A 56773-nucleotide genomic window follows, 5' to 3' on the forward strand; every position below is an offset into this window, starting at 1 on the left:
CCGAGGAACGGGACCGCGTCTACGCCGCGCAGTACGCGCCGGACGGGCACACACTGGCCGGTGCGGGCGCGGACGGCACGGTACGGTTGTGGGAGACCGATCCTGACCGGGCGGCCGAACGGATTTGCGCGGTGGCGGCGCCCCGGATCAGCGAAGCCGAGTGGACGGCGAGCCTGCCGGGCCTCGATTACGCCCCGCCCTGCCCCTGACGTTGTTCGGCGTTGTCGTTCGGCGACGGCGCGCGGACACCGAACAACGCGGATCGGCTAGACATGCCCTCGGACGGAAACCGTCCTCGCGACGTTCATTTCACCGGGGGTCTGAAGGGCCCCTTCAAGGGCACGGGAACCCGCCTCCCGCCCCTCGAAGGGGCCCTTCAGCGTGTTCACCGCCCGGGCCGAGACGTCGTGAAAGGGTCGTTCATCTCGCCAGACGACATGAACGACCCTTTCACGACATCCCCGCGACGCCGGGCAGACCACGCGGCCAGCCCACGGCCGGCCACCCGCTCGCCGACGCGACTTTGCCGGGACAGGCCGGCCGGGCACTTTCGCCGTGCCTCCGGGGCCGGACGTCTTGAATGACTCATTCAGGTCTTCGGAGGTCCTGAATGACTCATTCAAGACACCACACGGCCGCCCGGCGTCACCAAGACACCACAGGGGACGCCCGGCGCACCCGTCGCGGTCGGCGCCGGTGGGTCAGGCCGACGGCAGCCAGTCCGGGTTCGAGGCCAGCACCGTGAGCTGCTGCGTCGCCCGGGTCAGCGCCACGTACAGCACCCGCCGCCCGGTCGTCGACTCCGTCACCAGGTCGATCGGCTCCACCAGCACCACGGCGTCGTACTCGAGCCCCTTCGAGTCCAGGCTGCCGACGACCTTCAGCCGCTCGTCCGCCTGCCCCGCCAGCCAGCCCGCGACCTCCGGCACCCGGTCCATGGCCGTGATGACGCCGACCGTGCCCTCGACCGCGCCCATCAGCTCCTTGACCGCCGCCTGCGTCGCCGCCGCCAGACCCGTGGCCTCGACCGGGCGGACCTCCGGCACCACGCCGGTCCGCCGCACCGCGACCGGCAGCTCGCCGGCCTCCGCGTGCCCGGCCACCACCTTGGCCGCCAGGTCGAAGATCTCCGCCGAGTTCCGGTAGTTCGTGCGCAGCGTGAACCGCCGCCGGGTGGTCTTGACGCCGAACGCCTGGTCGCGCGCGGCCGCCGCCTCGGCCGGGTCCGGCCAGGAGCTCTGCACCGGGTCGCCGACCACGGTCCAGCTCGCGTACTTGCCGCGGCGCCCGACCATCCGCCACTGCATCGGCGAGAGGTCCTGCGACTCGTCGACGACCACGTGCGAGTACTCGTCGTAGTGCTCGGGCCGCGTCGGGGCGCCGCCGGAGCGCTGCGGCTCCACCTCGATCACCTGGCGGCGCTTGCGCTTGGGCGGCGGCCCGATCAGCACGCGCAGCTCGTCCAGCAGCGCCACGTCCGCGATCGACCAGCCGCGCGAGCGGTCCGCGAAGTCCGCGGCCAGCATCGAGATCTCGGCGCGGTTCAGGACGCCCTTCGACGCCGACGCCAGCCGCTTCTCCTCGCCCAGCCACTTCAGGATCTGCGCCGGGTACAGCACCGGCCACCACACCACCAGGAACCGGTGGAAGTCGATCCGCTCGCCGAGGTCGGTGATCAGCTCCGCGCGCTCGAACGGCTTGCCGTCGGCCTTCGCGTACTCCTCGGCCTTCGCCGCCAGCGCGTCCAGCAGCAGCTCGGCCGCCCGGACCCGCGACCGGTTCGGCGGCGCGCCCTGCGTGTGGGCCTTGCGGCGGACCTTCTCCAGCTCGCGCGCGGTCAGCTTGAGGACCTCGCCGCGGTAGACGATCCGCATCTCCTCGGGCGCCTCCGGCGGGGTGTCCCGCAGCGCCCGCAGCAGCACCTTCCGCATCCGCAGCGACCCCTTGACCGCCGCCAGCGGCGCCGCGTCCTGCCGCGTCGCCTCCAGGCCGTCGAGGACCTCGCCGAGCGCGCGCAGCTCGACGTTCGTCTCGCCCATCGAGGGGAGGACCCGCGAGATGTAGCTGGTGAACACGCCGGACGGCCCGATGACGAGCACGCCCGCGCCGCCGAGCTGGCGGCGGTGGCGGTAGAGCAGGTAGGCCGCGCGGTGCAGGGCGACGGCGGTCTTGCCCGTGCCCGGCCCGCCGGTGATCTCGGTGACCCCGCGCCACGGCGCCCGGATGACCTCGTCCTGCTCCTTCTGGATGGTCGCGACGATGTCGCGCATCTTCTCGCCGCGCGAGCGCCCCAGCGCCGCCATCAGCGCGCCTTCGCCGACGATCTGCATGCCCTCGGGCACGGCGTCGGCGATCAGGACGTCGTCGTCGACGTCGAGGACGTTCTGGCCGGAGCAGCGGATCACGCGCCGCCGCACGACGTCCATCGGGTCCTCGGCGGTGGCCTGGTAGAACGCGGCCGCGGCCGGCGCGCGCCAGTCCGTGACGAGGTTGTCGAACTCGGCGTCGCGGATGCCGAGCCGTCCGACGTAGGTGCGCTCGCCCTCGCGGTCGTCCAGCCTGCCGAAGACCAGCCCCTCGTACTCGGCGTCGAGCGTCTGGAGCGTCTGGTTGGCGTGGTAGACCATCATGTCCCGCTCGAACAGCATGGACGCCTGCTCGAAGATCGCCTCGCGCTGCGCGCCCTGGCCGATCTCGTAGCCCTTCGTGCGCATCGCCTCGGCTTGGGTGCGCAGTTCGTCCAGACGGGTGTACACGCGATCGACGTGGGCTTGTTCGATGGCGATCTCGGCCCGTCTGACCCGAGGTTCCGACACGCATGGCTCCTTGACAGCTCTGGATCGCCTCCGAGGGCGAAGAACGACTCTACGCGTTGGGTTCGGCGGGCACACCGACGTCCCGGCCATGAGTGCGCCGTGTCATGCCCGCACAATCAGGGGGTGACCAGGATCGTGGCCGGGACGGCGGGCGGGCGGCGGCTCAAGGTGCCGCCCAAGGGCACCCGGCCGACGTCGGAACGCGTGCGGGAAGCCCTGTTCAACGCCCTGGAGACGGCGGGTGAGCTGCACGGCGCCCGCGTCCTCGACCTCTACGCCGGCTCCGGCGCGCTCGGCCTCGAAGCGCTCTCCCGCGGCGCCTCGGACGCGCTGTTCGTGGAGTCCGACCGGCGCGCGGTGGAGGTGCTGCGCGGCAACGTCGCGGCACTGGGACTGGGCGGCACCGTCCGGGCCGGGCAGGTCGAGGCGGTCGTGGCCGCGCCCGCGCCGTCGGCGTTCGACCTGGTGCTGGCCGATCCGCCCTACGCCGTGGACGCGGCGGCGCTCGGCAAGGTGCTGGCGTCGCTGGCGGCCGGCGGCTGGCTGGGGGAGGGCGCGCTGGCCGTGGTCGAGCGCGCGGCCCGAGACGGCGAGCCGGACTGGCCGGCGGGCTTCGAGCCGTCGCGCACCAAGAAGTACGGCGACACGGCGGTCTTCTGGGCCGAATACACGCCTGTGGCGTGAGCCACGCGGCGGAAACCGGGCCCGGCACGGTAGCGTCCGCGCCATGCGGCGTGCGGTCTGTCCCGGTTCCTACGATCCGGCCACCAACGGGCACCTCGACATCATCGAGCGGGCGGCCCAGCTGTTCGACGAGGTCGTCGTCGCGGTGGGGGTGAACAAGAGCAAGAAGGGCCTCTTCGAGACCGAGGAGCGCCTGGAGATGCTGCGGGAGATCACCGCGAAGCTCGGCAACGTGCGGGTCGATTCCTGGGAAGGCCTGCTGGTCGACTACTGCCGCGACAACGGCATCGTGGCGATCGCCAAGGGCCTGCGCTCGGTCAGCGACTTCGACTACGAGCTGCAGATGGCGCAGATGAACCGCGAGCTCACCGGCGTCGAGACGCTGCTGATGGCGAACAACCCGGCGTACGGGTTCGTGTCCAGCTCGCTGGTCAAGGAGGTCGCCGCGCTCGGCGGCGACATCGAGCACCTGGTGCCGCCGATCGTCTACGAGCGCCTCGCGGGGAAGTTCCCGAAGCTCGGGCGCTGACCCTCCACACCGGACTTCCGCAACCCGGGGCGTCCGGTTCCCGTCGATCGGCCCCCTACGTTCGTCGGGACTTGCCGCCCGAGGTGGCGGAGTTCACGTTCCCGACTTCTGACGATCACGCGATCGAGTTACGGTCCGAAAATGACCAACTACCGATCTCGCCTGGTCGCGGTCCTGTTCGCGCTCCTGGCCACGCTGTCCATGGGGGTCACCGCCGCCGAAGCGGTGACTGGTTCACCGGCCGTCGCGGAGCAGAACTCCTGCGGTGACCTCTCCGGCTTCACGCACACGGCGCTGTCGTCGCTGCCCGCCGAGGCCACGACGACGTACGACCTGATCCAGAAGGGTGGCCCGTTCCCGTACCCGCAGAACGACGGCGTCGTCTTCGACAACCGGGAAGGCATCCTCCCGTCCTGCGCGTCGGGCTACTACCACGAGTACACGGTGCCGACCCCGGGTTCGAGCAACCGCGGCACGCGCCGCATCGTGACCGGCTCGGGCGGCGAGTACTTCTACACCGGCGACCACTACGCGACCTTCCAGGTGATCGACGTCGGCGGCGGCACCCCCACCCACGAGTGCGGCGACCTGTCCGGCCTGGCGAAGATCGGCTACTCGCAGCTTTCCTCGGCGGCCCGCGCGGTCGTGGACAACGTGCGGAACGGCACCTCGGCGGGGACGACGTACGAGAACCGCGAAGGCATCCTCCCGGCCTGCGAGTCCGGCTACTACAAGCTGTACGCGGTGGGCACGGACGACCGGGTGATCTCGGGCGGGGCGGGCGAGCTGGCCTACACCCCCGACCACTACGCGACGTTCAAGCGCGTCGACCTGAATTCCTGATCTTCACCGCGGCGCCGGGCGGGTCCGCGGGGGAGGACACGCCCGGCGCCGTGCGCCTTCACCGGTTCGGCGCGGGCAGCGGGCAGACTGGACGCAGCGACAGGGGATTGGAGTTGCCGTGTACCGGGTTTTCGAGGCGCTCGACGAGCTCGTCACCATCGTCGAGGAGGCGCGCGGCGTCCCGATGACGTCCAGCTGCGTGGTGCCCCGCGGCGACGTGCTCGAACTCCTCGACGACGTCCGCGACGCGCTGCCCGCGGAGGTCGACGACGCCCAGGACGTCCTCGACAAGCGCGACGACCTGATCCACGCCGCCCGCAAGGAGGCCGGGGAAGCGGTCGCGAGCGCGAACGCCGAGGCCGAGCGCACCATCGCGGAAGCGACCGACGAGGCCGAGCGCATCCTGGCCGACGCGCGCGCCCGCGCCGAGCAGATGCTCGCCGACGCCCACGACCAGGCCGACCGCACGGTCGCGGCGGGCCAGGCCGAGTACCAGAACCTCACCGACCGCTCCCGCGCCGAGTCCGAGCGCATGATCCAGGCCGGCCGCGACGCCTACGACCGCGCCATCGAGGACGGCCGCGCCGAGCAGTCCCGCCTGGTCGCCCAGACCGAGGTCGTCCAGGCGGCGCACGCCGAGTCGGCCCGCATCGTCGACGAGGCCCACGCGGAGGCCGACCGACAGCGCCAGGACTGCGACGCGTACGTGGACGGCAAGCTGGCGGAGTTCTCGGAGCTGCTGGCGACGACGCTGCGAACGGTGGATTCCGGCCGCAACCACCTCCGCTCCCCGGCGAACCTCCCGGGCGGCGGCGGCCGTCCCACGCTGTACGACTACCAGGTGTGACGCGCCTCTCCCCGCCTGCCGCACCTCGGCCCCGCTGTCAGGGGCCCGGCAAAGTCACGCCGGAAATGCTGCCGCCGAGCAAGCCGCCGCCCCCGCGAGGTCCCAGCTCAAAAGGGGTGGCGGACCGTGCGTACCCTGGACTGGATGTCCGAGAACAAGACCCCCCAGCTCGACGACCGCAGCCCGTGGGTGATCGACACCCGTGAGCTCGGCCGTCACGCCGGCCTCAGCCGCGCCCTCAAGCGCAGCGTGCCGGTGGAGACGCCGCTCGGCGTCCCCGACGTCATCACCATCGAGGCGGGCTCCGAGCTCCAGCTCGACCTGCTGCTCGAGTCCGTCGTCGAAGGCGTCCTGGTCAGCGGCACCGCCACCGCGACCGCCAAGGGCACCTGCGCCCGCTGCCTCGACCCGCTGACCGAGGAGGTCGAGGTCGAGGTCCAGGAGCTGTTCGCCTACCCGGGGTCGGCCACCGAGGAGACCACCGACGAGGACGAGATCCCCCGGCTGGTCGACGACAAGATCGACCTCGAGCCCACCGTCCGCGACGCGATCGTGCTGGCCCTGCCGCTGGCGCCGCTGTGCACCGAAGACTGCGCCGGGCTGTGCACGGACTGCGGTGTCAAGTGGGCCGATCTCGAGCCCGGACACGGGCATGAGAAGATAGACCCTCGGTGGGCCGCACTGGTCGAGCGCTTCGACGAGAACGCGGGCGAAAAGCCTGGGCCCAGCTGAGCAAGCCTGACGAGCGCCCCAGCTCGTTCCGGAGGAAAGTTCGCTCGCACCGCGAGCAGACCGTCATAAGGAGATCTACTCGTGGCCGTCCCGAAGCGGAAGATGTCGCGATCCAACACGCGCTCCCGCCGCAGCCAGTGGAAGGCGGCTCCGGTGCAGCTGGTGCCCTGCTCCAACCGCGCCTGCAAGCAGCCGAAGCTCCAGCACATCGCGTGCCCGTCGTGCGGCCAGCACAACGGCCGCCAGGTCGTCGAGCCCGCCTGATCGGGTAGCCGACATGGGGGGCAAGACGCCCGGGGGACCACCGGCCGATCCGGCGCCGTTGCTCGAAGCGCTCGGGGTCACACTCGACCCCGAGCTGCTCGGGCTGTCGCTGACCCACCGCTCGTACGCGTACGAGAACGGGGGCCTGCCGCCCAACGAGCGGCTGGAGTTCCTCGGTGACGCCGTGCTCGGCCTGGTCGTCACCGATCACCTGTACAACACGCATCCCGACCTGCCCGAAGGTCAGCTCGCGAAGCTCCGCGCCAGCGTCGTCAACATGCATGCGCTGGCGCGCGTCGCGCGCGGCCTCGGCGAGGGCGGGCTCGGCGCGCACCTGCTGCTCGGCAAGGGCGAAGAGCTCACCGGCGGCCGGGACAAGGCGAGCATCCTCGCCGACGGCCTGGAGGCGGTGATCGGTGCGACGTACCTCGAGCACGGCATCGAGATCGCCCGCAAGCTCGTGCACCACCTCTTCGACGGCCTGCTCGCCGAAGCTCCGCTGCGCGGGGCCGGGCTCGACTGGAAGACGAGCCTGCAGGAGCTGACCGCGTCGGCCGGTCTCGGCGTGCCCGAGTACAAGGTCGAGGACACCGGGCCGGACCACCGCAAGGAGTTCACGGCCACGGTGCTGGTCGCTTCGCGTCCGCTGGGCGACGGCTCGGGGTCGACGAAGAAGGAAGCGGAGCAGAAGGCCGCCGAGACGGCCTGGCGCTCGCTGTCCGCCGAACTCGAAGCGCAGAAGAAGGACGAACCGGAGTCCTGATCACCGGGAACCTCCGTTGACGATTCCGCCCGCCGCTCAGTAGCGTGATGATCATCCGCCGCGCTTGGAACCACTGAGAGGTAGGGCGGATGCGTCTTTTCTTCGTTCCCTTGATCGCCGCGGCGCTCGTCGTCGTCCCCGGACCGCAGGCCTCGGCCGCGTCCGTCCGGGTCACTTCGCTCTCGGCGCTGCAGTCCGCGCTGGACAAGGCGAACCCCGGCGACACGATCACCCTCGCCGACGGCTCGTACGCCGCGAGTTCGACGCTCTCGATCAAGCGGTCCGGCACGGCTTCCGCGCCGGTGACCGTAGCCGCCGAGCACACCGGCCAGGCCACCATCACCGGCTCGAAGACGTTCGCCTTCGCGAGCGGCGTGTCCAACGTGGTGCTGCGCGGCTTCAAGTTCCGCAACGGGGCCGCGCTGAGCGTGCCGGCCGGCGCGTCGAACAACCGCCTGACCCGCAACGACTTCCAGCTCACGACCGGCGGCAACTGGGTGACGGTCAGCGGCGACGACACCGTGGTCGACCGCAACGTCTTCCAGAACCGCACCACCCAAGGCGTCTTCCTGCAGATCCTCGGGCCGTCCGGTGCCATGGCGAAGCACGTCCACGTGCACCACAACTACTTCTACAACCACCAGTTCACCGGCTCGAACGGCGGCGAGTCGATCCGGCTCGGGCTCAGCGACCGCCAGTCGTACTCGGCGAACGCGCTGATCGAGAACAACCTCTTCGAGAAGGCGGACGGCGACAGCGAGGCCATCTCGGTCAAGTCGTCCGACAACGTGGTGCGGTACAACACGATCCGCGACAGCAAGGGCTACATCGTGCTGCGCCACGGCAACCGCAGCACCGTCGAGGGCAACCTGCTGTTCGGCTCGGGCATCCGGTTCCACGGCAACGACCACAAGGTCGTCGGCAACTACGTCGCGAACTCCGGCGACCGCGCGATCGTGTTCGGCTCCGGCGACGAGGCCGACTCCGGGCCCACGAGCAAGCTGCACGACCGCCCGGACCGCGTCACGGTCGCGTACAACACGGTGCTGGGCTCGAACAGCGTGATCGACGGCGACGGCGGCGACTTCAAGCCGAAGGACTGCGTGGTCGCGGACAACATCGTGAAGGGGACGTCCGGCACGCTGGTGACGCTGCCGAGCGGGTCGACGGTGAAGTACGAGGGCAACATCATTTTCGGCGGCACCGCGGGCATCCCGTCCCGGTCGGTCGACCCGAAGCTGGTCAAGGACGCGGCCGGGCTGTACCGGCTGGCCGCCGGGAGCCCGGCGATCGACGCGGGCGTCGGCTCGTACCCGTACGCCGCGAAGGACTTCGACCTGCAGGTCCGGAGCGGGGCGTTCGACGTCGGCGCGGACGAGTACTTCGCGACCGGGACGACCCGGGTTCCGCTGACGAAGGCCGACGTCGGACCCACCGCTCCTTAAATTGTCGTACCCGGCGGGCACAATGGCGGCATGCCCGAACTCCCCGAGGTCGAAGTCGTCCGCCTGGGCCTGCAGGCGCACGTGGCGGGCCGGACCATCCGCGAGGCGGAGGTCCTGCACCCGCGCGCCATCCGACGGCACGCGCTGGGCGCGGAGGACTTCACGCGGCGGCTGAGCGGCACCCGCGTCGAGGCGGCGCGGCGCCGCGGCAAGTACCTGTGGCTCGAGCTGTCGGACAAGGAGGCGCTGCTGGCGCACCTCGGGATGAGCGGGCAGATGCTCGTCCAGCCCGAGGGCACGCCGGACGAGAAGCACCTGCGCGTCCGCCTGCGCTTCGACGACGAGGGCCCGGAGCTGCGCTTCGTCGACCAGCGCACGTTCGGCGGCCTGGCCCTCGACGACCTCAACGACGTGCTGCTCCCGGACACCATCGCGCACATCGCCCGCGACCCGATGGACCCGGCGTTCGACCTCGACGCGGCGGTGCGCGCGCTGAAGTCGCGGCGCACGGAGGTCAAGCGGGCCCTGCTCGACCAGACGCTGGTGTCGGGCATCGGCAACATCTACGCGGACGAAGCCCTGTGGCGCGCCCGGCTGCACTGGTCCCGTCCGACGGAGAAGCTGACGGCGGCGAAGGGCCGCGAGCTGCTGTCCGCGGCCTCGGACGTGATGAACGCGGCGCTGGGCGCGGGCGGCACGTCGTTCGACGCGCTGTACGTGAACGTGAACGGGCAGTCCGGCTACTTCGACCGGTCCCTGGACGCCTACGGCCAGGAAGGCCTGCCGTGCCACCGCTGCGGCACGGCGATCCGGCGGGAGCCGTTCATGAACCGGTCGTCGTTCTCCTGCCCACGGTGCCAGCCACGGCCCCGGGTCAAACTTGCGTAGATCAATGGGGTTTGCCCGTCAGCTAGGATGAATGAGCCTGGCAGCTGAGGGAGTGCATCGTGGTCAAGGAGCCCGGAAAGTCGACGCTGGCCGACAAGATCGACCGGCTGTTCCACGTGGTCCGCAGGCCCGATCGGGAGCCGTACAGCAACGAAGAAGTCGCGAAGGCCTGCCGCGAGGCCACGGGCGAGAGCTTCTCGACGACGTACCTGTGGCAACTGCGCACCGGCCGCCGCGACAACCCGACCAAGCGCCACCTCGAAGCACTCGCCGGCTTCTTCGGCGTCCCCCCGGCGTACTTCTTCGACGACGAGCAGAGCAAGAAGATCGCCGAAGAGCTGGCCCTGTTGGGCGCGCTGCGCGACGCGGGCGTCCGCGACCTGGCCCTGCGCGCGGTCACCCTCTCGGCCGACGGCCTCGACACGATCAGCGACATGATCGACGCGATCGCCCGAAGGGAGGCCGGCCGCGGCGCCGCGAAGAGGGAGGGCTGAGGTGCCGCTTCGCGGCGACGGCGGCCGGTGCGCTGACTCGAGTCCGGCCCGGCGTTCGCTCACGGGTTTGGGCCGGCGTGACCACCTTCCGCTCGCGGGATCCGGCCGGTGGGATACCGTCGCGCCGGGGGTGCTGGGCCGTCCGGGGGTGCGATGCGTTCCGGCGGAACCCGGCCCGGAATGTCCGCGTCCGAAGGTGCTCCGGTCGCGTATCCCGGCGGGGGCCGTCGCGTTGAACCGGCCGGGGCCGTTCGTGCGGGGCGTGGTGGAGGAGGCCTGAAAGTGCGGCAACCATCCTTGCGGCGGCGGCCGGGCCGGGCGTTGTGGCGGCGGGCGCGGCACGTCGCCGATGGCGTCAGCCTGCCGGAACCGTTCGACGCCGAGGCGTTCGTCGCCGGGTTGGCCGCCGAGCGCGGGCGGCCCATCGAGCTCATGCCGGTCAGCGCTCCCGAAGGCGCGCCCTGCGGGCTGCTGATGAGCACCGAGCGCGCGGACTACATCCTCTACCCGACCAACACGACCGCGCTGCACCGGCGGCACATCCTGCTGCACGAGGTCGGGCACCTGCTGTGCGGCCACGTCGGGTCCGACGCCGGCGCCGACGGCGTGGCCATCGACGCCGCCGCCGGGCGTCAGCTGATGCCGCACCTTTCGCCCGAGCTGGTGCGGCGGGTGCTCGGCCGGACCACCTACACCGAGGTCGAGGAACAGGAAGCCGAGCTGGTCGCGAGCCTGCTCGCGCAGCGCGTCGTGCGGCCCGGCGGACGTCGCGAGCCGGCCGCGGACGTGCCCGAAGGCGTGCGGCGCTTCGATTCGCTGTTCGGCCGGGCCGGCCGCCGCGCGCCGTGATCGAGACCTTGGCCTACCTGCTGTGCGTGGTGGGCTTCGCCGGCTTCGGGTACAAGCTCGTCGAGGCGCGCCGCAGCCAGCCGGTGCGGACGATGTGGTTCCTCGCCGGGTTCGGCATCTGCATCGCCACCGGCATCATGGTGCTGACGCCGGCGATGACGGCCCTCGTCGGCACGGGCCCGGTCGGCGAATGGGTCCTCAGCCTGGCCGGCGACGAGCTGAAGCTGGGCGCGATCGGGTTCGCCGTCGCCTTCACGCAGTCGGTGTGGCGCGGCGAAGGTGCCCGCCTGGCGCCGCACGCGCTCTTCACCGGCGTGACGATGGTGCTGCTCGCGGTCTGCTTCACGCTGTCGGAGCCGCGGCGCGTCGGCGACGACACCGTGTTCGCGCCCGCGTCGCTGCCGTTCGCGCTCGCCGACAAGGCGTTGTTCCTGCTGTACAGCCTGATCAGCCTCGGGCTGCTGTTCGCGGTGTTCGTCCGCAGCGCGCGGCACGCGGAGCCGGGACCGCTGCGCGCCGGGCTTTGGCTGCTGGTCGTCGGCGTGGGCGCGGCGTTCGCGTGGACGTTCTGGGACGTCGACGACGTCCGCCGCCTCGCCCAGACGGCCCGCATCGGCGCCCGCGAGGACCTGCCGTCCTCGGTCCTCGCCGCGGCGACGATCGGTTTCGTGACGGCGGGCGCGACGCTCAGCGCGTGGTCGCCCGCGGTCTCGTCGGTGATCGGCCGGGTCCGGGCCTACCGGGCGTACCGGCGCATCGAGCCGCTGTGGACGGCCCTGCGGGCGGCGGTCCCCGGCATCGTCCTGGACCCGGGCCGCGAACTGGCGGGCGGCCCGGAGTTCGCGCTGTACCGCCGGGTCATCGAAATCCGCGACGGCCACCTCGCACTGCGCGCCCACTTCGACCCCGACCTCCCGGCCCGAGCCGAGAAGGCGGCCCGCGACGTGGGAGTGAGCGAAGCGGACCTCCCGGCCACGGTCGAGGCGGTCACCCTCGCGGCGGCGATCGAAGCGGGCCGGGCCGGCCGCCGCTTCGACGCGGCGAAGGCCACCCCGGACACGCTGTCCGACGCGGAAGCGGACGTCGCGGCCGAGGCGGCCTGGCTGGTCCAGGTGAGCCGAGCCTGGCAGCGCGACGCGGTGGTGGCCCGAGTCCGCGCGGCCACCCTCGCCTGACCCCGCCCAGCAAGCGCCCCAATGTGGCCTTCGGTGCGTGAGACGCACCCAAGGCGGCCTTCGGTGCGTCAGACGCAACCAAGGCCACATTGGGGCGCTCGGGTCAGCGGGGGTAGCGGGCCCCGCTCACCGTCACCCTCAGCGTGTACACCGAGCTCGACGCCGTGATGAACAGCTCGTTGCCGCGCGCTCCGCCGAACGTCAGGTTCGAGCAGATCTCCGGGATCCGCAGCTTGCCGATCCTCGTGCCGTCCGGGTCGAAGCAGTGCAGCCCGTCGTGCGCGGCCGCCCACACGCGGCCGCCGTTGTCGACGCGGACGCCGTCGAAGCCGCCGGCGTCGCTCGTTGCGAAGATCTCGCCGCCCGTCAAGGTTCCGCCCGGGCCGACCGCGAACACCCTGAGGTGGCTGGGATCCTGCCGCGTGTCCGCGATGTACAGCAGCGACTCGTCCGCCGAAAACGCCAGCCCGTTCGGGCGCGAGAAGTCGTCGGCGACGATCCGGACCTCGCCCGACGGGTCGACGCGGTACACGTGGCAGCCGCCGATCTCGCTCTCCGCCTGGTACCCCTCGTAGTCGCTGTCGATGCCGTAACTCGGGTCGGTGAACCAGATCGAGCCGTCCGAGTGCTCGACGACGTCGTTCGGGCTGTTCAGCCGCTTGCCCTCGAACTCCGAGGCCAGCACCGTGATCGAGCCGTCGTGCTCCGTACGCGTCACGCGGCGGAGGCCCTGTTCGCAGCTGACCAGCCGGCCGCGGCGGTCGACGGTGTGGCCGTTCGCGTAGTTCGACGGCTGCCGGAAGACGCCGACCCGGCCGGTCGTCTCGTCCCAGCGCAGGGTGCGGTCGTTCGGGATGTCGCTGAACAGCAGGTAGCGGCCGGCCGGGAAGTACGCCGGGCCCTCGGTCCAGCGGCAGCCGGTGTGCAGGCGCTGCGTCCACTCGTCGCCGTTGACGCGCTTGAACCGCTCGTCCAGCACCTCGAACTCGGTCTTGATCAGATCCATCTGTCACCCCTAATGAGATTCTGCGCCAAGCATGTAGGGCCGAACTTGATATGGTCAAGACATGGACGACGTGGATCGCGTACTGCTCGCCGAACTGCAGCGCGACGCGACGCAGGCGTATGCGGCGCTCGGCAAGGCCGTCGGGCTGTCCGCTGGGGCCGCCCACGAGCGCGTGCGCAAGCTCCGCGAGCAGGACGTCATCCGGCGGACCACCGTGGACGTCGACCCGGCCGCCGTCGGACGTGGCGTCGCGGCGTTCGTCCTCGTCGACGCGAACGCCTGGATGGGCGACCGGCCGGTGCGCGAAGCCCTCGAGGCGCTGCCCGAGGTGGTCGAGGCGCACGTCATCGCCGGGCCGGCGTCGCTGCTGGTCAAGGTGCGCACGGCGACGACCGAGGAGCTCCAGGCGTCGCTGCGCCGGCTCTTCGCGATCGACGGCGTCACCGGCACGCAGACCATCGTCGTCCTCGAATCCTTCTTCGAGCGCCCCGTCGACACGGGCGCCTGAGGCGCCCGACACGCCCGTTCGGCCCTCCGCCGTGCGCACTACTGCGCAATGCGTGGTACCTTCCCAAGCGTAAGACTGGAGGGTGCGGTGGAGATCAGTCAGCTGCTCAAAGGGGTGCTGGATCTGGCCGTCCTCGCGGTGCTGCGCGAGGAAGACGGCTACGGGTACGACGTCCTGCGAAGACTCAGGGCCGCGGGCCTGGACGAGGTGGGGGACGCGTCGGTGTACGGGACGCTGCGCAGGCTGTACAAGGCCGGCCTGCTCACTTCGTACGTGGTGCCCAGTGAAGAGGGACCGCACCGCAAGTACTACAGCCTGAACGAGCCGGGCCGGGCGCGGCTCGCGGAGTCGGGAAAGACCTGGCAGAGCTTCGCACTGACGATGAACGTGCTTTTGGGAGAGGCAGCATGAGCGAGAAGCCGACCGCCGTGCGGGTGTATCTGGCGCGGGTCCGCACCGCGCTCGCCGACCTGCCCGCGAGCGAGATCGAAGAGATCCTCGAGGACGTCCGCCCGCACCTGGCGGAACTGGAGGCCGAACTCGGGGAGAGCGCCCGCGTCGAGGCGCTCATCGAACGGCTCGGGACACCCGAGAGCTACGCCGCCGAACTGCGCGCGTCCGGCGGCTACCCGCCGGCGGGGGAGGGCGCGACGCAGGTGATCACGACGGTGACCGCGCCGAGCCTGGCGAAGCCGCGGATCGCGTTGTGGGGCCTGGTGCTCTGCGCGATCGGGCTCGCGCTGCTGGCGTTCGGTGCCGCGATCAGCGTCGACCCCGACGTGCTGCTGGGGATGCTGCTGTTCCTGCCGGTGTTCCTGATCAGCCTCGCGCTGCTGCTGCGCGGCGGGGTCGAGCCGGTGCTGGCGCTGCCGGAGGTCGGCTGGCTGCGGAACACGCTGGCGAAGGGGCGCGAGCAGGACGACACCGGGAGGGTGCTGCGCTGGCTGGGCTCGATGAAGCCCGCGTGGTGGGTGCTGTGCGCCGTGGTGCTGCTCGCCTTCGGCGTCCTGCTGATGATGCGGCAGCGCAGTGCCGTGCTGCTGCTGCCGTTCCTGCTGGTGGCCGGCGCCGGGATCGTCTGGGCCGGCCCGCGGGTGCGCGGCGACCGGCGGCTGCTGTGGCTGGCCGTGCCGGTTTCGGCGTTCGTCATCGGCGGCGCGCTCGGCGGGTTCGGCGCCGCGGTCGACCTCATCTCGAACCGGTACTCCCCGTCGCAGTCGGCGTCGTACTACCCCTCGTCGTCCGACCGGTACGGCAACGAGCAGCTCACCTACGGCGGCCAGGAGGTCGAGAACGTCTACGCGTTCGACGCCGAGGGCAAGCCGCTGACGGAGGTCTACCTCTACGACGAGCAGGGCCGCCCGCTGGCGCTGACCCGCTACGGCTGCGAGCGCTCGAGCGGCACCAAGGAGAAGATCGGCGAGGACAACCGGTTCCCGCGGCCGAAGATCGAGCAGGGCGTCACCGACAGCGAGGGCAACTACAACGGCTACAACGGGTACCGCTCCGCCTGCCGCGAGGAAGCGGGGGTCCCGTTCAGCGCGGCCATCCCGAAGGTGACGGTCCCGCCGTCCACCACTTCTTCGTCCGCGCCGGCCACGCCGACGCCGACGAAGTAACCGGGGGAACGGACGCCGGGAGCGCGGGTCGGGGCCCGCTCCCGGCGTTCACCCGATCCGAACGTGCCGGAAACGCCCGGGGTACGCGGGCGTGCTGAGCTGGGCAGGTGCTCTCGGACGCCTTCGCCCCGCGGACCCGGGTGGTCCACGGCTACGAGCGCGCCTACCGGATGGCCGGGCGCGGGCCCGCGGTGCTGTTCCTGCACGGGATCGGCGACGACTCGTCGACGTGGCTGGAGCTGCTGACGGCGCTGGCGGACGACTACACGGTCATCGCGCCCGACCTGCTCGGCCACGGGTTCTCGGCGAAACCGCGCGCGGACTACTCGGTCGCCGCCTACGCGTGCGGCATGCGTGACCTGCTGACGACCCTCGACGTCGACCGCGTGACGGTGGTCGGGCACTCGCTCGGCGGCGGCGTCGCGATGCAGTTCGCCTACCAGTTCCCGGAACGCTGCGAACGCCTGGTGCTGGTCGGTTCGGGCGGCGTCGGCGCGAGCGTCCACCCGCTGCTGCGGCTGGCGGCGGCGCCGGGCGCGGGGCTGGTGCTGCCCCTGCTGGGCGCCCGGCCGGCGCTGCCGGTGCTGCGCGGGCTCGCCGAGCTGCTGCGGATCTCCGACGACCTCGACTACGTGGTCGCGCGCTACCTCCGCCTGGCCGAGCCCGGAACGCGCTCGGCGTTCCTGCGGACGCTGCGTTCGGTCGTCGACTGGCGCGGGCAGGTGGTCAACATGCTGGACCGCTGCTACCTGACCGAGGGGATCCCGACGCTGCTGGTGTGGGGAACCGAGGACCGGGTGGTGCCGAGCGGCCACGCGCTGCGGGCGCACGGGCGATGCCGGGCAGCCGGCTGGTGCTGTTCGAGGGGGCCGGGCACTTCCCGCACCGATCGGACCCCGTGCGGTTCGCGGCGACGCTGCGGGAGTTCCTCACCGGGACGCCGCCGGCCGAGTACGACCGGGCGCGGTGGGGAGACCTGCTGCGGGCGGGACGGCCGGCCGGGACCCCGGATCCCGCGGTGGAGCCGGACGCGGCGGTGTCTTCGGGGACCTGAGCAGCCCCCGTTTTCCACGCTACCGGCGGGCACCGACAGTTCCGGACGGCACGAAGGCCGCCTCCGGGACACCGGGGGCGGCCTTCGGTCTTTCGCAGGGGGTCAGTGGCCGAAAGCGCTCCGCGCCGCGAGGTCCGCCAGCAGCGCCCGGCCCTTCTCGGCGTTGCGGGGCTGGGACAGCACGTCGTAGCGGCGCGCCACCAGCTGGCTCTGCGAGACGAACCCGCGCTTGTTGCGGTTCACGGCGTAGCCCAGCGCGCCGAAGAGCAGGTTGAACGCGAGGCCCGCCACCAGCCCGAGGACGATCGGGACCAGGCCCGCGCCCGGGTTGAGCAGGCTGAGGACCAGGCCGAGGAACAGACCGAACATCGCACCGGACGTCGCCGCGCTGCCGAGGACCCGGCCCCACGACATCTTGCCCGCGATGCGCTCGACGAGCATCGGCTCGACGCCCACGATCGTGACGTCGGTGACCGGGAAGTCCGCGCCCGCGAGGTGGTCGACCGCGCGCTGCGCCTGCTCGTAGGACTCGTACGAACCGATCGGCCAGCCGGTGGGCAGGGTCGGCAGCTGGGGCCGCGCCTGCTGCTGTCCGATCGTGCTCTGCTGCGTGAATGCTGTGGTCATCGATCTCACCTCTCCTGCCCCGTACAACGTGCGAGTATCCCGGTTTCCTCCCGCGGGCACGAATTCACAGACTCTTCTCAGCCGGGCATCCCGGACATTCAAGACGTCAGCGAAGCGTCCGGCGAGCGAGCCTCGGCCGACGCGGGTGAGTGGGCCGGTGCCCGCGGATGGCGGTGCGGCGATGTCGTGAACGACTCGTTCAGTGCGTCGGACGCCATGAAAGGGTCGTTCATGACATCGCGGGCCCGGGGGCCGGACGTATCGGTGCCCGCGGGCGGGGTCGCGGGTGGTGGTGCGGCCGGACGCCAGGGTTCCGGCAAAGTCGCGGCGGTTTGCCCGGCGGCGGCTTCGCCGACGTCCTGAATGACTCATTCAGGTCTTCGGAGGTCCTGAATGACTCATTCAAGACACCGCAGGGCCGCTCGGCGCCACTCGTTACGGCCAGCCCCCGGCCACTTTGCCGGAGCCCTGGCGTCGGACGCCATGAAAGGGTCGTTCATGGCACCTCCCGCCACCCACCCAGTCAATGGCTCAAGAAAATACCTTTGCTCCGGTTGACCCGCTCGACCTCACCGGGTAGGAAGAACCGGCAAAGGATTCATACCAAACCTTTGGGGCGACCGATGGCACGCAGGCGAGGCATGCTCACGCTCGACGAACTCCGCGCGCGCGTGGACGCGGGCACGATCGACACCGTGCTCGTCGCCCTCACGGACATGCAGGGGCGGCTGCAGGGCAAGCGCTGCTCGGCGGAGTACTTCCTCGACGAGGTCGTCGGGCACGCCACCGAGGCCTGCAACTACCTCCTCGCCGTCGACGTCGACATGAACACCGTCGACGGCTACGCGCTCTCCTCCTGGGAGAGCGGCTACGGCGACTTCGTGCTGCGCCCCGACCTCGACACCCTGCGCGAGGTCCCGTGGCACGAGGGCACCGCGCTGGTGCTCGCCGACGTCGAGCGCGTGCAGGGCGGGCCGGTCGCCGTGTCGCCGCGGCAGATCCTGCGGCGGCAGCTCGAGCGGCTCGCCGAGCGGGGGCTCGCCGCCTTCGTCGGGACCGAGCTCGAGTTCATCGTCTTCGACGACACCTACGAAGCCGCCTGGGACAAGCGGTACCACGGGCTCAAGCCCGCCAACCAGTACAACGTCGACTACTCGATGCTCGGCACCGCGCGCCTCGAGCCGCTGCTGCGCCGCATCCGCAACGAGATGGCGGGCGCCGGGCTCTACCCCGAGTCCGCCAAGGGCGAGTGCAACCCCGGCCAGCAGGAGATCGCCTTCCGCTACACCGACGCGCTCGCCACCTGCGACAACCACAGCGTCTACAAGAACGGCGCCAAGGAGATCGCCGCGCAGGAGGGCAAGAGCCTCACCTTCATGGCGAAGTACAACGAGCGCGAGGGCAACTCCTGCCACATCCACATCAGCCTGCGCTCGACCGAAGGGCGGGCGGTGCTCGCCGGCGACGGCGAACACGGCTTCTCGAGGCTGATGGAGCAGTTCCTCGCCGGCCAGCTCGCCGCGCTGCACGAGCTGACGTACTTCTTCGCGCCGAACATCAACTCCTACAAGCGGTTCGTGCCCGGCAGCTTCGCGCCGACCGCGATCGCCTGGGGCACCGACAACCGCACCTGCGCGCTGCGCGTCGTCGGGCACGGCGAATCGCTGCGGGTCGAGAACCGGGTGCCGGGCGGGGACGTCAACCCCTACCTGGCCGTCGCCGCGCTCATCGCCGCCGGCCTGCACGGCATCGAGAACGAGCTGGAGCTGGAAGAACCCTTCACCGGCAACGCCTACAACTCCGACCGCGGCACGGTGCCGACCACGCTGCCCGAGGCCGCCGCGGCACTCGCGCAAAGCGAACTCGCCCGCAACGCGTTCGGCGACGACGTCGTCGAGCACTACCTGAACGCGGCGAAGATCGAGGTCGACGCCTACAACGCCGCCGTCACCGACTGGGAGCTCGTCCGTGGCTTCGAACGACTCTAGGCCCGTCATCGGCCTCACCAGCTATCTCGAACCGGCGAAATTCCTGGTCTGGGAGACCGAAGCCGTGCTGCTGCACCGCTTCTACGTCGACTGCGTCGTCGCGGCCGGTGGCATCCCGGTCCTGCTGCCGCCGGTGTCCGACGCGTACGACCAACTCGTGTCCACAGTGGACGGGCTAGTGCTGACCGGCGGCGCCGACGTCGAGCCCGCGCGTTACGGCCAGGAGCAGCACCCGGCGACCTACACCCGGCCGGACCGGGACGCCTTCGAGTTCGGCCTCTTCGAAGCCGCGCGCAAGGCAGGCAAACCGGTGCTCGGCGTGTGCCGCGGCCTGCAGGTGATGAGCGTCGCCCTCGGCGGCACGCTCACCCAGCACCTGCCGGAAGCAAAGGAAACCACCGAACACCAGCCCGCACCCGCGACGTTCGGCCGCGGCACGGTCGCCCTGGCCGAAGGCAGCCGCGCGGCCGCGATCCTGGGCGCGGAGACCAAGACGCTCTGCTACCACCACCAGGCGATCGACCGGCTCGGCGCCGGCCTGGAACCGGTCGGCTGGGCCGCCGACGGCACGATCGAGGCCGCCGAGATCCCGGGTGAGTTCACCCTGGGCGTCCAGTGGCACCCGGAGCAGGACACCGACGACGTCCGGCTGTTCCGGGCCCTCGTCGAAGCGAGCAAGGAGAGGCGATGACGACGTTCGACGTCCGCAACCCCGCCACCGAGCAGGTGGTCCGGACCGTCCCGCTGACCAGCGCCGAAGAGACCGACGCGGCGATCGCCCGCGCGCAGGCGGCGTTCCCGGCGTGGCGCGACGTCACCCCCGGCGACCGCGCGCGGCTCCTGCGCCGCTTCGCCGACGCCGTCGAGGCCGACATCGAGAACCTCGCGCGCCTCGAAGTCGAGAACTCCGGGCACACCATCGGCAACGCCCGCTGGGAGGCGGGCAACGTCCGCGACGTCCTCAACTACTACTCCGCGGCGCCGGAACGCCTGATCGGCAAGCAGATCCCGGTGCCGGGCGGCGTCAACGTCACGTTCCAGGAACCCCTCGGCGTGGTCGGCGTGATCGTGCCGTGGAACTTCCCGATGCCCATCGCGGGCTGGGGCTTCGCGCCCGCGCTGGCAGCAGGCAACACCGTCGTCCTCAAGCCCGCCGAGCTGACGCCGCTGACCGCGCTCCGGCTGGCCGAGCTGGCGCGCGAGGCAGGCATCCCCGAGGACGTCTTCCAGGTGCTGCCGGGCAAGGGATCCGTTGTCGGGCAACGGTTCGTGGACCACCCGGCCGTGCGCAAGGTCGTGTTCACCGGGTCGACCGAGGTCGGCAAGCAGATCATGGCCGGCTGCGCGGCGCAGGTGAAGCGCGTGACGCTGGAGCTGGGCGGCAAGAACGCGAACATCGTCTTCGCCGACTCCGACCTGGAGAAGGCCGCGGCGACCGCGCCCTACGGCGTCTTCGACAACGCGGGCCAGGACTGCTGCGCCCGGTCGCTGATCCTGGTGCAGGCGAGCGCGTACGACCGCTTCATGGAGCTGCTCGAACCCGCGGTGCACGGCGTCGTCGTCGGCGACCCCGGCGACGAGAAGACCGAGATGGGGCCGCTGATCTCCGCTGCCCACCGCGAGAAGGTCGCGAGTTACGTGCCGGACGACGCGCCCGTGGCGTTCCGCGGCAGCGCGCCCACCGGTCCCGGCTACTGGTTCGCGCCGACCGTCCTCACCCCGCCCGACCTGCGGCACCCCGCCGTGGCGGAGGAGGTGTTCGGCCCGGTCGTCGCCGTCGTGCCGTTCGCCGAAGAGGCCGACGCGATCCGGATGGCGAACGCGACCGAGTACGGCCTGTCCGGGTCGATCTGGACCCGCGACGCCGGCCGCGCGTTCCGGGTGGCGCGCGGCGTCGAAGCCGGCAACCTCTCGGTCAACTCGCACTCTTCGGTGCGCTACTGGACGCCGTTCGGCGGGTTCAAGCAGTCCGGCCTCGGCCGCGAACTGGGCCCCGACGCCGCGGCGGCGTTCACCGAAACCAAGAACGTCTTTCTCAGCACGGAGGAGTAATGGTCCAGCGTTTCGAAGGCCGCGTCGCGGTCATCACCGGCGGCGCGAGCGGCATCGGGCTCGCCTCGGCCCGCCGCCTGGCGAGCGAAGGGGCGAAGGTCGTCATCGCGGACCTGACCCCGGCCGAGGGCAAGGCGGTCGCCGACGAGATCGGCGGCGCGTTCATCCAGACCGACGTCACCGACGCCGAGCAGGTGGAGAACCTGTTCCACAGCACGGTCGAGCAGTTCGGCTCGGTCGACGTCGCGTTCAACAACGCGGGGATTTCGCCGCCCGAGGACGACTCCATCCTGACCACCGGCATCGACGCGTGGGAGAAGGTCCAGCGCGTCAACCTGACGTCGGTGTACCACTGCTGCAAGGCCGTCCTGCCGCACATGCAGCGCCAGGGGCGCGGGTCGATCATCAACACGGCGTCGTTCGTGGCGGTGATGGGCGCGGCGACGTCGCAGATCTCCTACACCGCGTCCAAGGGCGGCGTGCTCGCGATGAGCCGCGAGCTGGGCGTGCAGTTCGCGCGGGAGAACATCCGCGTCAACGCGCTCTGCCCGGGGCCGGTGAACACGCCGCTGCTCAAGGAGCTGTTCGCGAAGGACCCGGAACGCGCGGCGCGGCGGCTGGTCCACGTGCCGGTCGGCCGGTTCGCCGAGCCCGAGGAGATCGCGGCGGCGGTGGCGTTCCTGGCCAGTGACGACGCCAGCTTCATCACGGCCTCGCAGTTCCTGGTCGACGGCGGCATCTCCGGCGCGTACGTCACCCCGCTCTAACGGCGCGTCGGTTTCTTGACGCCGTAGACCTCCCGCAGGTAGTTCCAGGCGGCGTTGAGCTTCTTGCGCTCCTCGGAGACGAGCTTTTCGCGGCGGCGCAGCACGCGGACGGCGATCTCGGAGGCGAGGAAGGCGCCGGCGGCGAAGGTCACGACGCCGACGATGAGCGTCAGGGCGATGATGGTGGTGGTCATGGTGACCAGCGTCGGAGCACTGTGGGCGATTCGTCCCTGCGCAAAGCTAGCGGGTTTCGTTAGCTTTGTGACGTGACGCACTGGCGCGCCGACGAGTGGGCGGAAGCGGTCCGGACCGGCATCCGCTCTCGCGGCCTTTCCCTGGACGAGGCCGCCCGCCGCATCGGCGTCCCGACGTCGACGTTGCGGAGCTGGATCGAGCACCGGCACGCGCCGAAGGTGACGGTGTTCGACCACTGGGCGCAGCTCGCCGAGGTCACCGGGCTCAGCGAGGCCGAGCTGCTGCGGGTCGCCGGGGTGCTGCCCGGCTCGCTCGCGTCGCCGGTCCACGTCGCGCAGGCGGCGAAGGCGCTGCGGGAGGGCATCGACCAGGCGGGGCAGTTCCTCCGGCAGGCGACGGCGCTCGTCTACTCCTCGCCCGGCACGCAGGTGGCCAACGCCATCGCGGCGTCGCCGGTCGACTGGGAGATGCGGATCCGCTCGGCCACCCGCGGCGACGAGGTCCGCGTCACCTACCACCACTACGTCGGGGTCGTGCCGCCGCGGGACTTCCCGTTTTCCGAGGCCGAGGCACGGAGGATCCTCGAGCACGACGTCCTCGCCGAGCTGTGGCGGCCGCTCGGGCTCTACTGGCGGGTCGCCGAGGTGCACGACTGGCACGAGCCGCCGCGGCTGGTCATCCAGGTGCCCGAGCAGGAGGCGACGCGCCCGCCCGTGCCGTCGCCGGTGGTCGCCGCGCCGCCGGTCGTCGTGCTGTCGCCGATCTGGGGGTACGGCGAGCTGCTGGCGTCGCTGATCGCCGACGGCCTCGGGTTCGGCAACGTCGACTTCCGCTACTCCGGCCTCCCGGACGCGATGGCCGACCGCGTCCGGATCACCGCCCGCGAGCTGGCCGAACCCGCGCCGCGGCTGGTGCACTCGGTGCCGCCGATCATGCTGCTGCACGGCCTCGCGGTGCCGGACCTGACCGGGCGCCTCCCGGTCGTGGTCCGCTACGGGCCGCGGATGCGGGCGCGGGCGGCCCGGATCTACCGGTCGGCGCTGCTCGAAGCGGGGTTCACCGACCCGCTCGACGGCGCCCGCGCGATCGAGGCGGCGATCTCGGTGCCGCCGGGCTGCGCGCACTACGAGGTGACGCTCGCCGACGAGGACGTCTTCGACGGCGACCGGCCGTCGCTGGACCGGCTCAACGACGCCGTGGCGTGGCACGCCGAGCAGATCGTGGAGCAGGTCCTGCTGGGCGCGGGTCTGCCGCCGGTGCCGCTCGGCGGCCCGCTCAAGCGCCTGGTCCTGCCGTCCGGCCGGGTCCGGCGCCCGCCGCCGCTGGCCGGCCGGGTCGCGTATCGGGTCCCCGAGCGTCTTGAATGACTCATTCAGGACCTCCGAAGACCTGAATGAGTCATTCAAGACGTCGGCGAAGCCGCCGCCGGGCAAACCCCGCTCCTTTGCCGGGACCCTGACCGCCGGGGTGGCGGTCGAGCGGGGGTCGAGGATCACTGTGGCGTTGGCCGGGTGAAGTAGACGGACCGCGAACGCGGCAGGTACCGTAACCGCCACAACTGCAGATCGGGCCGTCGAGCCGAGGCGGGAGAGCCCTCACGAACGTGGTGGGGCACCGAAGGAGCAAACTCCCCGGAATCTCTCAGGTAACCGCTACCGCTTCGCGCGAGGCCACTCTGGAAAGCAGGCGCACCCGCGCCTCACCCAAGGTGAAAGCCGTGTCTCCCACGGTGAAACTCTCAGGTGCCATGACAGAGGGGGAGTTCCCAGCGCACCGTTGTGTGCCCGGCCCGAGGAGCTCCCGATCACTTCCACGCAGTTCGACGCCCGCCACATCGGCCCGTCCGAGGCCGAGCGCGCGAAGATGCTGGCCGAATGCGGCTACAGCAGCCTGGACGCCCTCGTCGGCGCCGCCGTCCCGACCGCGATCCGGGCGACGAAGGAACTCACCCTCCCGCCCGCCGCGTCCGAAGAGGACGCCACCGCGGAGCTGCGCGCCCTCGCCGCGCGCAACCGGCCGATGACGCAGATGATCGGCCTCGGCTACTCCGACACCGTCACCCCCGGCGTGATCCGCCGCAACGTCCTCGAGAACCCGGCCTGGTACACGGCGTACACGCCCTACCAGCCGGAAATCTCCCAGGGCCGGCTCGAAGCGCTCCTCAACTTCCAGACCATGGTCGCCGACCTGACCGGCCTGGCCACCGCGAACGCCTCCCTGCTGGACGAGTCGACCGCCGTCGCCGAGGCCGTCACGCTGATGCGCCGCGCCTCGAAGTCCAAGTCGAACAAGGTCGTCCTGGACGCCGAGTGCCTGCCGCAGACCATCGCCGTCGTGCGCACGCGCGTCGAGGCCCTGGGCATCGAGGTCGAGGTCCGCGACCTGCTGACCGGCCTGCCCGACGACTTCTTCGGCGTCGTCGTCCAGTACCCCGGCGCGTCCGGCGTGCTGCGCGGCCGCGGCTTCTACCACGCGATTTCCGAGTCGGCGAAGGCCGCGGGCGCGCTGTTTACCGTCGCCGCCGACCTCCTCGCCCTCACGCTGATCACGTCGCCCGGCGAGTTCGGCGCCGACGTCGCCGCGGGCTCGACCCAGCGCTTCGGTGTCCCGCTCGGCTACGGCGGCCCGCACGCCGGGTACATGTCCGTCCGCGCCGGGCTCGAGCGCTCGCTGCCCGGGCGCCTGGTCGGCGTCTCGGTCGACGCCGACGGCAACCCGGCCTACCGGCTCGCGCTGCAGACGCGTGAGCAGCACATCCGCCGCGAGAAGGCGACGTCCAACATCTGCACCGCGCAGGTCCTCCCGGCCGTGCTCGCCGCGATGTACGCGGTCTACCACGGCCCGGACGGCCTGAAGAAGATCGCCCACCGCGTCCACGGTCTCGCCGCGGGCTTCGCCGACGCCCTCCGCAAGACCGGCGTCGAGGTCGTGCACGAGTCCTTCTTCGACACCGTCGTCGCGCACGTCCCGGGCCAGGCCGCGGAGGTCCACGCGGCCGCCCGCGAAGCCGGGATCAACCTCGGCCACGTCGACGCCGACCACGTCCGCGTCGCCTTCGACGAGGTCAGCACCCCCGCGATCACCGCGAAGGTCCTGCGCGCTTTCGGCGTCGAGGAAGACGTCCAGGACGGCGTCGCGCTGCCGAACGGCCTGGCCCGCGAGAGCGGCTTCATGGGCCACGAGGTTTTCGGCACGCACCGTTCCGAGACGGCGATGCTGCGTTACCTGCGCAAGCTGTCCGACCTGGACTACGCGCTCGACCGCGGCATGATCCCGCTCGGCTCCTGCACGATGAAGCTCAACGCCACCACCGAGATGGAGCCGATCAGCTGGCGCGAGTTCGCGGGCATCCACCCGTTCGCCCCGGCCGAAGACGCGGCCGGGTACCACGAGCTGGTCGGGCAGCTGGCCGGGTGGCTGGCCGAGGTCACCGGCTACGACAAGGTATCGCTGCAGCCGAACGCGGGCAGCCAGGGCGAACTCGCCGGCCTGCTCGCGATCCGCGCGTACCACCGCGCGAACGGTGACGAGGCCCGGGACGTCTGCCTGATCCCGTCGAGTGCCCACGGCACCAACGCCGCGTCCGCGGTGCTCGCCGGGATGCGCGTGGTCGTCGTGAAGTGCACCGACGAGGGCAACGTCGATCTCGAGGACCTGCGGTCCAAGGTGGACACCCACCGCGACACCCTCGCCGCGATCATGGTCACCTACCCGTCCACGCACGGCGTGTACGAGCACGACATCGACGAGCTGGCCAAGATCGTCCACGACGGCGGCGGCCAGGTGTACGTCGACGGCGCGAACCTCAACGCCCTGCTCGGCCTGGCCAAGCCGGGCGAGTTCGGCGGCGACGTCTCGCACCTCAACCTGCACAAGACGTTCTGCATCCCGCACGGCGGTGGCGGCCCCGGCGTCGGCCCGGTCGCGGTGCGCGCGCACCTCGCGCCGTACCTGCCGAACCACCCGCTGCTCGACGCCGCCGGCCCCGAGACCGGCGTCGGCCCGATCAGCGGCGCGCCCTACGGCTCGGCGTCGATCCTGCCGATCTCCTGGGCGTACGTCCGCATGATGGGCGCGCCCGGCCTGACCGCGGCCACCAAGGTCGCCGTGCTGGCCGCGAACTACGTCGCTTCGCGGCTGGCCCCGCACTACCCGGTGCTCTATACGGGCCAGGACGGCCTGGTCGCGCACGAGTGCATCCTCGACCTGCGCCAGATCACCAAGGAGACCGGCGTGACGGTCGACGACGTCGCCAAGCGGCTCATCGACTACGGCTTCCACGCGCCGACGATGTCTTTCCCGGTCGCGGGGACGCTGATGGTCGAGCCGACCGAGTCCGAGGACCTCGGCGAGATCGACCGGTTCTGCGACGCGATGATCGCCATCCGCGCCGAGATCGACGAGGTCGCCAACGGCAAGTGGACTGCCGAGGAGTCGCCGCTGCGGGGTGCCCCGCACACCGCCGAGACGCTGGTCGGCGAGTGGGACAAGCGCTACGACCGCGAGCTGGCCGTGTACCCGGCGGGTGTTTCGCGCAAGAACAAGTACTGGCCCCCGGTGCGTCGCATCGACGGCGCCCGCGGCGACCGCAACCTCGTGTGCTCCTGCCCGCCCCTCAACGCTTACGAAGGCTGATCTTCAGTGTCGAAGGAAACTTCCCTGCACGGAGTCCACAAGGGACTCGGTGCGCTGTTCACCGACTTCGCCGGCTGGTCCATGCCGGTCCGCTACGCCAGCGAACTGGCCGAGCACAAGGCCGTCCGCGAGGCGGCCGGGCTGTTCGACCTCTCGCACATGGCCGAAATCCACGTCACCGGCAAGCAGGCGGCCGACGTCCTGGACTACGCGCTGGTCGGCAACCTGACCGGGGTCAAGCCGGGCCGGGCGCGGTACACGATGATCTGCGACGCCGAGGGCGGCGTGCTGGACGACCTGGTCGTCTACCGGCTGGCCGACGAGCACTACCTGGTCGTCGCGAACGCGGGCAACGCGCAGGTCGTCGCCGACGCCCTGGCCGAGCGGGTCGCGGGCTTCGACGCGGTCGTGGACGACAAGTCCGAGACCACCGCACTGATCGCCGTTCAGGGCCCGAAGGCCGTCGAAATCCTGGCCGCGGTCACCGACGCCGACCTGGACGCGCTCAAGTACTACGCCAGCGTCCCGGCGTCGGTGAAGGGCCACGACGTCCTGCTCGCCCGCACCGGCTACACCGGGGAGGACGGCTTCGAGCTGTTCGTCGACGCCGACGAGGCACCGGCGCTGTGGCGCCTGCTGATGGACGCCGGCGAGCCGCACGGCCTGGTCCCGGCGGGGCTGGCCTGCCGCGACACCCTGCGGCTGGAAGCCGGGATGCCGTTGTACGGCAACGAACTCACCGTCGAGCAGAGCCCGTTCGAAGCCGGGCTCGGCCGCGTCGTCAAGTTCGAGAAGCCGGGCGACTTCGTCGGCCGCGCGGCACTGGAGGAGCGGTCCAAGCAGGACGTCCCGCGCGTGCGCGTCGGCCTTCGCGGGTCGGGTCGCCGTGCCCCGCGCCACGGCTACAAGCTGCTGGCCGACGGCGTCGAGATCGGCGAGGTCACCAGCGGCGCCCTGTCGCCGACGCTGGGTTACCCGATCGCCATGGCGTACGTCGATCGGGCGTACACCGAGCCCGGCACCGAGCTGTCCGTCGACATCCGGGGCAGGATCGAGCCCGTCGAGGTCGTCGCCCTTCCCTTCTACTCCCGCGCGTAAAGGACTCCCAGCTGTGAGCATCCCCGAGAACCTGCAGTACACGAAGGAACACGAGTGGCTGTCCGTCGAAGACGGCATCGCCACCGTGGGCATCACCGCCTTCGCCGCCGAGTCGCTCGGTGACATCGTGTTCGTCCAGCTGCCCGACGCGGGCTCCACCATCACCGCCGGCGAGGTGTTCGGCGAGGTCGAGTCGACCAAGTCGGTCAGCGAGCTGTACGCGCCGGTCTCCGGCGAGGTCGTCGAGGTGAACGGCACCACATCGGACACCCCCGAGGTCATCAACTCCGACCCCTACACCGAAGGATGGCTCCTGAAGGTGCGTCTGACCGGGGACGTGCCGGAGCTGCTCGACGCCGCCGCGTACGCCGCGCACACCCAGGAGAACTGATGCCGACTTTCGACGCCCACCTCGCCGACGTCGACCCCGAGGTCGCCGCCGCCGTCGCGGACGAGCTGACCCGCCAGCAGTCCACCCTGGAAATGATCGCGTCGGAGAACTTCGCCCCGGTGGGCGTGCTCGAGGCGCAGGGCTCGGTGCTGACCAACAAGTACGCCGAGGGCTACCCGGGCCGCCGCTACTACGGCGGCTGCGAGCACGTCGACGTCGTCGAGCAGCTCGCCATCGACCGCGCGAAGGCCCTCTTCGGCGCCGAGCACGCCAACGTCCAGCCGCACTCGGGCGCGCAGGCCAACGCGGCCGCGATGTTCGCCGTGCTCAAGCCGGGCGACACGATCCTCGGCCTCGACCTGGCGCACGGCGGTCACCTGACGCACGGGATGAAGATCAACTTCTCGGGCAAGCTCTACAACGTCGTCGCCTACCACGTCGACAAAGAGACCGGGATCGTCGACCTCGCCGAGATCGAGCGCCTGGCCGTCGAGCACCAGCCGAAGCTGATCATCGCCGGCTGGTCCGCCTACCCGCGTCAGCTCGACTTCGCCGAGTTCCGCCGCATCGCCGACCTCGTGGGCGCGCGCCTGATGGTCGACATGGCGCACTTCGCCGGGCTGGTCGCGGCCGGGCTGCACCCGTCGCCGGTGCCGCACGCCGACATCGTCACCACGACCACGCACAAGACCCTCGGCGGCCCGCGCGGCGGGCTCATCCTGTGCCGCGAGGAGCTGGCGAAGAAGATCAACTCGGCGGTGTTCCCCGGCCAGCAGGGCGGGCCGCTCGAACACGTCATCGCGGCCAAGGCCGTCGCGCTGAAGATCGCCGCGAGCGACGAGTTCCGCGAGCGTCAGGAGCGCACCCTCGAAGGGTCGCGGATCCTGGCTGCGCGACTGTCGCAGGCGGACTGCGCTTCGGCTGGGGTGCGCGTCCTGACCGGTGGGACCGACGTCCACCTGGTGCTCGTCGACCTGGTCCAGTCCACTCTGGACGGTCAGCAGGCCGAGGACCGGCTGCACGAGGTCGGCATCACGGTCAACCGCAACGCCGTCCCGTTCGACCCGCGCCCGCCGATGATCACGTCGGGCCTGCGCATCGGCACGCCGGCGCTGGCCACCCGCGGCTTCCAGGCCGAGGACTTCGCCGAGGTCGCCGACGTCATCGCCGAGGCGCTGAAGCCGGACTTCGACGACGCCCTGCGCTCGAAGCTGCGCGACCGCGTCGAGGCGCTGGCCGCGAAGCACCCGTTGTACGCGGACCTTTCGCGATGAGCGCGCTGCCCGAGGGCCGGAAGCTGCTGCGGCTGGAAGTCCGCAACAGTGAGACGCCGATCGAGAAGAAGCCGCCGTGGATCAAGACGCGGGTGCGGATGGGGCCGGAGTTCACCGAACTCAAGGGTCTCGTGCGCCGCGAAGGCCTCCACACGGTGTGTGAAGAGGCGGGTTGTCCCAACATTTACGAGTGCTGGGAAGACCGTGAGGCCACGTTCCTGATCGGTGGGGACCAGTGCACGCGGCGGTGTGACTTCTGCCAGATCGACACGGGTAAGCCCGCTGCCCTCGACCGCACCGAGCCGCGGAAGGTCGCGGAGTCGGTGCAGGCGATGGGTTTGCGGTATTCGACGGTCACTGGTGTCGCCCGGGATGACCTTCCCGATGGTGGTGCGTGGCTGTACGCGGAGACGGTCCGGCAGATCCACGCTCTCAACCCGGGTACGGGTGTGGAGCTGCTGATCCCGGACTTCAACGCCGATCCCGAGCAGTTGGCTGAGGTGTTCGGGTCGCGGCCGGAGGTTTTGGCGCACAACGTGGAGACGGTGCCGCGGATCTTCAAGCGGATCCGTCCCGGTTTCCGGTACGCGCGTTCGCTGGAAGTCATCACCAAGGCTCGTGAAGCCGGTCTGGTGACGAAGTCGAACCTGATCCTGGGCATGGGTGAGACCCCGGACGAGGTCGCGCCCGCGATGCGGGATCTGGTGGATGCGGGGTGCGAGATCTTGACGATCACGCAGTACCTGCGCCCCTCGCCCCGGCACCACCCGGTGGACCGGTGGGTGAAGCCGGAGGAGTTCGTCGAGCATTCGCGGGCGGCGGAGGCGATGGGCTTCGCGGGTGTCATGGCGGGGCCGCTCGTGCGGTCGTCGTACCGCGCGGGACGGCTCTACGCGCAGACCAAGGGTTACCGTGGAGAGGAGCTGCCGGAGAACCTGCGGCACCTCGCCGACCAGGGCCCGGCCGCGCAAGAAGCCAGCTCACTGCTGGCGCGATAGGAAGGGGCGGATCAATGGCGATCAGCGTCTTCGACCTGTTTTCCATCGGCATCGGCCCGTCGAGCAGCCACACCGTCGGGCCGATGCGGGCGGCACTGACCTTTGTGGACGGACTCGGCGACGACCTCGCGCGGACGTCCCGCGTGCAGGCCGAGCTGTTCGGCTCGCTCGGCGCGACGGGCTTCGGCCACGGCAGCGACAAAGCCGTCCTGCTGGGGCTTTCCGGGGAGCGTCCCGAAGAGATCGACACGGACACGGTGCCCGCTCGCATCGCGGAGATCCGCGAGTCCGGGCGGCTGCGGCTGGCCGGCACGCACGAGATCGCGTTCGACGAGGACAACGACCTCACCATGCACCGGCGCAAGTCGCTGCCCGCGCACCCGAACGGCATGGTGTTCCGGGCGTTCGACGCGTCGGGCTCGCTGCTGCGCGAGCGCACGTACTACTCGGTCGGCGGCGGGTTCGTCCGCGACGAGTCGTACGAGACGGACACGGTGTTCGTCGAGGACTCGACGCCGGTCCCGTACCCGTTCCGGACGGGCGCGGACCTGCTGGGGCACTGCGCGTCGACGGGGAAGCCGATCAGCGAGATCATGCTGGCGAACGAGCTGGCCTGGCGTTCTCGTGACGAGGTGCGGTCCGGGCTGCTGGACATCTGGGCGGTCATGGCGGAATGCGTCCGCAACGGCTGCACGCACGAAGGCGTCCTGCCGGGCGGGCTGAAGGTGCCGCGGCGCGCGAAGTCGCTGCACGAAAAGCTGCTGGCCGAGGACGGCGCGGACGACCCGTTGTACGCCATGGACTGGGTGAGCCTGTACGCCTTGGCGGTCAACGAGGAGAACGCGGCGGGCGGCCGGGTCGTCACGGCCCCGACCAACGGCGCGGCGGGCATCATCCCGGCGGTGCTGCACTACTACCAGCGCTTCATCCGGCACTCGACCGACGACGGCATCGTGACGTTCCTGCTCACCGCGGGCGCGATCGGCTCGATCCTCAAGCAGACGGGCTCGATCTCGGGCGCGGAGGTCGGCTGCCAGGGCGAAGTCGGCTCGGCGTCGGCGATGGCGGCGGCGGGCCTGACCGAGGTCCTCGGCGGCTCGCCTGCCCAGGTGGAGAACGCGGCGGAGATCGGCGTGGAGCACCACCTGGGGCTGACGTGCGACCCGGTCGGCGGCCTGGTCCAGATCCCGTGCATCGAGCGCAACGCGGTGGGCGCGTCGAAGGCGATCCACGCTGCGCGGATGGCGATGCGCGGCGACGGCAGCCACGTGGTGACGCTGGACAAGGCGATCAAGACGATGCGCGAGACAGGCGCCGACATGAGCGTGAAGTACAAGGAGACGGCCCGCGGCGGGCTGGCGGTGAACGTCATCGAGTGCTGATCAGCGTCTTCGTTTCCGCACTACGAAGCGCTCGACTCCGTGTCGTGTGATCTTCCAGACGTCCGGAGTTCGATCAGCTGACAGAGTGATGATGTTCGTCAGGTTTGTTTCGACGAGGTGCAAGAGGAGGTCGCGGGTCGCTTCGCCGGGGAGGTAGAACATGTGCACCTTCGCGGAGCGGTACGCGACCAACTCGTCGGGGCGTTCCATGATCTTGGCGTCCCGGTTCAGGACGACCCAGCCGGTTCCTGCGATCCGCCCGAGCCATTCGGTGTCTGCCGCGCCGAGCGATTCGGCGCGAGTGCCGAACACCTCCGGCGGAGTGTGGCAGGTGTAGCCGAGGTTGGTCAGAAAACGCCGCACGCTACGGGTAACGGCATTCTCGTCGAGGTAGAACTCAGGCGGCGCGGCCCAGGAGCACGCGTGCGGCGGCTCGGACGGCTTCGATGCCGATTCCGTGTTCTTCGGCGACGACGGCAGGTTCTTCACCTGCTCTCAGCATGGCCGCGACGTTGGAGACACGGGCGCCGGAGCCCACGAAGACCGGCTGTCCCGACGACCGGTAGGGGTCGATGGCGACTTTCGACGGTTCGAAAGTCCTGAGCTTCAGGTGGTTCGGGTAGTCGTCGGTGCCGAAGCCCACGTATGTCAGGTAATCCTGGACGATTTCGCGAATCACCGTCTGGCCGGAACGCCCTTCGATCAGCCCTGCCCCGGCTTCGGTCTTGGAGAAGTCCCAGAGCACCGAGATCCCATCGGTCACCAGTGCGGGCGACACGAGGACGTACTCGCGTCCGAACTCGTTCTGCAGCTTCTTGAGAGCAGGCCGGATTTTCTGCGGGCGGACGCCGGCTTGCCGGAGGCCCTCCAGAACCCATGCTTCGGCGAGGGCGATGAATGGAACGCTGGCCTGCCGAATGCTTTCCGGCTCGGAGACGTGGAGGAGCGGACCGCCGTGGGGATAGCCGCGCGCCCAGCGATGGAACGTTTGCTGCGGGATTCCCAGGTGCCGAGCGGCATCGGCCATGCTCATCAGCGGCCGGGCGAACCTCACGTCGTCATCCACGCGTCCTCCTCTCGGACACGACCATACTGCTCGATCGCTGAGGGTGATCACCAGACACGCGCGGCGACAGTGATGGAGCGAGGAATCAGTTCCGGTGGTCGTCGTCGGTGGCCAGCCGCAGGCCGACTTCCACGAGGGTCCAGCCGAACTGCTGGCGCCTCGTGCCGGTGCGGCGTCTCGGCGTCGCCCGGCCGGGCGGGCGGTTGCGCACGCCGTGGCGCAGCTCGTTCTCCCGTTCGTGGACCAAGTCCTCGGCCATCAGGAAGTGCACCGGATCGCCCCCTGCGTCGATGTTCGGTGTCGGTCGCTCCATCGTCGCTCACCGTGGCCGTCCGGATCCAGCGGTTTTCCGGGCGGCGAACACCCCGGTGTGAACACTCGGTGACGAACACCGGGGGCCTAGACTCGCGGGATGGAGTCGACCTCGGTGGCGAACGCCGGTGAAGCGCTGTTCCGGCCGGTTCGCGCGGGCAACGCCTTCGAGGAGACCGTCGAGCGGCTGCTGCAGGCGATCCGGCTCGGGGTGGTCGGCGCGGGGGAGCGGCTGCCGTCGGAACGGGAGCTGGCCGAGCGGCTCGGGGTCAGCCGCGTGACGCTGCGGGAAGCCATCCGAGCCCTCGCCGACGCCGGTTACGTGGAGTCACGCCGGGGTCGGTACGGCGGCACGTTCGTGAACGACAGCCTTCCCGCACCCTCCGAGAAGTCACCCAGCGGCAAGGTCGACGCCGTCGCGCTCGAGGACGCGCTGAGCCTCCGCTACGTCCTCGAAACCGGCGCCGCCGAGATGGCCGCCGCGCGTTCGCTGAGCCCCGCCGACCGCCAGCACCTCACCGGCACGCTCGCCGAGGCCGCGGGCGCCGACCTCGACGACTACCGCCGCAAGGATTCCCGCCTGCACCTGGCGATCGCCGAGGTCACCGCCTCCGGCTCCCTGACCACGGCGATGGCCGACGCCCGCACCCGCGTCAACCAGCTGCTCGACCGCATCCCGCTGCTCCCGCCCAACCTCGAGCACTCGAACGCCCAGCACGAGGCCATCGTCGACGCGATCCTCGCGGGCGACGCGGCCGCGGCACGGCAGGCGATGGCGGAGCACATCGAGGGGACGGCGTCCCTGCTGCGCGCGTTCTTGTCCTGACCGAGTGCGGGGTTGGCCGCTCCGCGCGCTGTCCTGACCTGGCCGGCGCGGCCGGTGCGCGCGGGGCCGGCGATCCGGGCAGCGGCACCCGTCCGGCGTCGCTGCCCCGGCACCTGCCTCGCCCCTCCGGCCGGCAAGGCAACCTCGCCGCGCGCCACCCACCGTGGGCCGTCAGTCGCCGACCGGGACCACGACCACCTTCCCGTGCACCCCGCCCTCGGCCGCCCGCGCGTGCAACGCCGGCAGCTCCGGCAGCGCCACCCGCTCGGCGACCTCCACCCGCAGCTCACCCCGCTCGACCAGCGCCACCAGCTTCGCCAGCTGCTCCGCGTCGCTGCGGACGAACAGGTCGATGCCGCGCACACCCCGTGCCTCGTCGGACGGCGCGGGCATCCACACCGTCGTGTTCACCAGCACCCCGCCCGGCCGGATCAGGGTCACCAGCGCCGCCAGCTCCGACGGGTCCACCGGGGCCAGGTTGAGCACCACGTCGACCGGTTCGGTCACCGCTTCGGGCACCGAAGTGGTCGTGTGGTCGACGATCTCGTCGGCGCCCGCCGCCTTGACCGCGTCGCCGCTGCGGGGGCCCGCCGTGGCGATGACGTGGGCGCCCGCCTCCTTCGCCAGCTGCACCGCGTAGCCGCCGACCGCGCCGCCGGCTCCGTTGACCAGCACGCGCTGACCGGCGGTCAGCCCGGCGTGGTCGAACAGCGCCTGGTACGCGGTCAGCCCCACCAGCGGCAACGCCGCTGCGTCGGCCAGCGGGACGTTCGCCGGGGCCGGCGTGAGGACCGACGCCGGGGCCACGACGTACTCCGCGGCCGCGCCGGCGCCGTCCATCGGGAGGAAGCCGACGACCCGGTCGCCCACCGCGAGGCCGTCGACGCCTTCGCCCAGCTCGTCGACCGTGCCGGCGACGTCGATGCCGGGGGTGTGCGGCAGCTCGACCGGGATGGGGCCGCGCATGAAACCGCCGCGGATGTTGCCGTCGACCGGGTTGAACGACGTCGCGGCGACGCGCAGCCGGACCTGCCCGTCGGCGGGGACCGGGAGGTCCGCGTCCTCGTAGCGCAGGACGCCGGGGGTGCCGTAGTCGTGGAAACGCACTGCCTTCATGGGACTTCTCGCTTTCGGGAAAAGCTTCGAATTCGAAGCAACTGCAGACCACGGTACAACTGCTTCGAATTCGAAGCAAGTGACGCCGGTCACCGCCATCAGGTCGTTCGGCAGCGCGCCCGCCTACTCCTTCGAATTCGAAGCAGTAGACTCCGGGTATGCCGCAACCGTCGCTCGACCCCGTGCAGCTCGGCGCCTACTTCGACCTCATCGAGGTGACCAGCCTGCTGCGGCACGCGGTCGAGCAGCAGCTGCGCGAAGCGGGCGAACTCAGCTACGTGCAGTTCCAGCTGCTGGCCCGGCTCGGGGACTCGCCGTCGGGCAGTCACCGCATGACCGACCTCGCCGACGGCGTCGTCTACAGCCGCAGCGGCCTGACCTACCAGGCGAGCCTGCTCGAAAAGGCAGGCCTGGTCACCCGCGCCCCCTCGCCGGACGACGAGCGCAGCACCACGGTCACCATCACCGACGCCGGGCGCGAGCGGCTCGCCCGGGTGCTGCCCGGGCACGTCGAGGTGGTCGCGGGCCTGCTCTTCGAGCCGCTGTCCCCGGCCGACGTCGAGACCCTCGCCGGCCTGCTGGCGCCGGTGCGCGACCACATGCGCTCGACACCGCCCCGCTCGGCGGCTCCCCGCCGGGCCAAGGGCTGAGGGATCTTGACAGGATTCGAACAACCCCCGCCGGCTCTCCACAGAACCTTTTCACCCGTCCGGCCGTCATCCATTCGTGACCTTGGCGACCGAGGAACCGACTGAGGAACCCAGCGAGACGACCCCGCGACGGCGGCGGTGGCGGCGCGTCCGGCGGATCGCGTACTGGACGGCCGGCGTGTTCGTCGGCGGCCCGCTGATCGCGTTCTGGGTCGCCTACCTCGTGCTCGACGTCCGCAGCCCGCAGGAGGTCCTGGCCGAGCTGGACAAGACCGTCGTGCTGCAGTACGCCGACGGATCCGAGCTGCTGAAGGTGATCCCGGCCGACGGCGACCGGATGTTCGTGCCCTACGCGCAGGTGCCCGCGAAGCTGCGGGACGCCATCATCGCCACCGAGGACCCGACCTTCTGGGACAACCAGGGTTTCGACCCGACCGGCATCGGCCGCGCGTTCCTCACCGGCGTCGGCGGCGGGTCCGGGATCACCCAGCAGTACATCAAGAAGTCCACCGGCGACGACGACGCCACGCTCGGCCGCAAGTTCGCCGAGCTGGTGCTGGCCACGAAGATCACCCAGGAGCAGAGCAAGGAACAGATCTTCGAGAGCTACGTCAACATCATCTCCTTCGGCCGCGGCACGTTCGGGCCCGCGGCGGCGATGAACGCCTACTTCGGCAAGAAGCTCGACGACTCGATCACCTGGAGCGAAGCGGCTTTCCTCGCCGGGATGATCCAGTCGCCGTCGGTGCACGACCCGGCCGCCTCGGGCGACGCGCACGCCACGCGGCGCTGGGAGTACGTGCGCGACAAGCTCCGCGGCCGCGGCTACGTCAAGAACAGTGAGCCGATGGCGTACCCCGGCGCGGAGATCCAGCCGCCGTCGGAAACCCGCGCGGGCCGCGTCACCTACGACGAGTTCCACATCAAGCAGCAGGTGCTCGCCGAGCTCGACCGCGACGGCTTCCCCCTGAACCGGCTCCAGCAGGGCAACATGACGGTGGAGACGACGCTGGACCGCGGGCTTCAGGACGCCGCCAAGAAGGTGTTGCAGGACAGGCTGAAGACCGAACCGAAGGAGTTCCGCGGCGCCGTCGTCGCGATCGACCCGCGGACGGGCGCCGTCCGCGTGTACAACGGCGGCGACCAGGGCGTCCGCGACTACGCCGGCACGCCGCACGCGCCGGGCTCGGCGTTCTACCCCTTCACGCTCGCCGCGTTGCTGCGCCACGGCTACGGCACCGACCAGCCGATCCCGTCGCCGTCGAAGCTCGAGTTCCTCGGCGAGAACTTCCAGTACCCGGACGTCTGCGGTCCGAAGTGCACCCCGCGCACGGCGATGGCGAGCCACGCCGACGGCCCGTTCGTCGCGCTGGCGAAGCAGCTCGGCCCGGACGCGCTGAGCGAGACCGCGCGCCAGGCCGGCATCCCGGAGACCGTCGACGGCGCCCCGACGATGCGCGAGAAGGACGGCTTCCTCATCGGGGCGGGCATCGCCATCGGCCGCTACCCGTTGCGGCCGCTCGACCTGGCGGGCGCGTACGCGACCTTCGCCGCCGACGGCCGGCGCGCCACCCCGCACCTGGTCGCGAAGGTCCGGGACGAGAGCGGCGCGGTGATCTGGGAGCAGCCGGACACGGCGGCCCCGGCGTTCGGCGACGACGACACCAGCCACCGCGTCGCCCGCGAGGTCACGAGCACCCTGACCGACGGCGGTGGTGCCGCGCTGCGGACCGGCGAGGCCGAGCACGGCAACAGCCCGGACAACCAGGACGCCTGGGCCGTCGGCTACACCCCGCAGCTCGCGGCCGCGGTCTGGATCGGCTCCGACGACGACCGGCGGCTCAAGGACGCCAACGGCGCGAAGCTGACCGGCGACGTCGTCCCGGCCGACGTCTGGCGCGCGTTCATGACGGCGGCGCACCAGGTGGTGCCGCCGCCGTCCCCGGTGGCGAGGCCACCGCGCTGATCAGCGGACGATCGCCAGCACGAACCCGTCGTGCCCCTTGGTCCCGACGGTCTGGACGGCGGTCGCGTCCAGCCGCGGCTCGGCGGCCAGGACGTCGAACATCGCCCGCGCGCCGCGCACGTTCGGGTCGTCGCTGCCCGCGTCGGCGACCCGGCCCTGGCGCACGACGTTGTCGACGACGATCGTGGTGCCCGGCCGGGACAGCTCCAGCGCGGCCCGCACGTAGTTCGCCAGGTTGGCCTTGTCGGCGTCGATGAACACGAAGTCGAACGGCCCGGTGAGCGTGGGCAGCGTGTCCAGCGCGGCGCCGACCCGGATCTCGGCGACGTCCTCGCCGAAGCCCGCCCGCGCCAGGTTCGCCTTCGCGACTTCCGCGTGCTTCGGCTCGTATTCGCAGGTCACCAGCTTGCCGCCGGCCGGCAGCGCGCGGGCCAGCCAGATCGTGCTGTACCCGCCGAGCGTGCCGATCTCGAGGATCCGGCGCGCCCCGGACAGCCGCGCGAGCAGGTTCAGCAGCTTGCCCTGGTTGGGCGCGACGGCGATGGACGGCAACCCGGCGGCGGCCGAGTCGGCGAGCGCGTCGTCGAGCACCGGATCGGGGGCGAGCAGCGCGCCGGTGAGGTAGTCGTCGACTTCGGCCCAGGTCTTGTCGGTCATGGCACCTCCACCTCAAATCTAGCGGGCCGGGCCGCCCAGCACCGGGATCGCGACGGCGGTCCCAAGCGCCCCAATGTGGCCTTGGTTGCGTCTGACGCACCCAAGGGGCCCTTCGTTGCGTCTGACGCACCGAAGGCCACATTGGGGCGCTCGAGAGGCGGGGGACGGCGGGCTGGGATCATGCTCAGGATCGACCGAAGGCGGGAAGGTGGAGATGGACGACTACCGCGTCGTCGCGGACGCCCTCGCCGCCGACATCGAGGCGGGCCGGCTGCGGCCCGGGGACCGGCTGCCGCCGCAGCGGCGGTTCGCGCGGCAGCGCGGGATCGCGAACTCCACCGCCGCCCGCGTCTACGGCGAACTGGTCCGGCGCGGCCTGGCGGTCGGCGAAGTCGGGCGCGGCACGTTCGTCCGGGCCGCGAAGCCGCCGCCCGAGCCCGCGCTCGCCGAGCCCGGGGACGCCCGCGTCGACCTCGAACTCAACTTCGCGGTCCTGCCCGACCAGTCGGCGCTGCTGGCGAAAGCGCTGGAACCGTTGCTGCGCGCGGACGTCCTCACCGCCGCCCTGCACCCGATCGGCGCCGCGGGCACGCCGGCGGCGCGGACGGCGGCGGCGTCGCTGCTCACCCGCGGCGGCTGGCGGCCGGACCCGGCGACGATCCTGTTCACCGGCAACGGCAGGCAGGCGATCGCGGCGGCGATCGCCGCGTTCGTCCCGGTGGGGGAGCGGCTCGCGGTGGAGTCGCTGACGTACCCGGTGGTCAAGGCCCTCGCCGCGCGGCTCGGGATCGAGCTGGTGCCCATCGAAACCGACGAGGACGGGCTCGTGCCGGCGGCGCTCGCCGCGGTGGAGCCGGTGCGCGCGCTGTACGTCCAGCCGACGCTGCACAACCCGCTGGGCACGACGATGCCCGAGCGTCGCCGCGCGGAGCTGGCCGAGGTCGTCGCGCGGCTCGACCTGCCGGTGATCGAGGACGGCATCTACACGTTCCTGCGCGACGACGTCCGGCCGTTCGCCGCGCACGCGCCGGAGCGGACGGTCTTCGTGGACAGCCTGTCCAAGCGCGTGGCACCCGGCCTGACCGCGGGTTTCCTGGTGCCGCCGCCGCAGTGGGCCGCGCGGCTGGCGTCGTCGGTGCGCTCGGGCGGCTGGGCGGCGTCGCGGTTCGCCGTCGAGGCGGCGACCCAGTGGATCGTCACCGGCACGCTCGCCGAAGTCGAGGCCGCCAAACGCCGGGACGCCGCCGCGCGGGCGCTGGTGGTCGAGGAGAAGCTGCCGGGCCTGCGCGGCGACGCGGCTTCCTACCACCGCTGGTGGGAGCTGCCGGAGCACTGGCGCGCGGACACGTTCGTGGCGGCCGCGGCCCGGCACGGGATCGCGCTGTCCCCGGCGGCGGCCTTCGCCGTGCTGCCCGGCCACGCGCCGAACGCCGTGCGCGTCGCGGTGTCGGCGCCGCCGGTGGAGACACTGGCCGCCGCGCTGGACGTCCTCGCCGGGCTGGCGACCGGGAGCCCGGACGACCTGGTGGTGGACTGACCGGCCCTGCCAGGTCCGTACCAGCGCGGTGTGCGGTCCGCACCAGTGCGCCGCGCCAGCCTTCGGAGGTCACCACGAGATCCGGAGGAGCACGGATGCACACCCCAGTCACGATCATCGGCGCCGGCCTCGGCGGCCTCACCCTCGCCCGCGTTCTCCACGTCCACGGGATCGAAGCCGTCGTCTACGAAGCGGAAGCGTCGCCGATGGCGCGGATGCAGGGCGGGATGCTCGACATCCACGACTACAACGGCCAGCTCGCCGTCGAGGCCGCCGGGCTGATGCCCGAGTTCCGCGGCTTGATCCTCGAAGGCCGCCAAGCGATGCGCGTCCTCGACGCGAACGGGAACCTGCTCTTCGAGAAGGCCGACGACGGTTCCGGCGGCCGTCCCGAGGTGCAGCGGGGCGAACTGCGGCGGATGCTGCTGGACTCGCTGCCGCCCGGCACCGTCCACTGGGGACGGAAGGTCACCGGCGCCCGCACCCTCGCCGACGGGCGGCACGAAGTCGCCTTCGCCGACGGCACCGCGGTCGTCGCGGACCTGCTGGTCGGCGCGGACGGCGCCTGGTCGCGGATCCGATCGCTGCGCACGGCGGCGAAACCCGAGTACGTCGGCGAAGCGTTCGTCGAGATCTACCTCTTCGACGCCGACACCCGCCACCCGGCGTCCGCGAAGGCCGTCGGCGGCGGTTCGCTGATGGTGCCCGCGCCCGGCAAGGGAATCCACGCCCACCGGGAGAGCGGGGACACGCTGCACACCTACGTGTCGCTCACGCGACCGCTGGAGTGGTTCGACGACGTCGACTTCACCGATCCTGCCGCGGCGGCCGCGCGGATCGCGGCGGAGTTCGAGGGCTGGGCCCCGGAGCTGACGGCGTTGATCACCGACGGCGACACCGCGCCCGTCCTGCGCCCGCACTACACCTTGCCGCCCGGGCACGAGTGGGACCGGGTGCCAGGGGTGACGCTGGTCGGCGACGCGGCCCACCTCATGCCGGTCAACGGCGAAGGCGCCAACCTGGCCATGCTCGACGGCGCCGAACTCGGCCAGGCCCTGGCCGCGCACCCGGTCGACGAAGCGCTGGCGGAGTACGAGCGGGCGATGGCCGTCCGCAGCGCCCGGGTCGCCGCCGAGAGCGTCCAGTTCGGCGAGCTGATGTCGGGCGACGACGGGGAAACCATCGCCCAGGCGCTGATCGAAGTGTTCAGCGCGCTCAGCGAGGCCGGGCGCGCTTCGTGAAGGTCAGGGCGCGTACTTGCCCACGAAGCTGCCGCAGGTCACCACGCGGCCGGTGAGCCGGGCCTGGATCGCCCGCTCCAGGCCGAGGTAGGTGAACACCGGGGTGTCGGCGGGGACCTCCGCCGGCACCGGGCCGCCGGTGGCCAGCAGCCGGCTCGGCACCGTCTGGAACAGCACGAGGTAGCCGCCTTCGCGGTTGAGCTCGTCGCTCTTCGCGAGCATCCGCTGGGGCGCGTCGCCGACGATCTCCAGCGGCAGCGGCCACTCCAGCGGGAACGGGTTGGTCAGGCCGAACGCGGGGTAGGCGAACGCGTTGTCCGGCAGGATCGCCGTCCGCGGGGCCGGGAAACGGCCGACGCAGTCGCGGATCTGCCGGACGTAGGCGTAGGTCGAGGGGTTGGTGCGGATTCCGGACATCGCGGGGCTGACGTCGCCGAGGTCCGCGGTCAGCCGGTCGTGCCCGAGGTCGAGGTAGGCCGCCTGGTCGTGACGGGCGACGACGACCCAGCCGCACACCGCGACCGCGGTCAGCCCGGCCGTCGCGGTCACCCAGCGGGGCGCCAGCCGCGGCCGCGGCGGGACGACGTGGCTCAGCAGCAGCAACGCCGTCAGCGCGAGGGTGCCGGTGAGCAGCGTCGGGGTGTCGTTGCCCCACGACAGGCTGGTCATGAACCCGGTGGCGAGCACGAGCAGCCCGGCCCACGGCACCTTCCGCGCCACGGCCGCGTTCACCGGCACGCTGACCGCGACGATCCACCACAGGACGTCCGCCCAGCGCGAGGAGCCGGTGAACCGGCCGTCGACCACGGTCCAGACCACCGCGGCGGCCCCGGCGAGCACCAGCAGCCACGACGCGACCCGCCCGGCCGCGCCGAGCCGGTCGCCGGGCAGCCGGACGGCCAGCAGCACCACGGCGATGACGGCGAAGAAACCCAGTTCGCGCACCGGCGCCCTGGTCAGCACCTCGGGGTCGGCCAGCCACAGCCCGAGCAGCCGTTCGCCGTACGCGGGCACGCCGCCGGTGAGCTGCCCGACCATCTCGGCGAACCCGCCGCCGAGGGCGACCCACGCCACGTACGCCAGGCCTGGCGCACCGAGCGCGAGCAGGTCGAGCAGCACCCGCACCACGCGCCGCGTGCCCGCGCGGGTGGCCGGGTGCAGCAGCAGCCACAGCACGCCGATCACGGCGGCCAGCGCGAAGCTCTGCTTCACGAACACGGCGCAGCCGAGCAGCACCAGGCCGCCGCGGCGGGCGAGGGCGCGGCCGGTGCGCAGGCCGGAGTCCAGCGCCCAGGCACCGCACGCGGTGAGCGCGATGCCGTCGACGGTGTGCCAGGCCATCAGCGGGAAGGCGTTGAGGTTGATCAGCGACGCGGCCGCGACCATCGCCGTCATGCCCGGGCCCCAGTCCAGCACCCGGCGCCGGGTGACGAGCGCGGCGAACGCGATCGTCGCCACGATGATCTCGATCATCGACAGGAAGCTCGACCCGAAGAACAACGGCATCGGGAGGGCGAAGTCGGCGACGTGCAGCACGGCGGACCCGAGCGGGCGCGCGGAGATGATGTCGGCGTGCGGGACTTCGCCGTGCAGCACGCGCCACGCCTGCGCGAGGATGAAGCCCTGGTCGGAGGGGTGGAACCCGAAGCGGCCGACGCGCAGTTCGGTGGCGAGGGCGAGCAGCACGACCCAGCCGGCGTGGACGGCCCAGCGCAGCGCCGGCCGCGCGGCCTTCGGGGGCGCGGGCTCCGCGGCGGCGCGCGCAGGACTCGCCACGTCCACGCCTCGCCCGCCTTCCGCTCCCGATCACACCCGGGAGCGATGGTACTGGCCGGTCTCCGCCCCGGCATGGACAGCACCACCGGGCTCCCGCGGTCCGTAAAGCCGTGAAGGCCTCCTTACCGGCGGCTTGCGCCGGTAAGGAGGCCTTCACGGTCGTAAAAGCCGGGATGGAGGCCTTCACGGCTTTCCGTGGCCGGGCCCCACCCGGCGTGGTTCACCCGAAGGTGGGTCGCGCGGTCCCGATCTCGGCTGTCTCCCCAGTGGTGATTTCCGGCATTTCGAACTCCCCAGTTCACGCCCGCACCGGTGTGCGGGACTCGCGCGAGGGTAGAAGTACCGTCGCCGCCGTGCCAGCGTTTCGGCGGAATTCGCGGGGATCAAGCACGACGGCGCCAGATCGAGCGGGTCACCGCCGCCGCGACCGACGCCGGCGCGGGGCGGCGGGGCAGGTCGCGGGCTTCCGGCGCCGACTCCCGCATCGCGGAGTACGCGAGGTGCGCGGTGAAGCGGGCGAGCCGCGGCGCGACCAGCGTCGCCAGTTCGGCCGCGCGGCCTTCGGGCAGGCTGAGGATCTCCGGCCGCTCCTCGCACGCCTTCACCACCAGGGCCGCCGCGCGTTCGGGGCTGCTCGACGGGAGCCCGCGGTAGCCGGTCGGCGCGATCATCGGCGTCCGCACCAGCGGCATCCGCACCGACGTGAAGGTGACGCCGTCCGAGAGCGTCTCGCGCCCGGCCGCCAGCCCGAACTCCTCCAGCGCCGCCTTCGACGCCAGGTACGCGGAGAAGCGCGGGGTGTCGGTCTGCAGGCCCTGGGTCGTCACGTTGACGACGTGGCCGAACCGCCGCTCGGCCATCGACGGCAGGAACCCGAGGATCAGCCGCACCGGGCCGAAGTAGTTGATCGCCATCGTGCGCTCGAAGTCGTGGAACCGTTCGGTGGACAGCGCGACCGAGCGCCGGATCGACCGGCCGGCGTTGTTCACCAGCACGTCCACCGCGCCGTGCTCGCCGAGGACGTCCTTGACGAGCGCGTCGACCGCGTCGCCGTCGGTGAGGTCGCACGGGTACGCCGCCGCGGTGCCGCCCGCGGCGAGGATCTCTTCGCGCACCTCTTCGAGTTCCGACGCGCGCCGGGCCACGAGGATCACCTTCGCGCCCTTGCGTGCCACGGCCAGCGCCGACGCCCGGCCGATCCCGGACGACGCGCCGGTGATCAGCACCGTCCGCCCGGCCAGGCCGTGGGTGCGGCGGGCGCGGTCGGGGTCGAGGTGCGCCCGCCAGTAGCGGTACAGCGGTGCCGCGTAGTCGCGGAGTTCGGGCAGCTCGACGCCGCTGCCGAACAACGCCGTCGTCGTCCGCGCGGTGTCGAACTCGACCGGCATGCTCAGGTGCGGCAGCACTTCCAGCGGGACGCCCAGCTCTTCGAGGACGGCGGCCCGCGTGGCCCGGCCGCCGGGCAGGCGGTCGATCCCGGCCGCGGCGGCCTTCGCGACCCGCCCGCCTGCGCGCCGGACCACGCCCGAGGGCCGGGCGGGCAGCGCGGCCCGGACCACCGGCCCGCCGGCGGCGCGCGCGAAGGCGTTGTAGACGGAGTTGAGCGACTGCGGCCGCGCGGCGGCGAGGTGGTAGGTCGACCCGGACGGCGCGTCCCGGTGCATCAGGAACTCCATCGCGTCGACGACGTAGTCGACCGGCACCAGGTTCGTCGCGCCGAGGTCGGGAGCGGCCAGCGGGAGCCGCCGGGGTAGCGCGGCCAGCCGCGAGATCGCGGGCAGGAAGAAGTAGGGCCCGTCGACCTTGTCCATCTCGCCGGTGCGCGAGTCGCCGACGACCGCGGACGGCCGGTAGACGCGGAAGGGCAGCGCCTGCTCGCGGACGAGCTTCTCGGCCTGGAACTTCGTCGCGTGGTACGGCGAGGAGAAGCGCTGCCCGAGGTCGAAGTCGGCCTCGGTGAACCGCCCGGCGTGGTCGCCCGCGACGGCGATCGAGGACACGTGGTGCACCAGCCCCGCCCCCGCCGCGGCGGCGAACGCGAGCAGGTGCCGGGTGCCCTCGACGTTGGCTCGCCGGTTGGCCGCCTCGCCGGCGGTGAGGTCGTAGACCGCGCCCAGGTGGACGACGTGGTCGAGGTGCTCGAACCCCGCGGGGTCGACGCCGAGCCGGGGTTCGGCGAGGTCGCCGACCACGGGCCGCAGCTTCTCCGCGCCCGCCCAGCCCTGGCTCAGCGCGGCCAGCCGCTCGCGGGAGGTCTCCCGCACCAGCGCGTACACGGCGGACGTCGCCGGCCGCCGGAGCAACCGCGCGACCAGGCGTTTCCCGATGAAGCCCGTCGCACCCGTCACGAAGTAGGTCGTCATGGCCGGTCCCTTCCGTCGGGACCGACTCTAACCTACTGGAAAGTAGGAACGGTAGTTGTCAGGTTGTCCGCGATGTCATGAAAGGGTCGTTCACCTCGCCAGACGACATGAACGACCCTTTCATGACATCCCTGCGGCGCCGGGCAGACCACACGGCCAGGGGTGCGCCGCGCCCCGGGGAAAGCCGGGTCAGGTTTGGGCCGTCTCGTCCGCCGTCGCGACGACGGCGTCGCGCAGCGCGGCCCGCAGCCGTCCGACGTCGAGCGGTCCGAGGACCGCCGCCTCGCCGGGCGGAGCGACCAGCACCACCTTGTCGTTGCTGACGAACACCGTCACGTCCCTGCGCCTGCCGGCCAGATCGCGACAGCCGATCGACCACTCGCCCCGACTCATGGTCGCCGCCCTCCGATTCCTTCGTCGGTCGTGCTTCGTGCGAGGGTGGGAGGGGGCCGTGGCGGTGCTATGACGCCGGTTCACCCGATCTGCCTACTCGCGGGTTTTGTCTTGCGCTTCGCGGATTTCCGGCGTATCCCCCGGTCGTGGCGCGGCCGGTTCCGGAGTACCGTCCGCACCGTCTCGTCGTCGTGGGAGGTCGCTGATGTCGGAGCCGCGGAAGATCGTCGTCGTCGGTGCGGGACTGGGCGGGGCGTCCGCCGCGGCCGCGTTGCGCGAGCGGGGTTACACCGGCGAAGTCCTGTTGATGGGCTCGGATCCGCACCGCCCGTACGAGCTGCCGCCGCTGTCGAAGGGCATCCTGCTCGGCAACACCGACGAACCCGACTGGGTGCACGAAGAGAAGTTCTACGCGGAGAAGGACATCCGCTTCACGGCCGGCGTCACGGCGACCCGCGTCGAGCTGGGCGCCCGCCTGGTCCTCGACGACGCGGGCGGCGAGCACCGCTACGACCGCCTGGTCCTGGCGACCGGCTCGCGGCCGCGGTCCCTGCCGGTCCCCGGCGGCGACCTGCCCGGGCTGTACACGCTGCGCACCCTGGACGACTCGCTGAAGCTGCGCTCGGCGTTCGCGGAGGCGGAGCGGGTGGTGATCGTCGGCGCCGGCTGGATCGGCTCGGAGGCCGCCGCGGCGGCCCGCACGCACAACGCGGACGTGACGGTGGTCGACCCGGTCCCGGTGCCCCTGGCCAACGTCGTCGGCGAGACGATCGGCGGCGTTTTCCGCGACCTGCACGTCTCGAACGGCGTCAACTACCGCCTGGGCGAGCAGGTAGCGGAGATCACGGGCGGCCCCGACGGCGTCCGCGGCGTCCGCCTCGGCAACGGCGAAGAGCTGCCGGCGGACGTGGTCCTGATCGCGGTCGGCGCGGCTCCGAGGGTGGAGCTGGCCCACGCGGCGGGCCTGGAGCTGTCCGACGACGGCGGCGTGTGCGTCGACGCGGGCCTGCGCACGGCGGCTCCGGACGTGTACGCGGTGGGCGACATCGCGGCCCACTTCCACCCGCGCTACGGCCGCCGGATCCGGGTGGAGCACTGGGCGAACGCCAAGGACCAGGGCGCGCACGTGGCGCAGAACCTGCTGGGGGAGAACGAACCCTTCCTCGCGTCGCCGTACTTCTTCACGGACCAGTACGACTTGGGTTGCGAGTACCGAGGCCTGGCGGACCCGGTGTCGGACGAGCTGGTGGTGCGCGGCGACCTGGCGTCCCGGGAGTTCACGGCGTTCTGGCTCCGCGACGGCGAAGTCGCGGCGGCGATGAACGTGAACATGTGGGACGACGGCGACGCGCTGGGCGCGTTGGTGGACGGCCGGGCCAAGGTGACGGCGGAGCAGCTCGAGACCGCGGATCTGGCCTCGCTGACCTGACCGCCGATGAGAGGGGACGAGCACGGCAAGCCGCAGCCCACGTGGGGCCGGAAGCTGTGCCCGGCGGCAGTTCGGCCGATTCGGGGTGAGCGCCCGGCAGATATCCATCGGGCCGCCGGACGGGCCCGCGTGGCTCCGGGGCGCGATCAGCGGGGCACGCCTGACCGGACGTGCTTCCCGCGCGACGGGGCGAGGGATTCGCGCGGCTTGGCTGTGGTGGCGCAACAACGACGCCAAGCCGTGAAGCCATCACGGAAAATCTGGCCTCGCTGACCTGACCGCTCTGCCAAGATCGGGGCATGACCGAAGAAGGGCACCTCCCGACCGGCGCGGAAATCCGGGCCTGGGCGTACAGCGGCGACGACGAGCCGGAGCAGGACTGGGACATCCTCATCGCCTGGCCCGAGAACCTGCCCGTGCTGCTCGAGGTCATCCCCGATCCGGCCTGCCCGCTCCGCGCCCGCGAAACCCTGCTGTCCAGCCTCTACTGCATGGTCGGCCACGCCCAGGCCAAGGAAGACTTCCGCGAGACCGCCCGGATCGCCGCGCAGTCCGGCGACGCCTGGCTCGAAACCTGGGCCCGCCGGGTCCGCGAGATCCTCGACCACCCCGAAGCGTTCAACCGCAAGGACTGGTGCGGCTTCCCCGGCTACGCGACCAAGCCGGCCGGCTGACGAACCCGCGTCAAAGACAAGAACGCCACCAGGGCCAGGACCGCGAACCCCGCCATCGTCGCGGCCATCGGCACCGCGGTCCCCGGCCCGCCCAGCCCCACCAGCGGCGTCGCCGCGGCGCCGACCACGAACTGCAGCACCCCCAGCAACGCCGACGCCGACCCGGCCGAGCGGGCGTGGGAAGCCAGCGCCAGCGAACTCGCGTTCGGCATCACCAGCCCGATGCTCGACACCAGCAGGAACAACGACACCAGCAGCAACGCCAGCGGAGCCCGGAACACCGCCGACGCCAGCACGAAAGCTCCGCCGAGCACGCCCAGCGCGAGGCCCCACGCCAGCAGCACCCGCTCGGAAACCCGTCCGACGAGGCGGCCGTTGAGCTGGCCGGCCAGCACGATCCCCACGCCGTTCACGCCGAACACCACGCTGTACGCCTGCGGGCTCAGCCCGTACACGCCCTGCAGCGCGAACGACGAGCCCGAGATGTACGCGAACATCGACGCGAACAGCAGTCCCGACGCCAGCGCGTACCCCGCGAACGTCCGGTCCGCCACCAGCCGCCCGTACGTCCGCATCACCTGGCCGAGCCGGGCCGGGACGCGGACCGGGGAGGGCTCCGGCAGGAAGAACGCCACCACCGCCAGCAGCAGCGCGCCGAACGCCGCCAGCACGACGAACACCCCGCGCCACGACGTCCAGTTCAGCAGCTGGCCGCCGAGCAGCGGGGCCAGGATCGGGGCCAGGCCGCTGACCAGCATCAGCGTCGAGAAGAACTTCGTCATCGCGGTGCCGGAGTAGAGGTCGCGGACCGTGGCGCGCGCGATCACGATGCCCGCCGCCGCGCCCAGCGACTGGACGAACCGCGCGCCGACCAGCAGCCACGCGTCCGGGCTCACCGCGCACAGGACCGAGCCCACGACGTACAGCACCAGGCCCGCGAGCAGCGGACGGCGGCGGCCGAGCGCGTCCGACAGCGGGCCGAGCACCAGCTGGCCCAGCGCCAGCCCGGCGATGAACGCGCTCAGCGTCAGCTGGACCGTGCTGTCCGCCGCGCGCAGGTCCTCGGCCATCCGGGGGAGCGCGGGCAGGTACATGTCGATCGACAGCGGCCCGAACGCCGAGAGGCCACCCAGGATGAGGACGAACTTCAGCCGCTGCGCGCGTCCGCCGGCCGCGGTACGTTCCGCCGTGGTGGTCATCGGCCTCCTCCCGGTCCTGACTCCGACCAGCGACCCCGGCGGCGGGGCTATTCCGGCTGTGATCGGTGACACCCCGTGCTCAAAAGAGCGTGAACCGATACCGATCCGACCAATTTCGGGCCGATCCGCCGCCGGCTCTGGATCCAGGCTCGTGACTGCGATATACATCGGATGTCTGGTCGGTGTGGGTGAAGGGAATGTCCGTGCAGCTAGTGCGCCTCGGAGAGCCGGGAAGTGAGCGTCCGTTCGTGCGGGCCGGCGACGGCACCACCTACGACCTGGGCGGGCTGACCGCCGACGTCGACGGCGGCTTCCTCGCCGCGGACGGCATCGCGCGCGCGGCCGCCGCGCTCGCCGCCGGGGAGCTGCCGGAGGCCGGCGTCGAGGGCCTTCGCGTGGGCTCGCCGATCGCCCAGCCCGGCAAGGTCGTCTGCATCGGCATGAACTACCGCCGCCACGCCGAGGAAACCGGCGCGACGCCGCCCACCGAGCCCGTTGTCTTCATGAAGGCACCGGACGTCGTGGTCGGCCCCGCCGACGACGTCCTCATCCCGCGCGGTTCCACGAGCACCGACTGGGAGGTGGAGCTGGGCGTCGTCATCGGCAAGACCGCCCGCTACCTCGACAGCGTCGAGGAGGCCCTGGAGTACGTCGCCGGCTACGTCGTCTCGAACGACGTCTCCGAGCGCGCGCTGCAGTTCCGCACCGCCCAGTGGGACAAGGGCAAGTCGTGCGAGAACTTCAACCCGCTCGGCCCGGCACTGGTCCCGGCGAGCGAGGTGCCCGACCCGCAGGACCTCGGCCTGCGGCTGTGGATCAACGGCGAGAAGAAGCAGGACTCGTCCACCAAGGACATGATCTTCAGCGTCGCCGAGATCGTGCACCACCTCAGCCAGGTGATGGTGCTGCGGCCCGGCGACCTGATCAACACCGGCACCCCCGAAGGCGTCGCGCTCGGGCAGCCCGACCCGAAGCCGTACCTGCGCGACGGCGACGTGATCGAGCTGGAGATCGACGGCCTCGGCCGCCAGCGCCAGACCGCGAGGCAGGCCTGACCATGGCGAAGATCATCGGCATGGAGGTCCTCGACGTCCGGTTCCCGACGTCGAAGGAGCTCGACGGCTCGGACGCGATGAACCCCGACCCGGACTACTCGGCCGCCTACGTCGTGCTGCACGCCGACGGCGGCCCGGACGGCTACGGCCTCGCGTTCACCATCGGCCGCGGCAACGACGTCCAGGCCGCCGCGATCCGCGCGCTCGCCCCGCACGTCGTCGGGCGCGAGGTCCCGGAGGACGCGGCCGCGCTCGGCGACCTGTCCCGCACGCTCGTCGGCGACTCGCAGTTCCGCTGGCTGGGCCCGGAAAAGGGCGTCGCGCACATGGCCGTCGGCGCGATCGTCAACGCCGCGTGGGACCTCGCCGCCCGCCGGGCGAACCTCCCGGTCTGGCGGTTCGCCGCGCGGATGACCCCGGAGGAACTCGTCTCCCTGGTCGACTTCCGGTACCTGTCCGACGCGCTCACCGAGGCCGAAGCCCTGGAGATCCTGCGGCGCGCGGAACCCGGCCGCGCCGAACGCGCGAAGCAGCTGGAAGCGCACGGCTACCGCGCCTACAGCACGTCTCCCGGCTGGCTCGGGTACGCCGACGCGAAGCTCGTGCGGCTCGCCGAACAGGCCGTCGCGGACGGCTTCGAGATGATCAAGCTCAAGGTCGGCGGCAACCTCGAGGACGACGTCCGGCGGATGAAGCTCGCCCGCGAAACCGTCGGGCCGGACGTCCGGATCGCCGTCGACGCCAACCAGCGCTGGGACGTCTCCGCCGCGGTCACCTGGATGACCGCGCTGGCGCCGTACGACCCGTACTGGATCGAGGAGCCGACGTCCCCCGACGACGTCCTCGGGCACGCGGCCATCGCGAAAGCGCTTGCGCCGATCAAGATCGCCACCGGCGAGCACGTCCAGAACCGCGTCGTCTTCAAGCAGCTGCTGCAGGCGGACGCGATTTCGGTGCTGCAGCTGGACGCCGCCCGCGTCGGCGGGTTCAACGAGAACCTGGCGATCCTGTTGCTGGCGGCCAAGTTCGGCGTCCCGGTGTGCCCGCACGCCGGTGGTGTCGGGCTGTGCGAGCTGGTCCGGCACCTGTCGATGTTCGACTTCGTGGCGGTGTCCGGCACCGACGCGGACCGTTCGATCGAGTGGGTGGACCACCTGCACGAGCACTTCACCGACCCGGCCGTCGTCGAACGCGGCCGGTACCTCGCCCCGACCGCACCCGGGTTCTCCGCGCGCATGCACGACGCCACGCTGCGCCGGTTCCGCTTCCCGGACGGTCCCGAGTGGACGGAGACCGCAAGTGAGTGAATTCGAGGGCCTGGTGGCCGCCGTCACCGGAGGCGCCTCGGGCATCGGCAAGGCGGTGGCGACCCTGCTGGCCGAGCGCGGCGCCCAGGTGGCGGTCCTCGACCTGAAGCCGGACGACGACGGCTTCCGCTGCGACGTCTCTTCGGATGACGAAGTCCGCGAAGCCATCGACGCCGTCGTGGAACGCTTCGGGCGCCTCGACATCCTCGTCAACAACGCGGGCATCGGCGCGCAAGGCGACGTCACGGCCAACGACGACGACGAATGGCACCGCGTGTTCGACGTCAACCTCGTCGGCATGGTCCGGCTCGCCCGCGCCGCGCTGCCGCACCTCAAGAACTCGCCGTCCGCGGCGATCGTCAACACCTGCTCCATCGCGGCCTGGGCGGGCCTGCCCAACCGCGCGCTCTACTCGGCCAGCAAGGGCGCGGTGCTCTCGCTGACCCTGGCGATGGCGACCGACCACCTGCCCGACCGCGTCCGCGTCAACTGCGTGTGCCCGGGCACGGCGGACACCCCCTGGGTGGGCCGTCTCCTCGACGCCGCGGACGACCCGGCGGCCGAACGCGCGGCCCTCGCGGCGCGCCAGCCGATGGGCCGCCTGGTCACCGCCGAGGAGGTCGCGAACGCCGTCGTCTACCTCGCGAGTCCCCTTTCCGCTTCGACCACCGGCACGGCGCTGGCGGTCGACGGCGGCATGTACGGCCTGCGCCCGCGCGGCCCCGTTCAACCCCGGTAAGACTTTCCGCCGTCATCAAGGAGGATGTTGTGCGCACGAGGGTGATCAAGGTGGCCGCGGTCGCCGCCTGCGGCCTGGTACTGGCCGCCTGTGGGTCCACGAAGGACAACGCGGCGGCGCCCGCGGCGGGCGGCGGTTCGGGCGGCAAGGTCGGCGCGACCCTGCCCCTGCTGACCTCGCCGTTCTGGCAGGCCTACAACAACTACGTGCCCAAGATGGCCAAGGAGGAGGGCGTCGACGTCCTCCCGACGGTCAACGCCGACAGCGACCCGGCCAAGCTGATCACCGACATCGGCACCTTCCTCAACCAGGGCGTCAAGGGCCTGGTCGTGACGCCGCTGGACTCGGCCGCGATCGTCGCCGGGCTCAAGCAGGCGGAGAACAAGGGCGTGCCGGTGGTCGCCGTCGACGTCGCCCCCGAGAGCGGCAAGGTCGCCATGGTCGTGCGGGCCGACAACAAGGCCTACGGCACCAAGGCGTGCGAAGCGATCGGGGAGAAGGTCAAGTCCGGCAAGGTCGTGCAGATCATGGGCGACCTCGCGTCGGTCAACGGCCGCGACCGCTCGGAAGCCTTCCGCGACTGCATGAAGGCGAAGTACCCGGGCATCCAGGTGCTGGAGATCCCGGCCGAGTGGAAGGCCGACAAGGCGTCGTCCGGCCTGGACAGCATGCTGACCGCCAACCCGGACATCAAGGGCGTCTACATGCAGGCCGGCGGCGTCTACCTGGCGCCGACCGAGCAGGCGCTCAAGCGCAAGAATCTGTTCTTCCCGGTCGGCGACCCGAAGCACATCGTGCTCGTCTCCAACGACGGCATCCCGCAGGAACTGGCCGCGATCCGCGCCGGCGAACTGGACGCCACCGTGTCCCAGCCGGCCGACGCGTACGCGAAGTACGGCTTGTACTGGCTGAAGAAGGCCATGGCGGGCGAGACGTTCAAGCCGGGCCCGACCGACCACGACAGCACCATCGTCGAGATCAGCCCCGGCATCCTCGAAGACCAGCTGCCCGCGCCGGTCATCACCAAGGACAACGTGGACGACAAGGCCCTCTGGGGGAACAACCTGTGACCCCGGTCGTCAGCGCCCGCGGCGTCGGGAAGCGCTACGGCCCGACCGTGGCGCTGCACGACGTCAGCCTCACCGTGCACCCCGGCGAGTCGCACGCGCTCGTCGGGCGCAACGGGGCAGGCAAGTCGACGCTCGTCTCCATCCTCACCGGCCTGTCCGCCACGGACACCGGGCACGTCGAGTTCGGCGGCGAGCCGGCCCCTCCACTGTCCAAACAGGACGACTGGAAGGCGCGCGTCGCCTGCGTGTACCAGCACGCGATGGTCGTCCCGCAGCTCACCGTCGCCGAGAACCTGTTCCTCAACCGGCAGGCGGGCGGCGGGTTCTCGATCGGCTGGAAGTCGTTGCGGCGCAAGGCGCGCGAGCTGCTGGACTCGTGGGACGTGCACGTCGACGTCGACACCCCGGCCGGCGAGCTGTCGGTCGAGGACCGGCAGTTCGTCGAGATCGCCCGGGCGCTGTCCTACGGCGCCCGGTTCATCGTGCTCGACGAGCCGACCGCGCAGCTGGACAGCCAGGCCATCGAGCGGCTCTTCGACCGGATGCGCCAGATGCAGGCGGGCGGGGTGACCTTCCTGTTCATCTCGCACCACCTGCACGAGGTCTACGAGGTCTGCCAGGCGGTGACCGTGCTGCGCGACGCGAAGCACGTGCTCACCGCCCCGGTGGCCGAGGTGGGACGCGCCGAACTGGTCGACGCGATGACCGGCGAACCCGGCGGCCTGTCCGTGCGGGACGCCGCTTCGCGCGAGTCCCTCGAAGCGGACGCCCCGGAGATCCTCGCGGTCGACGGCCTCTCCGGGGACGGCTTCCGGGACGTCTCCTTCCGGCTGCGTCGCGGCGAAGTGGTCGGGTTCGCGGGCAGCAACGCCAGCGGCAAGCACCAGGTCGCCGAAACGGTCTACGGCCTGCGGACACCGTCGGCGGGCACGATCCGCGTCGACGGCTCGCCGCTGCGGCCCGGCGACATCCCGGCGGCGCTGCGCGCGGGGATCGGCTGCGTCCCGCGCGACCGGCACCACGAAGGCCTGGTGCTGGAGCACTCGATCGCCGACAACGCGACGCTGTCCATCCTGGACAAGCTGGGCCGCGGCGGGATCGCGTCCCCGGCCACGCGGCACGCGAAGGCGTCCCAGGCGCTGAAGGACTACGACATCGTGGCCGCGGGCGCCGAACAGCCGGTGTCGGACCTCTCCGGCGGCAACCAGCAGAAGGTCGTCCTGGCGCGGGCGTTGCTGAGCGATCCGCGGGTGGTCGTGCTGATCAACCCGACGGCCGGGGTGGACGTGAAGTCGAAGGAGGCGCTGCTCGCGGTCGTCGACCGGGTGCGCGCCGAAGGCAAGGCGGTGCTGATCGTCAGCGACGAGCTGGACGACCTGCGCCTGAGCGACCGGGTCCTGGTGCTGCGCGCCGGGGCCGTGGTCGCCGAGCACCAGGCCGGGTGGTCCGACGGCGACCTCGTGGCCGACATCGAAGGAGTCGAGCTGTCGTGACCGACGTGATGACCTCTCCGCAAACGGAGCTGCCCGCGCCGCCACGGCGCCGGAAGGCCCTCTGGCTGCGCGAACTGGCGCTGCTGCCCGCGCTCGTCGTGGTGTTCGTCATCGGCGGCCTGGTCGACGACACCTTCGTCGGCTGGAGCAACATCGTCAGCATCCTGACCGCGTCGGCGGCGCTGTCGCTGGTCGTGCTGGGCGAGTCGCTGGTGCTGATCACCGGGAAGTTCGACCTGTCGCTGGAGTCGACGATGGGCCTGGCCCCGGCACTCGGCGCGATGGTCGTGATCCCGGCGGCGTCGGCGGGCTTCGGCGTCGAGCTGCCCGCGGCGATCGGCCTGCTGATCATCCCGCTGTGCGGGGCGCTGGTCGGGTTCGTCAACGGCTTCCTGATCGTGAAGCTGAAGCTGAACGCCTTCATCGTCACCCTGGCCATGCTGACCGTGCTGCGCGGCGTGCAGGTCGGGTCGACGCAGGGCAAGACGCTGTTCAACCTGCCCGACTCGTTCACCAACCTCGCCACGACGACGTTCGCCGGGCTGCCGATGTCGGTCTGGCTGGCCGCGGCGCTGTTCGCGATCGCCGGCTGGGTGCTGCGCTACCACCGCGTCGGCCGCGCGCTGTACGCGATCGGCGGCAACCGCGAAGCCGCGCGGGCGGCCGGTGTCCGCGTCGACCGGATCGCGTGGGCGGTGTTCGTCATCGCCGGGATCCTCGCGGCGGTCGGCGGCCTCGCCTACACCGGTTACGTCGGCGCGCTGGGCGCGAACCAGGGCTCCGGGCTGATCCTGCAGGTGTTCGCGGCGGCGGTGATCGGCGGCGTCTCCCTCGACGGCGGCAAGGGCACGCTCGTCGGGGCGCTCACCGGCGTCCTGCTGCTGTCGTCGGTGTCGAGCCTGCTCAACTACGCGCACGTCCGCGCGGAGTGGCAGGGCGCGATCTACGGCGCCATCATCCTGGTCGCGCTGATCATCGCCCGCTACGCCGGCGGCAAACCCCAAACCTGACCCCGACCCCGTGATCATCGGACGTTCCCGTGCCGTTAAGGCCACCTTACGGGCGTCAGACGCCCGTAAGGTGGCCTTAACGGCACTTCGCGAAGGTGGTGTCGTGCGGTCAGGAAGCTTCGGCGGCGGGCTCGTCGGTCGTGGTCGGGTCGTCCGCGGTGCCCAGCGCGTTGCGCAGCCACTGCTCCACGCCCGCGACGTGCACGGTCGCCCACGAGCGCGCCACTTCCGGCTCGCGCGCCGCGATGGCCTCGTAGATCGCCGTGTGCTGTTCGCGGGTCTTCGCGACCGCGCCCTCCTGGGTGAGGCCGCGCCAGATGCGGGCGCGCGCGGTCGGCCCCGACAGGCTGTCCAGCAGCGAGCAGAGCACGGGGTTGCCGGAGCCGTCGGCGATCTTGCGGTGGAACTGGAGGTCGTTGGCGACCAGCGCCTCGACGGTCGGCGAGTCCTCCAGCTCCCCGAGCAGCTGGCCCAGCTCGGTGATGTCGTCGTCGCTCATGTGCAGCGCGGCGAGCGCGGTCGCGGCCGGCTCGAGGATCCGCCGCACGGCGAGGAAGTCGAGCACGGTGTCGTCGCGGTGGAAGTCGACCACGAACGTCATCGCGTCGAGCAGCAGGTTCGGCTCGAGGCTGGTGACGTACGTGCCGTCGCCCTGCCGGACGTCGAGCACCCTGATCAGGCACAACGCCTTGACGGCCTCCCGCAGGGAGCTGCGCGAGAGCCCGAGCCGCTGTGCCAGCTCGGCCTCCTTCGGCAGCCGGTCGCCCGGCGCCAGCTCGCCGGAGATGATCATGTCCTTGATCTTGTCGATCGCGACATCGGTGACGGGCATCGTGTCCGTCCTCCCTGCACCAGACCTCGGATGTTTCGGTGTTCGACACCAGCGTGCCATGTCCCGGCGAAGGAGGGGTGATGACCCACCAGCCCGCACCGCAAAGAGTGGCCCTGCATACTCGGCTCAAGCCCGGCAA

Annotated in this window: 55 protein-coding genes, 1 pseudogene and 1 riboswitch (2 of these 57 running past the window's edge); of the genes and pseudogenes, 42 read left to right on the plus strand and 14 right to left on the minus strand. The window is 71.5% G+C overall.

The window, feature by feature from the left end; genetic code table 11:
- A protein-coding gene (locus tag EIY87_RS04905; RefSeq protein ID WP_449657930.1) for an nSTAND1 domain-containing NTPase crosses the window boundary here: on the plus strand, positions 1-209 show its 3' portion. 3571 nt of this gene lie to the left of the window's left edge; 209 of the gene's 3780 nt are visible here — the last part of the coding sequence; its start codon lies beyond the left edge, outside the window; its stop codon occupies positions 207-209.
- Positions 210-701: 492 nt separating this feature from the next.
- Here the strand turns inward: EIY87_RS04905 and EIY87_RS04910 are convergent, their stop codons facing one another.
- Positions 702-2816, minus strand: a complete 2115-nt coding sequence (locus tag EIY87_RS04910; RefSeq protein ID WP_125306435.1) for a HelD family protein — start codon at positions 2814-2816, stop codon at positions 702-704.
- Positions 2817-2939: 123 nt separating this feature from the next.
- Between EIY87_RS04910 and rsmD the strand changes: the two genes are divergently transcribed.
- The 12 genes from rsmD (at position 2940) to EIY87_RS04970 (ending at position 12329) form a co-directional block, all read left to right on the plus strand.
- Positions 2940-3500 (plus strand): 16S rRNA (guanine(966)-N(2))-methyltransferase RsmD, encoded by a 561-nt coding sequence (rsmD, locus tag EIY87_RS04915; protein WP_191983953.1) that lies wholly within the window; start codon positions 2940-2942, stop codon positions 3498-3500.
- Between the two features lie 43 nt (positions 3501-3543).
- Positions 3544-4029 carry a pantetheine-phosphate adenylyltransferase gene (gene coaD / locus EIY87_RS04920; protein ID WP_125306436.1) on the plus strand — a complete coding sequence of 162 codons (486 nt, stop codon included), beginning with the start codon at positions 3544-3546 and terminating at the stop codon, positions 4027-4029.
- Positions 4030-4170: 141 nt separating this feature from the next.
- The gene (locus EIY87_RS04925; RefSeq protein WP_125306437.1) at positions 4171-4872 is read left to right on the plus strand and encodes a ribonuclease domain-containing protein; all 702 of its coding nucleotides are present in this window, start codon (positions 4171-4173) and stop codon (positions 4870-4872) included.
- 118 nt (positions 4873-4990) lie between these two features.
- Positions 4991-5719 (plus strand): DivIVA domain-containing protein, encoded by a 729-nt coding sequence (locus tag EIY87_RS04930; protein WP_125306438.1) that lies wholly within the window; start codon positions 4991-4993, stop codon positions 5717-5719.
- Between the two features lie 144 nt (positions 5720-5863).
- Positions 5864-6451 (plus strand): YceD family protein, encoded by a 588-nt coding sequence (locus EIY87_RS04935; RefSeq protein ID WP_191983954.1) that lies wholly within the window; start codon positions 5864-5866, stop codon positions 6449-6451.
- Positions 6452-6532: 81 nt separating this feature from the next.
- A complete protein-coding gene (rpmF, locus tag EIY87_RS04940; protein WP_013223689.1) occupies positions 6533-6715 on the plus strand; it encodes a 50S ribosomal protein L32 in 183 nt (60 codons plus the stop codon).
- Positions 6716-6728: 13 nt separating this feature from the next.
- Positions 6729-7478 carry a ribonuclease III gene (gene rnc, locus EIY87_RS04945; RefSeq protein ID WP_191983955.1) on the plus strand — a complete coding sequence of 250 codons (750 nt, stop codon included), beginning with the start codon at positions 6729-6731 and terminating at the stop codon, positions 7476-7478.
- 89 nt (positions 7479-7567) lie between these two features.
- Positions 7568-8923, plus strand: coding sequence for a polysaccharide lyase 6 family protein (locus tag EIY87_RS04950; protein WP_125306440.1), 1356 nt, complete (start codon positions 7568-7570; stop codon positions 8921-8923).
- 30 nt (positions 8924-8953) lie between these two features.
- The gene (gene mutM / locus EIY87_RS04955; RefSeq protein WP_125306441.1) at positions 8954-9811 is read left to right on the plus strand and encodes a bifunctional DNA-formamidopyrimidine glycosylase/DNA-(apurinic or apyrimidinic site) lyase; all 858 of its coding nucleotides are present in this window, start codon (positions 8954-8956) and stop codon (positions 9809-9811) included.
- 59 nt (positions 9812-9870) lie between these two features.
- The gene (locus EIY87_RS04960; RefSeq protein WP_125306442.1) at positions 9871-10305 is read left to right on the plus strand and encodes an XRE family transcriptional regulator; all 435 of its coding nucleotides are present in this window, start codon (positions 9871-9873) and stop codon (positions 10303-10305) included.
- Positions 10306-10587: 282 nt separating this feature from the next.
- Entirely contained in the window at positions 10588-11154 is a 567-nt protein-coding gene (locus tag EIY87_RS04965) for a hypothetical protein (protein ID WP_225439720.1), read from the plus strand.
- The gene (locus EIY87_RS04970) at positions 11151-12329 is read left to right on the plus strand and encodes an MAB_1171c family putative transporter (RefSeq protein ID WP_125306443.1); all 1179 of its coding nucleotides are present in this window, start codon (positions 11151-11153) and stop codon (positions 12327-12329) included. Before EIY87_RS04965 ends, EIY87_RS04970 begins: the two co-directional genes overlap by 4 nt.
- A gap of 103 nt (positions 12330-12432) precedes the next feature.
- On the opposite strand, the gene EIY87_RS04975 is transcribed toward EIY87_RS04970, so the two are convergent.
- Positions 12433-13335, minus strand: coding sequence for an SMP-30/gluconolactonase/LRE family protein (locus tag EIY87_RS04975; RefSeq protein ID WP_125306444.1), 903 nt, complete (start codon positions 13333-13335; stop codon positions 12433-12435).
- Positions 13336-13396: 61 nt separating this feature from the next.
- Between EIY87_RS04975 and EIY87_RS04980 the strand changes: the two genes are divergently transcribed.
- From EIY87_RS04980 to EIY87_RS04995, 4 genes and pseudogenes are all read left to right on the plus strand, one after another.
- Positions 13397-13843, plus strand: coding sequence for an Lrp/AsnC family transcriptional regulator (locus EIY87_RS04980; protein WP_125306445.1), 447 nt, complete (start codon positions 13397-13399; stop codon positions 13841-13843).
- An 87-nt stretch (positions 13844-13930) separates the two neighbouring features.
- Positions 13931-14254: a PadR family transcriptional regulator gene (locus EIY87_RS04985; protein WP_125306446.1), complete on the plus strand. Its 324-nt coding sequence runs from the start codon at positions 13931-13933 to the stop codon at positions 14252-14254.
- Positions 14251-15462 carry an HAAS signaling domain-containing protein gene (locus EIY87_RS04990; RefSeq protein WP_125306447.1) on the plus strand — a complete coding sequence of 404 codons (1212 nt, stop codon included), beginning with the start codon at positions 14251-14253 and terminating at the stop codon, positions 15460-15462. The genes EIY87_RS04985 and EIY87_RS04990 overlap by 4 nt, the downstream gene beginning before the upstream one ends.
- A gap of 170 nt (positions 15463-15632) precedes the next feature.
- A pseudogene (locus EIY87_RS04995) lies at positions 15633-16516 on the plus strand (alpha/beta fold hydrolase).
- Positions 16517-16618: 102 nt separating this feature from the next.
- Here EIY87_RS04995 and EIY87_RS05000 read toward each other — a convergent pair.
- Positions 16619-17143: a general stress protein gene (locus EIY87_RS05000; protein ID WP_086863332.1), complete on the minus strand. Its 525-nt coding sequence runs from the start codon at positions 17141-17143 to the stop codon at positions 16619-16621.
- Positions 17144-17766: 623 nt separating this feature from the next.
- Here EIY87_RS05000 and EIY87_RS05005 point away from each other — a divergent pair.
- The 4 genes from EIY87_RS05005 to EIY87_RS05020 are packed head-to-tail and all read left to right on the plus strand — an operon-like array spanning position 17767 to position 21950.
- Positions 17767-19131, plus strand: coding sequence for a glutamine synthetase family protein (locus EIY87_RS05005; RefSeq protein WP_225439722.1), 1365 nt, complete (start codon positions 17767-17769; stop codon positions 19129-19131).
- The gene (locus EIY87_RS05010) at positions 19112-19822 is read left to right on the plus strand and encodes a gamma-glutamyl-gamma-aminobutyrate hydrolase family protein (protein ID WP_125306448.1); all 711 of its coding nucleotides are present in this window, start codon (positions 19112-19114) and stop codon (positions 19820-19822) included. Before EIY87_RS05005 ends, EIY87_RS05010 begins: the two co-directional genes overlap by 20 nt.
- Positions 19819-21183 carry an aldehyde dehydrogenase family protein gene (locus EIY87_RS05015; protein ID WP_125306449.1) on the plus strand — a complete coding sequence of 455 codons (1365 nt, stop codon included), beginning with the start codon at positions 19819-19821 and terminating at the stop codon, positions 21181-21183. The genes EIY87_RS05010 and EIY87_RS05015 overlap by 4 nt, the downstream gene beginning before the upstream one ends.
- On the plus strand, positions 21183-21950 hold the full coding sequence (locus tag EIY87_RS05020) for a 3-oxoacyl-ACP reductase (RefSeq protein WP_125306450.1): 768 nt from the start codon (positions 21183-21185) through the stop codon (positions 21948-21950). Before EIY87_RS05015 ends, EIY87_RS05020 begins: the two co-directional genes overlap by 1 nt.
- On the opposite strand, the gene EIY87_RS05025 is transcribed toward EIY87_RS05020, so the two are convergent.
- Positions 21947-22144: a hypothetical protein gene (locus EIY87_RS05025; protein WP_125306451.1), complete on the minus strand. Its 198-nt coding sequence runs from the start codon at positions 22142-22144 to the stop codon at positions 21947-21949. The two genes, EIY87_RS05020 and EIY87_RS05025, sit on opposite strands and share 4 nt — an antisense overlap.
- A 72-nt stretch (positions 22145-22216) precedes the next feature.
- On the opposite strand from EIY87_RS05025, the gene EIY87_RS05030 reads away from it, so the two are divergent.
- From EIY87_RS05030 to EIY87_RS05060, 7 genes are all read left to right on the plus strand, one after another.
- Positions 22217-23512: a helix-turn-helix domain-containing protein gene (locus EIY87_RS05030; RefSeq protein WP_125306452.1), complete on the plus strand. Its 1296-nt coding sequence runs from the start codon at positions 22217-22219 to the stop codon at positions 23510-23512.
- A 207-nt stretch (positions 23513-23719) separates the two neighbouring features.
- Positions 23720-23813: riboswitch (glycine riboswitch) on the plus strand.
- A gap of 135 nt (positions 23814-23948) precedes the next feature.
- A complete protein-coding gene (gene gcvP, locus EIY87_RS05035; RefSeq protein WP_125306677.1) occupies positions 23949-26780 on the plus strand; it encodes an aminomethyl-transferring glycine dehydrogenase in 2832 nt (943 codons plus the stop codon).
- Between the two features lie 6 nt (positions 26781-26786).
- The gene (gcvT, locus tag EIY87_RS05040) at positions 26787-27878 is read left to right on the plus strand and encodes a glycine cleavage system aminomethyltransferase GcvT (protein ID WP_125306453.1); all 1092 of its coding nucleotides are present in this window, start codon (positions 26787-26789) and stop codon (positions 27876-27878) included.
- Between the two features lie 13 nt (positions 27879-27891).
- Positions 27892-28269 carry a glycine cleavage system protein GcvH gene (gene gcvH, locus EIY87_RS05045; RefSeq protein ID WP_125306454.1) on the plus strand — a complete coding sequence of 126 codons (378 nt, stop codon included), beginning with the start codon at positions 27892-27894 and terminating at the stop codon, positions 28267-28269.
- Entirely contained in the window at positions 28269-29543 is a 1275-nt protein-coding gene (gene glyA / locus EIY87_RS05050; protein ID WP_125306455.1) for a serine hydroxymethyltransferase, read from the plus strand. Before gcvH ends, glyA begins: the two co-directional genes overlap by 1 nt.
- Positions 29540-30541, plus strand: a complete 1002-nt coding sequence (gene lipA / locus EIY87_RS05055) for a lipoyl synthase (RefSeq protein WP_125306456.1) — start codon at positions 29540-29542, stop codon at positions 30539-30541. The genes glyA and lipA overlap by 4 nt, the downstream gene beginning before the upstream one ends.
- Positions 30542-30555: 14 nt before the next feature.
- Positions 30556-31923, plus strand: a complete 1368-nt coding sequence (locus EIY87_RS05060; protein ID WP_125306457.1) for an L-serine ammonia-lyase — start codon at positions 30556-30558, stop codon at positions 31921-31923.
- Here EIY87_RS05060 and EIY87_RS47560 read toward each other — a convergent pair whose 3' ends face one another.
- From EIY87_RS47560 to EIY87_RS05075, 3 genes are all read right to left on the minus strand, one after another.
- Positions 31924-32412 (minus strand): PIN-like domain-containing protein, encoded by a 489-nt coding sequence (locus EIY87_RS47560; protein ID WP_158641280.1) that lies wholly within the window; start codon positions 32410-32412, stop codon positions 31924-31926. It abuts the gene before it with no gap.
- Positions 32321-32989 carry a DUF433 domain-containing protein gene (locus tag EIY87_RS05070; RefSeq protein ID WP_125306458.1) on the minus strand — a complete coding sequence of 223 codons (669 nt, stop codon included), beginning with the start codon at positions 32987-32989 and terminating at the stop codon, positions 32321-32323. Before EIY87_RS05070 ends, EIY87_RS47560 begins: the two co-directional genes overlap by 92 nt.
- 85 nt (positions 32990-33074) lie before the next feature.
- Positions 33075-33302 carry a hypothetical protein gene (locus EIY87_RS05075; RefSeq protein ID WP_125306459.1) on the minus strand — a complete coding sequence of 76 codons (228 nt, stop codon included), beginning with the start codon at positions 33300-33302 and terminating at the stop codon, positions 33075-33077.
- A 99-nt stretch (positions 33303-33401) separates the two neighbouring features.
- Here EIY87_RS05075 and EIY87_RS05080 point away from each other — a divergent pair, with 99 nt between their 5' ends.
- Entirely contained in the window at positions 33402-34127 is a 726-nt protein-coding gene (locus tag EIY87_RS05080; RefSeq protein ID WP_191983956.1) for a FadR/GntR family transcriptional regulator, read from the plus strand.
- Between the two features lie 171 nt (positions 34128-34298).
- Here the strand turns inward: EIY87_RS05080 and EIY87_RS05085 are convergent, their stop codons facing one another.
- Entirely contained in the window at positions 34299-35243 is a 945-nt protein-coding gene (locus EIY87_RS05085) for an NADP-dependent oxidoreductase (protein WP_125306460.1), read from the minus strand.
- Positions 35244-35401: 158 nt separating this feature from the next.
- On the opposite strand from EIY87_RS05085, the gene EIY87_RS05090 reads away from it, so the two are divergent.
- Together EIY87_RS05090 and EIY87_RS05095 are read left to right on the plus strand one after the other, a co-directional pair.
- Positions 35402-35893 carry a MarR family winged helix-turn-helix transcriptional regulator gene (locus tag EIY87_RS05090; RefSeq protein WP_125306461.1) on the plus strand — a complete coding sequence of 164 codons (492 nt, stop codon included), beginning with the start codon at positions 35402-35404 and terminating at the stop codon, positions 35891-35893.
- A 76-nt stretch (positions 35894-35969) separates the two neighbouring features.
- Positions 35970-37859: a transglycosylase domain-containing protein gene (locus EIY87_RS05095; protein ID WP_125306462.1), complete on the plus strand. Its 1890-nt coding sequence runs from the start codon at positions 35970-35972 to the stop codon at positions 37857-37859.
- On the opposite strand, the gene EIY87_RS05100 is transcribed toward EIY87_RS05095, so the two are convergent.
- Entirely contained in the window at positions 37860-38516 is a 657-nt protein-coding gene (locus tag EIY87_RS05100; protein WP_125306463.1) for an O-methyltransferase, read from the minus strand.
- 214 nt (positions 38517-38730) lie between these two features.
- Between EIY87_RS05100 and EIY87_RS05105 the strand changes: the two genes are divergently transcribed.
- Complete coding sequence (locus EIY87_RS05105; RefSeq protein ID WP_191983957.1) at positions 38731-40053, plus strand: aminotransferase-like domain-containing protein; 1323 nt, start codon at positions 38731-38733, stop codon at positions 40051-40053.
- 95 nt (positions 40054-40148) lie between these two features.
- Complete coding sequence (locus EIY87_RS05110) at positions 40149-41294, plus strand: FAD-dependent oxidoreductase (protein WP_125306465.1); 1146 nt, start codon at positions 40149-40151, stop codon at positions 41292-41294.
- 3 nt (positions 41295-41297) lie between these two features.
- On the opposite strand, the gene EIY87_RS05115 is transcribed toward EIY87_RS05110, so the two are convergent.
- The 3 genes from EIY87_RS05115 to EIY87_RS05125 form a co-directional block, all read right to left on the minus strand.
- A complete protein-coding gene (locus EIY87_RS05115; RefSeq protein WP_125306466.1) occupies positions 41298-43076 on the minus strand; it encodes a hypothetical protein in 1779 nt (592 codons plus the stop codon).
- A 377-nt stretch (positions 43077-43453) separates the two neighbouring features.
- Entirely contained in the window at positions 43454-45433 is a 1980-nt protein-coding gene (locus EIY87_RS05120; RefSeq protein ID WP_125306467.1) for an SDR family oxidoreductase, read from the minus strand.
- Positions 45434-45622: 189 nt separating this feature from the next.
- On the minus strand, positions 45623-45826 hold the full coding sequence (locus tag EIY87_RS05125) for a hypothetical protein (protein ID WP_086859537.1): 204 nt from the start codon (positions 45824-45826) through the stop codon (positions 45623-45625).
- Positions 45827-46031: 205 nt separating this feature from the next.
- Here EIY87_RS05125 and EIY87_RS05130 point away from each other — a divergent pair, with 205 nt between their 5' ends.
- Both EIY87_RS05130 and EIY87_RS05135 read left to right on the plus strand, forming a co-directional pair.
- The gene (locus EIY87_RS05130; protein ID WP_125306468.1) at positions 46032-47255 is read left to right on the plus strand and encodes an NAD(P)/FAD-dependent oxidoreductase; all 1224 of its coding nucleotides are present in this window, start codon (positions 46032-46034) and stop codon (positions 47253-47255) included.
- Between the two features lie 299 nt (positions 47256-47554).
- Positions 47555-47929, plus strand: coding sequence for a hypothetical protein (locus tag EIY87_RS05135; RefSeq protein ID WP_125306469.1), 375 nt, complete (start codon positions 47555-47557; stop codon positions 47927-47929).
- On the opposite strand, the gene EIY87_RS05140 is transcribed toward EIY87_RS05135, so the two are convergent.
- A complete protein-coding gene (locus tag EIY87_RS05140; protein ID WP_125306470.1) occupies positions 47905-49128 on the minus strand; it encodes a multidrug effflux MFS transporter in 1224 nt (407 codons plus the stop codon). The two genes, EIY87_RS05135 and EIY87_RS05140, sit on opposite strands and share 25 nt — an antisense overlap.
- A gap of 203 nt (positions 49129-49331) precedes the next feature.
- Here EIY87_RS05140 and EIY87_RS05145 point away from each other — a divergent pair, with 203 nt between their 5' ends.
- From EIY87_RS05145 to EIY87_RS05170, 6 genes are read left to right on the plus strand one after another with little or no spacing between them, the layout of a single operon-like run.
- Positions 49332-50183, plus strand: coding sequence for a fumarylacetoacetate hydrolase family protein (locus EIY87_RS05145; RefSeq protein WP_125306471.1), 852 nt, complete (start codon positions 49332-49334; stop codon positions 50181-50183).
- 2 nt (positions 50184-50185) lie between these two features.
- The gene (locus EIY87_RS05150) at positions 50186-51490 is read left to right on the plus strand and encodes an enolase C-terminal domain-like protein (RefSeq protein WP_125306472.1); all 1305 of its coding nucleotides are present in this window, start codon (positions 50186-50188) and stop codon (positions 51488-51490) included.
- The gene (locus EIY87_RS05155) at positions 51483-52229 is read left to right on the plus strand and encodes an SDR family NAD(P)-dependent oxidoreductase (RefSeq protein ID WP_125306473.1); all 747 of its coding nucleotides are present in this window, start codon (positions 51483-51485) and stop codon (positions 52227-52229) included. Before EIY87_RS05150 ends, EIY87_RS05155 begins: the two co-directional genes overlap by 8 nt.
- A gap of 29 nt (positions 52230-52258) precedes the next feature.
- Positions 52259-53299 carry a sugar ABC transporter substrate-binding protein gene (locus EIY87_RS05160; RefSeq protein WP_191983958.1) on the plus strand — a complete coding sequence of 347 codons (1041 nt, stop codon included), beginning with the start codon at positions 52259-52261 and terminating at the stop codon, positions 53297-53299.
- Positions 53296-54792 (plus strand): sugar ABC transporter ATP-binding protein, encoded by a 1497-nt coding sequence (locus EIY87_RS05165; protein WP_225439726.1) that lies wholly within the window; start codon positions 53296-53298, stop codon positions 54790-54792. Before EIY87_RS05160 ends, EIY87_RS05165 begins: the two co-directional genes overlap by 4 nt.
- Positions 54789-55802: an ABC transporter permease gene (locus EIY87_RS05170; RefSeq protein ID WP_125306474.1), complete on the plus strand. Its 1014-nt coding sequence runs from the start codon at positions 54789-54791 to the stop codon at positions 55800-55802. Before EIY87_RS05165 ends, EIY87_RS05170 begins: the two co-directional genes overlap by 4 nt.
- 109 nt (positions 55803-55911) lie before the next feature.
- Here the strand turns inward: EIY87_RS05170 and EIY87_RS05175 are convergent, their stop codons facing one another.
- Positions 55912-56634 carry a FadR/GntR family transcriptional regulator gene (locus EIY87_RS05175; protein WP_125306475.1) on the minus strand — a complete coding sequence of 241 codons (723 nt, stop codon included), beginning with the start codon at positions 56632-56634 and terminating at the stop codon, positions 55912-55914.
- A gap of 80 nt (positions 56635-56714) precedes the next feature.
- On the opposite strand from EIY87_RS05175, the gene EIY87_RS05180 reads away from it, so the two are divergent.
- On the plus strand, positions 56715-56773 hold the 5' portion of the coding sequence (locus EIY87_RS05180; protein ID WP_125306476.1) for an L-rhamnose mutarotase. 280 nt of this gene lie beyond the right edge of the window; 59 of the gene's 339 nt are visible here — the first part of the coding sequence; the start codon lies at positions 56715-56717; the stop codon falls past the right edge of the window.

This window comes from Amycolatopsis eburnea, from assembly GCF_003937945.1.
Lineage (GTDB): Bacteria > Actinomycetota > Actinomycetes > Mycobacteriales > Pseudonocardiaceae > Amycolatopsis > Amycolatopsis eburnea.

Excerpts from the sequence above, each read along its gene's own strand:
- EIY87_RS05005 (WP_225439722.1), top strand. The coding sequence starts at position 17,767 with ATGGCACGCAGGCGAGGCATGCTCACGCTCGACGAACTCCGCGCGCGC.
- mutM (WP_125306441.1), top strand. The coding sequence starts at position 8,954 with ATGCCCGAACTCCCCGAGGTCGAAGTCGTCCGCCTGGGCCTGCAGGCG.
- EIY87_RS04950 (WP_125306440.1), top strand. The coding sequence starts at position 7,568 with ATGCGTCTTTTCTTCGTTCCCTTGATCGCCGCGGCGCTCGTCGTCGTC.
- EIY87_RS05125 (WP_086859537.1), bottom strand. The coding sequence starts at position 45,826 with ATGAGTCGGGGCGAGTGGTCGATCGGCTGTCGCGATCTGGCCGGCAGG.
- EIY87_RS04990 (WP_125306447.1), top strand. The coding sequence starts at position 14,251 with ATGAGCGAGAAGCCGACCGCCGTGCGGGTGTATCTGGCGCGGGTCCGC.
- EIY87_RS04975 (WP_125306444.1), bottom strand. The coding sequence starts at position 13,335 with ATGGATCTGATCAAGACCGAGTTCGAGGTGCTGGACGAGCGGTTCAAG.
- EIY87_RS05020 (WP_125306450.1), top strand. The coding sequence starts at position 21,183 with ATGGTCCAGCGTTTCGAAGGCCGCGTCGCGGTCATCACCGGCGGCGCG.
- EIY87_RS05080 (WP_191983956.1), top strand. The coding sequence starts at position 33,402 with ATGGAGTCGACCTCGGTGGCGAACGCCGGTGAAGCGCTGTTCCGGCCG.
- EIY87_RS04980 (WP_125306445.1), top strand. The coding sequence starts at position 13,397 with ATGGACGACGTGGATCGCGTACTGCTCGCCGAACTGCAGCGCGACGCG.
- EIY87_RS05105 (WP_191983957.1), top strand. The coding sequence starts at position 38,731 with ATGGACGACTACCGCGTCGTCGCGGACGCCCTCGCCGCCGACATCGAG.
- EIY87_RS05075 (WP_125306459.1), bottom strand. The coding sequence starts at position 33,302 with ATGGAGCGACCGACACCGAACATCGACGCAGGGGGCGATCCGGTGCAC.
- EIY87_RS05140 (WP_125306470.1), bottom strand. The coding sequence starts at position 49,128 with ATGACCACCACGGCGGAACGTACCGCGGCCGGCGGACGCGCGCAGCGG.
- EIY87_RS05060 (WP_125306457.1), top strand. The coding sequence starts at position 30,556 with ATGGCGATCAGCGTCTTCGACCTGTTTTCCATCGGCATCGGCCCGTCG.
- EIY87_RS05120 (WP_125306467.1), bottom strand. The coding sequence starts at position 45,433 with ATGACGACCTACTTCGTGACGGGTGCGACGGGCTTCATCGGGAAACGC.
- EIY87_RS05085 (WP_125306460.1), bottom strand. The coding sequence starts at position 35,243 with ATGAAGGCAGTGCGTTTCCACGACTACGGCACCCCCGGCGTCCTGCGC.
- EIY87_RS04935 (WP_191983954.1), top strand. The coding sequence starts at position 5,864 with ATGTCCGAGAACAAGACCCCCCAGCTCGACGACCGCAGCCCGTGGGTG.
- coaD (WP_125306436.1), top strand. The coding sequence starts at position 3,544 with ATGCGGCGTGCGGTCTGTCCCGGTTCCTACGATCCGGCCACCAACGGG.
- EIY87_RS05000 (WP_086863332.1), bottom strand. The coding sequence starts at position 17,143 with ATGACCACAGCATTCACGCAGCAGAGCACGATCGGACAGCAGCAGGCG.
- EIY87_RS05175 (WP_125306475.1), bottom strand. The coding sequence starts at position 56,634 with ATGCCCGTCACCGATGTCGCGATCGACAAGATCAAGGACATGATCATC.
- lipA (WP_125306456.1), top strand. The coding sequence starts at position 29,540 with ATGAGCGCGCTGCCCGAGGGCCGGAAGCTGCTGCGGCTGGAAGTCCGC.
- EIY87_RS05025 (WP_125306451.1), bottom strand. The coding sequence starts at position 22,144 with ATGACCACCACCATCATCGCCCTGACGCTCATCGTCGGCGTCGTGACC.
- EIY87_RS05150 (WP_125306472.1), top strand. The coding sequence starts at position 50,186 with ATGGCGAAGATCATCGGCATGGAGGTCCTCGACGTCCGGTTCCCGACG.
- glyA (WP_125306455.1), top strand. The coding sequence starts at position 28,269 with ATGCCGACTTTCGACGCCCACCTCGCCGACGTCGACCCCGAGGTCGCC.
- EIY87_RS05100 (WP_125306463.1), bottom strand. The coding sequence starts at position 38,516 with ATGACCGACAAGACCTGGGCCGAAGTCGACGACTACCTCACCGGCGCG.
- EIY87_RS05015 (WP_125306449.1), top strand. The coding sequence starts at position 19,819 with ATGACGACGTTCGACGTCCGCAACCCCGCCACCGAGCAGGTGGTCCGG.
- EIY87_RS05090 (WP_125306461.1), top strand. The coding sequence starts at position 35,402 with ATGCCGCAACCGTCGCTCGACCCCGTGCAGCTCGGCGCCTACTTCGAC.
- EIY87_RS05130 (WP_125306468.1), top strand. The coding sequence starts at position 46,032 with ATGTCGGAGCCGCGGAAGATCGTCGTCGTCGGTGCGGGACTGGGCGGG.
- EIY87_RS04925 (WP_125306437.1), top strand. The coding sequence starts at position 4,171 with ATGACCAACTACCGATCTCGCCTGGTCGCGGTCCTGTTCGCGCTCCTG.
- EIY87_RS05135 (WP_125306469.1), top strand. The coding sequence starts at position 47,555 with ATGACCGAAGAAGGGCACCTCCCGACCGGCGCGGAAATCCGGGCCTGG.
- rnc (WP_191983955.1), top strand. The coding sequence starts at position 6,729 with ATGGGGGGCAAGACGCCCGGGGGACCACCGGCCGATCCGGCGCCGTTG.
- EIY87_RS05110 (WP_125306465.1), top strand. The coding sequence starts at position 40,149 with ATGCACACCCCAGTCACGATCATCGGCGCCGGCCTCGGCGGCCTCACC.